The 44,304-nt window shown below is 53.5% G+C and carries 43 protein-coding genes (1 of these 43 running past the window's edge); 18 read left to right on the forward strand and 25 right to left on the reverse strand.

The window, feature by feature from the left end; all coding sequences use genetic code 11:
* From trpA to VIN76_RS14620, 3 genes are all read left to right on the forward strand, one after another.
* Window positions 1-183, forward strand: partial view of a tryptophan synthase subunit alpha gene (gene trpA, locus VIN76_RS14610; RefSeq protein WP_332042597.1) — the 3' portion only. It extends 606 nt beyond the left edge of the window; 183 of the gene's 789 nt are visible here — the last part of the coding sequence; its start codon lies off the left edge, out of view; its stop codon occupies window positions 181-183.
* A gap of 19 nt (window positions 184-202) precedes the next feature.
* Complete coding sequence (accD, locus tag VIN76_RS14615; RefSeq protein ID WP_332042598.1) at window positions 203-1,057, forward strand: acetyl-CoA carboxylase, carboxyltransferase subunit beta; 855 nt, start codon at window positions 203-205, stop codon at window positions 1,055-1,057.
* Window positions 1,058-1,178: 121 nt separating this feature from the next.
* Window positions 1,179-2,507 (forward strand): folylpolyglutamate synthase/dihydrofolate synthase family protein, encoded by a 1,329-nt coding sequence (locus tag VIN76_RS14620; RefSeq protein WP_332042599.1) that lies wholly within the window; start codon window positions 1,179-1,181, stop codon window positions 2,505-2,507.
* Here the strand turns inward: VIN76_RS14620 and VIN76_RS14625 are convergent.
* Window positions 2,485-4,176 carry an AmpG family muropeptide MFS transporter gene (locus VIN76_RS14625; RefSeq protein WP_332042600.1) on the reverse strand — a complete coding sequence of 564 codons (1,692 nt, stop codon included), beginning with the start codon at window positions 4,174-4,176 and terminating at the stop codon, window positions 2,485-2,487. The two genes, VIN76_RS14620 and VIN76_RS14625, sit on opposite strands and share 23 nt — an antisense overlap.
* 168 nt (window positions 4,177-4,344) lie before the next feature.
* On the opposite strand from VIN76_RS14625, the gene VIN76_RS14630 reads away from it, so the two are divergent.
* Window positions 4,345-5,172 (forward strand): pseudouridine synthase, encoded by an 828-nt coding sequence (locus tag VIN76_RS14630; RefSeq protein WP_332042601.1) that lies wholly within the window; start codon window positions 4,345-4,347, stop codon window positions 5,170-5,172.
* Between the two features lie 10 nt (window positions 5,173-5,182).
* Entirely contained in the window at window positions 5,183-5,719 is a 537-nt protein-coding gene (gene rsmD / locus VIN76_RS14635; protein WP_332042602.1) for a 16S rRNA (guanine(966)-N(2))-methyltransferase RsmD, read from the forward strand.
* An 8-nt stretch (window positions 5,720-5,727) separates the two neighbouring features.
* On the opposite strand, the gene VIN76_RS14640 is transcribed toward rsmD, so the two are convergent.
* Window positions 5,728-5,853, reverse strand: coding sequence for a hypothetical protein (locus VIN76_RS14640; RefSeq protein WP_332042603.1), 126 nt, complete (start codon window positions 5,851-5,853; stop codon window positions 5,728-5,730).
* Window positions 5,854-6,055: 202 nt separating this feature from the next.
* Here VIN76_RS14640 and VIN76_RS14645 point away from each other — a divergent pair, with 202 nt between their 5' ends.
* On the forward strand, window positions 6,056-8,353 hold the full coding sequence (locus tag VIN76_RS14645; RefSeq protein WP_332042604.1) for an ATP-dependent helicase: 2,298 nt from the start codon (window positions 6,056-6,058) through the stop codon (window positions 8,351-8,353).
* On the opposite strand, the gene VIN76_RS14650 is transcribed toward VIN76_RS14645, so the two are convergent.
* Window positions 8,337-8,900, reverse strand: a complete 564-nt coding sequence (locus tag VIN76_RS14650; RefSeq protein WP_332042605.1) for a pseudouridine synthase — start codon at window positions 8,898-8,900, stop codon at window positions 8,337-8,339. The two genes, VIN76_RS14645 and VIN76_RS14650, sit on opposite strands and share 17 nt — an antisense overlap.
* Window positions 8,901-8,981: 81 nt before the next feature.
* Here VIN76_RS14650 and VIN76_RS14655 point away from each other — a divergent pair, with 81 nt between their 5' ends.
* Window positions 8,982-10,136 (forward strand): cupin domain-containing protein, encoded by a 1,155-nt coding sequence (locus VIN76_RS14655; RefSeq protein WP_332042606.1) that lies wholly within the window; start codon window positions 8,982-8,984, stop codon window positions 10,134-10,136.
* 3 nt (window positions 10,137-10,139) lie between these two features.
* Here VIN76_RS14655 and VIN76_RS14660 read toward each other — a convergent pair whose 3' ends face one another.
* Window positions 10,140-10,829: a L,D-transpeptidase family protein gene (locus VIN76_RS14660; protein WP_332042607.1), complete on the reverse strand. Its 690-nt coding sequence runs from the start codon at window positions 10,827-10,829 to the stop codon at window positions 10,140-10,142.
* 353 nt (window positions 10,830-11,182) lie between these two features.
* Between VIN76_RS14660 and VIN76_RS14665 the strand changes: the two genes are divergently transcribed.
* From VIN76_RS14665 to VIN76_RS14675, 3 genes are read left to right on the forward strand one after another with little or no spacing between them, the layout of a single operon-like run.
* Window positions 11,183-12,436, forward strand: a complete 1,254-nt coding sequence (locus VIN76_RS14665; protein ID WP_332042640.1) for an MFS transporter — start codon at window positions 11,183-11,185, stop codon at window positions 12,434-12,436.
* Window positions 12,437-12,458: 22 nt separating this feature from the next.
* Window positions 12,459-13,379: a cysteine synthase A gene (cysK, locus tag VIN76_RS14670; protein WP_332042608.1), complete on the forward strand. Its 921-nt coding sequence runs from the start codon at window positions 12,459-12,461 to the stop codon at window positions 13,377-13,379.
* On the forward strand, window positions 13,376-14,089 hold the full coding sequence (locus VIN76_RS14675; RefSeq protein WP_332042609.1) for a dienelactone hydrolase family protein: 714 nt from the start codon (window positions 13,376-13,378) through the stop codon (window positions 14,087-14,089). Before cysK ends, VIN76_RS14675 begins: the two co-directional genes overlap by 4 nt.
* A gap of 20 nt (window positions 14,090-14,109) precedes the next feature.
* Here the strand turns inward: VIN76_RS14675 and VIN76_RS14680 are convergent, their stop codons facing one another.
* The 4 genes from VIN76_RS14680 to hisI form a co-directional block, all read right to left on the reverse strand.
* Window positions 14,110-15,912 carry an acyl-CoA dehydrogenase C-terminal domain-containing protein gene (locus VIN76_RS14680; protein ID WP_332042610.1) on the reverse strand — a complete coding sequence of 601 codons (1,803 nt, stop codon included), beginning with the start codon at window positions 15,910-15,912 and terminating at the stop codon, window positions 14,110-14,112.
* Window positions 15,913-15,981: 69 nt separating this feature from the next.
* Entirely contained in the window at window positions 15,982-16,416 is a 435-nt protein-coding gene (locus VIN76_RS14685) for a MerR family DNA-binding transcriptional regulator (RefSeq protein ID WP_332042611.1), read from the reverse strand.
* Window positions 16,417-16,453: 37 nt separating this feature from the next.
* Entirely contained in the window at window positions 16,454-16,990 is a 537-nt protein-coding gene (locus VIN76_RS14690) for a hypothetical protein (RefSeq protein ID WP_332042612.1), read from the reverse strand.
* Complete coding sequence (hisI, locus tag VIN76_RS14695; RefSeq protein ID WP_332042613.1) at window positions 16,987-17,361, reverse strand: phosphoribosyl-AMP cyclohydrolase; 375 nt, start codon at window positions 17,359-17,361, stop codon at window positions 16,987-16,989. The genes VIN76_RS14690 and hisI overlap by 4 nt, the downstream gene beginning before the upstream one ends.
* 193 nt (window positions 17,362-17,554) lie before the next feature.
* Here hisI and purF point away from each other — a divergent pair, with 193 nt between their 5' ends.
* Complete coding sequence (gene purF, locus VIN76_RS14700; protein WP_332042614.1) at window positions 17,555-19,048, forward strand: amidophosphoribosyltransferase; 1,494 nt, start codon at window positions 17,555-17,557, stop codon at window positions 19,046-19,048.
* 27 nt (window positions 19,049-19,075) lie between these two features.
* Window positions 19,076-19,777: an SDR family NAD(P)-dependent oxidoreductase gene (locus VIN76_RS14705; protein WP_332042615.1), complete on the forward strand. Its 702-nt coding sequence runs from the start codon at window positions 19,076-19,078 to the stop codon at window positions 19,775-19,777.
* On the opposite strand, the gene VIN76_RS14710 is transcribed toward VIN76_RS14705, so the two are convergent.
* The 7 genes from VIN76_RS14710 to VIN76_RS14740 all read right to left on the reverse strand — a co-directional run bounded on the left by VIN76_RS14710 (window position 19,770) and on the right by VIN76_RS14740 (window position 28,572).
* Window positions 19,770-21,008: a serine hydrolase gene (locus VIN76_RS14710; RefSeq protein ID WP_332042616.1), complete on the reverse strand. Its 1,239-nt coding sequence runs from the start codon at window positions 21,006-21,008 to the stop codon at window positions 19,770-19,772. The two genes, VIN76_RS14705 and VIN76_RS14710, sit on opposite strands and share 8 nt — an antisense overlap.
* A gap of 13 nt (window positions 21,009-21,021) precedes the next feature.
* Window positions 21,022-22,281, reverse strand: coding sequence for a cyclopropane-fatty-acyl-phospholipid synthase family protein (locus VIN76_RS14715; protein ID WP_332042617.1), 1,260 nt, complete (start codon window positions 22,279-22,281; stop codon window positions 21,022-21,024).
* A 63-nt stretch (window positions 22,282-22,344) separates the two neighbouring features.
* The gene (locus VIN76_RS14720; RefSeq protein ID WP_332042618.1) at window positions 22,345-23,127 is read right to left on the reverse strand and encodes an SDR family oxidoreductase; all 783 of its coding nucleotides are present in this window, start codon (window positions 23,125-23,127) and stop codon (window positions 22,345-22,347) included.
* Complete coding sequence (locus VIN76_RS14725) at window positions 23,127-24,515, reverse strand: deoxyribodipyrimidine photo-lyase (RefSeq protein ID WP_332042619.1); 1,389 nt, start codon at window positions 24,513-24,515, stop codon at window positions 23,127-23,129. The genes VIN76_RS14720 and VIN76_RS14725 overlap by 1 nt, the downstream gene beginning before the upstream one ends.
* Window positions 24,512-25,546: a metal-dependent hydrolase gene (locus tag VIN76_RS14730; RefSeq protein ID WP_332042620.1), complete on the reverse strand. Its 1,035-nt coding sequence runs from the start codon at window positions 25,544-25,546 to the stop codon at window positions 24,512-24,514. The genes VIN76_RS14725 and VIN76_RS14730 overlap by 4 nt, the downstream gene beginning before the upstream one ends.
* 114 nt (window positions 25,547-25,660) lie before the next feature.
* Window positions 25,661-26,689 carry a 2-oxoacid:ferredoxin oxidoreductase subunit beta gene (locus VIN76_RS14735; RefSeq protein WP_332042621.1) on the reverse strand — a complete coding sequence of 343 codons (1,029 nt, stop codon included), beginning with the start codon at window positions 26,687-26,689 and terminating at the stop codon, window positions 25,661-25,663.
* Window positions 26,686-28,572 (reverse strand): 2-oxoacid:acceptor oxidoreductase subunit alpha, encoded by a 1,887-nt coding sequence (locus tag VIN76_RS14740; protein WP_332042622.1) that lies wholly within the window; start codon window positions 28,570-28,572, stop codon window positions 26,686-26,688. The genes VIN76_RS14735 and VIN76_RS14740 overlap by 4 nt, the downstream gene beginning before the upstream one ends.
* Window positions 28,573-28,786: 214 nt before the next feature.
* On the opposite strand from VIN76_RS14740, the gene VIN76_RS14745 reads away from it, so the two are divergent.
* The 3 genes from VIN76_RS14745 to VIN76_RS14755 are packed head-to-tail and all read left to right on the forward strand — an operon-like array spanning window position 28,787 to window position 31,222.
* Window positions 28,787-29,731 (forward strand): alpha/beta hydrolase, encoded by a 945-nt coding sequence (locus VIN76_RS14745; protein WP_332042623.1) that lies wholly within the window; start codon window positions 28,787-28,789, stop codon window positions 29,729-29,731.
* Window positions 29,728-30,219, forward strand: coding sequence for an RNA pyrophosphohydrolase (locus tag VIN76_RS14750; RefSeq protein ID WP_332042624.1), 492 nt, complete (start codon window positions 29,728-29,730; stop codon window positions 30,217-30,219). The genes VIN76_RS14745 and VIN76_RS14750 overlap by 4 nt, the downstream gene beginning before the upstream one ends.
* Window positions 30,220-30,250: 31 nt before the next feature.
* Window positions 30,251-31,222 carry a DUF481 domain-containing protein gene (locus VIN76_RS14755; protein WP_332042625.1) on the forward strand — a complete coding sequence of 324 codons (972 nt, stop codon included), beginning with the start codon at window positions 30,251-30,253 and terminating at the stop codon, window positions 31,220-31,222.
* 40 nt (window positions 31,223-31,262) lie between these two features.
* On the opposite strand, the gene VIN76_RS14760 is transcribed toward VIN76_RS14755, so the two are convergent.
* The 4 genes from VIN76_RS14760 to VIN76_RS14775 form a co-directional block, all read right to left on the reverse strand.
* Window positions 31,263-31,796, reverse strand: a complete 534-nt coding sequence (locus tag VIN76_RS14760) for a tetratricopeptide repeat protein (RefSeq protein WP_332042626.1) — start codon at window positions 31,794-31,796, stop codon at window positions 31,263-31,265.
* 84 nt (window positions 31,797-31,880) lie between these two features.
* Window positions 31,881-33,062 (reverse strand): RsmB/NOP family class I SAM-dependent RNA methyltransferase, encoded by a 1,182-nt coding sequence (locus VIN76_RS14765; protein WP_332042627.1) that lies wholly within the window; start codon window positions 33,060-33,062, stop codon window positions 31,881-31,883.
* 65 nt (window positions 33,063-33,127) lie between these two features.
* A complete protein-coding gene (gene guaB, locus VIN76_RS14770; protein WP_332042628.1) occupies window positions 33,128-34,594 on the reverse strand; it encodes an IMP dehydrogenase in 1,467 nt (488 codons plus the stop codon).
* A gap of 76 nt (window positions 34,595-34,670) precedes the next feature.
* Window positions 34,671-36,173, reverse strand: coding sequence for a M20/M25/M40 family metallo-hydrolase (locus VIN76_RS14775; protein ID WP_332042629.1), 1,503 nt, complete (start codon window positions 36,171-36,173; stop codon window positions 34,671-34,673).
* A 102-nt stretch (window positions 36,174-36,275) separates the two neighbouring features.
* Here VIN76_RS14775 and VIN76_RS14780 point away from each other — a divergent pair, with 102 nt between their 5' ends.
* Together VIN76_RS14780 and VIN76_RS14785 are read left to right on the forward strand one after the other, a co-directional pair.
* Window positions 36,276-37,244: an SPFH domain-containing protein gene (locus tag VIN76_RS14780; RefSeq protein WP_332042630.1), complete on the forward strand. Its 969-nt coding sequence runs from the start codon at window positions 36,276-36,278 to the stop codon at window positions 37,242-37,244.
* A gap of 18 nt (window positions 37,245-37,262) precedes the next feature.
* Window positions 37,263-37,736 (forward strand): NfeD family protein, encoded by a 474-nt coding sequence (locus tag VIN76_RS14785; protein ID WP_332042631.1) that lies wholly within the window; start codon window positions 37,263-37,265, stop codon window positions 37,734-37,736.
* Here VIN76_RS14785 and VIN76_RS14790 read toward each other — a convergent pair.
* The 6 genes from VIN76_RS14790 to VIN76_RS14815 all read right to left on the reverse strand — a co-directional run bounded on the left by VIN76_RS14790 (window position 37,733) and on the right by VIN76_RS14815 (window position 43,429).
* Entirely contained in the window at window positions 37,733-38,302 is a 570-nt protein-coding gene (locus VIN76_RS14790; RefSeq protein ID WP_332042641.1) for a DUF937 domain-containing protein, read from the reverse strand. The two genes, VIN76_RS14785 and VIN76_RS14790, sit on opposite strands and share 4 nt — an antisense overlap.
* A 282-nt stretch (window positions 38,303-38,584) precedes the next feature.
* Window positions 38,585-39,439 (reverse strand): N-carbamoylputrescine amidase, encoded by an 855-nt coding sequence (gene aguB, locus VIN76_RS14795; RefSeq protein ID WP_332042632.1) that lies wholly within the window; start codon window positions 39,437-39,439, stop codon window positions 38,585-38,587.
* A 7-nt stretch (window positions 39,440-39,446) separates the two neighbouring features.
* Window positions 39,447-39,797, reverse strand: a complete 351-nt coding sequence (locus VIN76_RS14800) for a DUF3147 family protein (RefSeq protein WP_332042633.1) — start codon at window positions 39,795-39,797, stop codon at window positions 39,447-39,449.
* A gap of 15 nt (window positions 39,798-39,812) precedes the next feature.
* Window positions 39,813-40,643, reverse strand: a complete 831-nt coding sequence (locus tag VIN76_RS14805) for a methyltransferase (RefSeq protein WP_332042634.1) — start codon at window positions 40,641-40,643, stop codon at window positions 39,813-39,815.
* Between the two features lie 86 nt (window positions 40,644-40,729).
* Window positions 40,730-41,719 (reverse strand): agmatine deiminase family protein, encoded by a 990-nt coding sequence (locus VIN76_RS14810; RefSeq protein WP_332042635.1) that lies wholly within the window; start codon window positions 41,717-41,719, stop codon window positions 40,730-40,732.
* Between the two features lie 21 nt (window positions 41,720-41,740).
* Window positions 41,741-43,429, reverse strand: a complete 1,689-nt coding sequence (locus tag VIN76_RS14815) for a M28 family metallopeptidase (protein WP_332042636.1) — start codon at window positions 43,427-43,429, stop codon at window positions 41,741-41,743.
* 338 nt (window positions 43,430-43,767) lie between these two features.
* On the opposite strand from VIN76_RS14815, the gene VIN76_RS14820 reads away from it, so the two are divergent.
* Window positions 43,768-44,304, forward strand: a 537-nt coding sequence (locus VIN76_RS14820) for a TetR/AcrR family transcriptional regulator (RefSeq protein ID WP_332042637.1), incomplete at its 3' end; no start/stop codon positions are given.

Raw genomic sequence — 44,304 nt, forward strand, 5'->3', positions numbered from 1 at the left:
CCAGTCGCGGTTGGCTTTGGCATCCGCACACCGGATCAGGCCGCCAATATCGCCCGCGTTGCGGACGGCGTGGTCGTGGGCTCCGCTATAGTCGAGATTATCGCTGAACATGGTGGCGGTTCAGCGCCCTATGTGAAGGACTATGTAAAATCGCTATCTGATGCTATCAGAAGCGCTCGTTAAGAATCTGGGGAATTGAAGCATGTCTTGGCTTAGAAATGTCCGTAACAAGATCGCCTCGATCACCAAAAAAGAAACGCCCGACAACCTCTGGCACAAATGCAAAAAATGCGAGGCCATGGTGTTCCTGAAGGAATATCAGGAAAATATGCATATCTGTCCAAAATGTGACCACCACGGCCGGATTGGTCCAGATGTCCGCTTTGCACAGATTATGGATAAAGATAGCTTGGAACGCTTGCCTTATGCGGCGGTTCAGGAAGATCCTCTCAAGTTCAAAGACCAGAAAAAATATACCGACCGCCTGAAAGATGCACGCGCCAAAACCGCTGAGCAGGATGCGTTAATCAATGTTTTCGGGACAATCGAAAGTATCCCATGCGTAGTCGGGGTCCAGGATTTTGCTTTCATGGGCGGGTCTATGGGACTCGCTGTAGGACAGGCCTTTGTTGATGGTGCAAACCGCGCGTTGCAGGAACAATGCCCCTATATTATTTTCACTGCCGCAGGCGGCGCACGGATGCAGGAAGGCATTTTGTCCCTTATGCAAATGCCCAAGACCACTGTGGCTATCTCAATGCTGCGTGAAGCGGGCTTGCCCTTCATCGTCGTGCTGACGGATCCTACGACGGGCGGCGTTACGGCAAGCTATGCCATGCTTGGCGATGTGCAGATATCGGAACCGGGAGCCCTGATAGGCTTTGCTGGACAGCGCGTAATTGAAAACACCATCCGTGAAAAACTGCCCGAAGGATTTCAGACAGCGGAATATCTTCTGGAACATGGCATGATCGACATGGTTGTACACCGTAAGGAATTGCGCGCACAACTCGCCCATATCATGGGGTATCTCATGGCCTGGAAAACGGCAGCGTGATCCATTCCCCCCTCCCCTTCAGGGGTGGAACCGGCGGTGGGGCAGTACGAGATAACTACAATACTCACGTACCGACCCCTCGGGTATATGTCCCTCCTGTAAAAGAATGCGCCTTCTAATCATGGCGGACGGTGCACGTTCCGATCATCCGGCGGTCCAGAAACATCTCGATCGCTTATCTCTACTTTCCCCCGGACGCGATATTCTGGGTCTGGAGCGGATCAATGCTGTCATGGAACGTCTCGGCAATCCGCATCTAAAGCTGCCGCCCGTATTCCATGTTGCGGGCACCAACGGCAAAGGCTCCACCTGCGCTTTTTTACGCGCGGCGATTGAAGCAGAGGGCCTGAAAACACATGTCTATTCCAGTCCCCATCTGGTCCGTTTCAATGAACGTATCAGATTGTCCGGATCACTGATTGAAGATGAATATCTGGCGCAATTACTGGCGCGTGTTCTGGACGAGAGCGAGGATAATAATCCCAGCTTTTTTGAAGCCACAACGGCAGCGGCCATGCTCGCCTTTGCCGAAACCCCTGCGGATGCATGTATATTGGAAGTGGGCCTGGGCGGGCGGTTGGATGCCACCAATATTGTGCAGCATCCCGCAGCAACGGGTATCGCCGCACTCGGTATAGATCATGAAGCGTTTCTGCTATCACCGGAAGCGGGCGCACCAGTCGAACCACTTACCCGTATCGCGTGGGAGAAAGCCGGCATTGCCAAACACGGCTCCCCCTTGCTGACGCAGAAATATGGGGCTGATATGGCGGCGGCGATTTCCGGTTATGCGGCAGCTATCGGCGCCGAATATTTGCCCCGCGGAGAGGCTTGGGACGCCGCGATCTATGAGGATCAACTTCATTACCGCGATATCCACGGGAAAATGACTCTTCCCCTGCCCGCCTTGCCCGGCGCACATCAGGCGGATAACGCAGCCCTCGCCATCGCCATGCTGCGTCATCAGGATGCGATTCAGGTTTCCGAAGCTGCCTTTCGCGCGGCAATGGGCTGGGCCAAATGGCCGGCGCGATTGCAAAAGCTCACCCCCGGACCGCTACGCGATATACTGCCAGACGATACCGAAACATGGCTTGATGGCGGTCATAATGTGAATGCGGGCGAAGCACTGGCCGTCCATTTCGGCGATTATCCCAGCCGCTCCATCCATCTCGTCATCGGTATGCTGGCCAACAAAGATCCGGCCGCGATCATAAAAGCTCTGGAACCGAAAATTGCAGCCATCACGGTGGTTCCGGTTGAAGGCCATGAAGCCCATGGACCAGCCGGATTTTCCAATATTACCCCCGATACGGTCATCTCAGAGGCACCCGATGTTGCCGAAGCATTCAAAACGATCGCATCACAAAACCCGCAAACAGTGCTTGTTGCCGGTTCGCTCTATCTGGCCGGAACAGTGCTGGCCGCTAATGGGCAGGTGCCGGATTAGTTTGTCTTTGCTTTGCTGATTCACGATTGATGCGCAGCCACTCAAACAAACATAGAATAATCGCAATGACACCCAGACCGGCAGTGAACAAGAATATCTGGTAATAACCATTCCGCTCGATCATTTCACCAAGCGCCCCGCGTCCCAATGTCCCGATCAAAAATGTCAACGACGATAATAATGCATATTGCACAGCGCTATATTGCTTGCTCGTTATAGACGACAGGTAGGCGACAAACGCGGCGCCCGCCAGGCCGCCAGCCAGGTTTTCGCCGGTTATCGCAAGCATCAGCTTCGCCATACGTTCATCTGCCCCGAACAGGCTGACCAGCCATGTAAACCCCGTGACCTTTGAAAAAGTGGCGATTGCCGCGCCTCCAGTGGCCAGATTGGCATATAACAGATTGCTGGCGGCCGCAGTTGCTGCGCCAATGGTGAGCGTTGCCATGCGGCCAAAATAGGCAAAAGATACGCCGCCAAGGGCGATGCCCAACATCGTCATTCCGACACCGAAAAACTTGGACGCGACTGCGACTTCGCTCTTCGTATATTCCAATTCACCGAGATAGAACGGATAAGCAAAGCTGCCCCAGATATTATCGGTAATGCGGTAGGAAAGGATCAGCGCCAATACCAGTATCGCCGCCCATCCTAGACGCCCCATAATATCCGCCAGGGGTAAAACCAAGGCGCGGTAGCCATGATCCAGGATCGCATCAAAACCGGTCTCGCGGCGCGTATCGCTTTGCAAAACATATTTCCCGTTGCGCCGCCAATATTCCAGCACAGCTGCGATAATCGCAGGGATGATGACAGTGGCAATTACGATTAACGGCCCATTAATTTGAATGAACTCCACCGAGTCTGGTCGCATTTCAGGGTCGGAGCCAAGCGATTGCACCATGAACACTCCAACCCGTATGAGCGCCCACCCCCATAGCAGACCAACGATAGTCAGAGCATAAGCGCGGATTCTGGGGTCAAGCTGTCCAGCCTTCCGCAAAGCATTATCACCATCCGCACTGTCCATTGCCTTGGTGTCTGGCGCAAAGAAAGTGGCGAAGGAAATCACGATCATAATCGCGCCCATTAAAGCATAAACGAAAGGCCAGTCATAAGCATCGGCCAAAAACAATGCCAATGCACCGCCAGCCAATGCGGCAATGCGGTAACCCAGCTGATAAACGGTCGACAGCATGTCCAGCGTTGCCACTTCGTCCGCCACATCCACACGCCAGGCATCGATAACAACGTCCTGTGTAGCAGATGCAAAAGCACCCATGCCTGCCAACAGGGAAAACCAGCCAATCGAGGATTGCGGATTAAGAATAGACAGGACCAGAAGAACGATTCCGAGCAGCATTTGCGCTGGAATCAGCCAGCTTTTGCGGCGACCCAATCGGTGAAGGAAGGGTATCTTTAACCGGTCAACTACCGGCGACCAAAGGAATTTAAACGCATAAGCCAGACCGATAAGCGAAAACACGCCCATGGTTTCAAGATCGACCTTGGCATCGGACAACCAAGCATAAAGCGTACCCAGTAAAAGGGAATAAGGCAGACCGGCAGAAAACCCGAAAATAAACATCATCCCGGTCTTTCGCTGACCAAGAGATGTAATCAGTTTTCTATATCCCGGTTTTTCTTCGGCTTGGGCCGCTTCACTCACACTAATCTCCCTGAAACTACACGAAACTCTAGCGGCAAATGGCTCGAATACCAGTCGGATTTTACGGCTGCGCCCAAATATCGAGCGGCCTGCCCCCAACTCTAGTACCTACACCATCCGAAAGGTTACGGATTGCGGAAAAATCCATTTTCGGCCATGCGCAAAAGCATGACCGACAAAGAATCAGGTAAAGTCTATAAAGCCAGACCCACACGCGGAGCAAAGCAGAATAGTGACCGCGCACAATCCCCGAAATCGCCGGATCAATCGTCCGTACGAGAGGGACAGCGTATTGCAAAATTGCTGGCACGCGCGGGCGTAGCCTCTCGGCGCGAGATTGAACGGATGATCCGGGAAGAGCGCATTGCACTGAATGGGGTCACCGTAGACCATCCCTCCATGCTGCTAAAAAACCTGACCGGAATTACTGTTGACGGAAAACCCGTTGCCGAGCCTTCCCCCGCAAAACTGTATCGCTTTCACAAACCTAGTGGCTATCTGACTGCAGAACGCGACCCGGCGGGGCGTAAGACTATTTACGATGTACTGCCCAAGGATATGGAACGGATCATCCCGATTGGACGCCTCGACCTGAATACCGAAGGCTTGCTGTTGATGACCACCGACGGCGAGTTCAAGCGCGAGATGGAACTGCCCAAAACCGGGGTCGAGCGAACCTATCGCGCCCGGACCTTTGGCGATATCACGCAAAACCAGCTTGAAGAGCTTTATCGCGGCATCACCGTTGAGGGCATAAATTACGGCCCGATCGAGGCCAATCTGGAGCGCCGAACCGGCCGCAACCAGTGGATCGAGATGACTCTTACCGAAGGCAAAAATCGCGAAGTACGCCGGGTGCTGGAACATCTGGGCCTGAAAGTATCCCGCCTGATCCGCACCCGTTATGGCCCGTTCTTACTGGATGACCTGCCCAAGGGAGAGATTGAAGCGGTGCGCCGTCATGACCTGGTCAAGTTCCGGAATAGTTTGAAGTGACGGCTGAATCATGCGCATAATTGCGGGGGACTGGCGCGGGCGGAAAATCGTTGCGCCCAAGGGGGAGACTACCCGCCCGACTGCTGATCGCACACGGGAAAGACTTTTTTCCATGCTAACCAGCCGTCTGGGTGATTTTGCTGATTTGCAGGTGCTTGACCTTTTTTCCGGTTCCGGTGCGCTGGGTCTGGAAGCATTATCGCGCGGTGCAGCGCATTGCACATTTGTCGAGCAAGACCGCGAAGCCCTGAAAGCGTTGGAAAAGAATATCGAAACTTTGGGGGCCAATGCGGATATCCGGATTGGCTCGGTCCTCGCCCTTGGTCCGGCGCGGCAACCTTATGATCTTATTTTAATGGACCCGCCCTATGATACCGGCGCTGGCGCAGTAGCCCTCGACAAGCTGGGCCGCCACGGATGGTTTGCGCCATCAAGCTGGATCGCGATTGAAACAGCTCGCAACGAAGAGATTGATGTCAGAGGTTTTAAGCTGGAAAGCCACCGCGACAGCGGCAAGGCAAAGCTGCATATCTTGCGCCCTGCCTGAATAACCCATCAGCTATTGACTATCTCGTAAGCGGATGCTGTTTCATTCGTCTGGTTTTGCGAATGGCTATAGGCCGTAGTTGCGATCATCATTATCGTCGCGACAATCGCGCTAAACATTAAACGTTTACTCATTTTGCATTCCGATCGGGGAGTTAATGTCTGTATCTCCGGACATATGGTGCACTGCAACATAGATTACAACCCATGCAGCTATTCGGGCGGATAAAAAAAATAGACTCCTTGGGATGGGGGATAATCGCCAAATATTGAACTTCAGCGCCTTGGCAAGAAATTGCTCTTGCCGCCGCCGGTGATGTTCCCTAACTGTTCACCCGTGACCGAACCTGCCAACATACCCACAGAAAGTGACCCGCCTTATGTGCGCGGCCTGAATGCCCCGCAACGCGACGCTGTATTGAGCACCGAGGGTCCCGTGCTGGTGCTGGCCGGTGCAGGTACGGGGAAGACCGCGGCCCTCACCCGACGGCTGGCGCATCTCGTTTATTCGCGCAAGGCATGGCCGTCCGAAATTCTGGCTGTAACCTTCACGAACAAAGCCGCGCGAGAGATGAAAGAACGGATTGGCGCGATTGTTGGCGATGCGGTTGAAGGGATGCCATGGCTTGGTACCTTTCACAGTATCGGGGCAAAAATGCTGCGCCGCCATGCGGAAATGGTCGGCTTGAAAAGCAATTTCACCATAATTGATACCGATGATCAGCTGCGCTTGCTGAAACAATTGATTCAGGCCGCGGAGCTGGATGAAAAGCGTTATCCTCCGCGTATGCTCGCCGGCCTGATTGACCAGTGGAAAAATCGCGGCCTGAACCCGACTGATCTTGATGCTGGCGAGAATGAGCGCTTTGCAAATGGCCGTGGTCAGGAATTTTATGCCGCTTATCAGGCCCGGTTAACGGTCCTTAATGCCTGTGATTTTGGCGACCTTTTGCTCCATATTCTTAATCTTCTGAAGACGGACCGCGAGATCCTGAAACTCTATCAGGAGCGTTTCAAATATATTCTGGTCGATGAATATCAGGATACCAATTCCAGCCAGTATCTCTGGCTGCGATTGCTCGCTCAGGAGCGCAAGAATATCTGCTGCGTGGGCGATGATGACCAATCCATCTATAGCTGGCGCGGGGCGGAGGTCGCCAATATTTTGCGCTTCGAGAAAGATTTTCACGATGCCAAAATCATCAAGCTGGAACAAAATTACCGCTCCACACCACACATCCTCGCAGCCGCTTCTGCTCTGATCGCCCATAATCGCGGTCGTCTTGGCAAGACATTATGGACCGAAGAACAAGATGGCGAGAAAGTGCAAGTTATCGGGGTCTGGGATGGACCGGAGGAAGCACGGCGCGCGGGGGAGGAGATGGAAAGCCTGCAAAGCAAAGGCGTGTCTCTTGATGCAATGGCGATCCTAGTCCGCGCTCAATTTCAAACGCGCGAGTTTGAGGACCGGTTTATTTCCATCGGAATGCCGTACAAGATTATCGGAGGCTTTCGCTTTTACGAGCGTGCGGAAATCCGCGATGCCCTTGCTTATTTACGAGTGATTGCACAGCCAGCTGATGACCTTGCCTTTGAACGGATTGTCAATGTGCCCAAACGCGGGCTTGGGGATAAAACTGTGGAAAAGGTGCGTCGCCTGGCCCGGATGCAGTCTATTCCCCTGGCCGCAGCGGCGCTGAGCATTTGCGATACGGACGAATTGCCGACACGGGCAAGAACAACGCTTCAGGGCTTGATGCGCGATTTTGCGCGCTGGCGAACCAATGCCGAAGATTTGTCCCACGCGGAACTGGCGCGGGTAGTCCTGGACGAATGCGGCTATACCACCATGTTGCAGGCGGACCGGACACCGGAGGCTGCAGGGCGGCTTGAAAACCTTACCGAGCTGACCCGCGCGATGGAGGAATATGAAACACTGGGCGAGTTTCTGGAACATGTGTCGCTCGTCATGGACAATGACGCTGTAAGTGACGAGGCAAAGGTCACGATCATGACTATGCACGGCGCCAAAGGTCTGGAATATGATTATATATTCTGCGCGGGATGGGAGGAAGGCGTATTCCCCTCCCAGCGCAGCCTTGACGAAGGCGGGATTGCTTCGTTGGAAGAAGAACGCCGCCTTGCCTATGTCGCCATCACGCGCGCGCGCAAAAAATGCACGATATTCCACGCAGCGAACCGGCGGATTTATGGTCAGTGGACCAGTTCCATTCCCTCCAGATTCATCGGCGAATTACCCGCAGAGCATATCGAGGAAGAATCCAGTATTACGAGCGGCGGAAGCCTGTGGCGCTCCGGTTGGTCAGAACAATCTGATTCTTTTGGCTCCGCCACCTATGCCGATACTGCTCGCGCATCAAACCGCGGTCCGGGCTGGAGACGTGCGCTTAAAGCTGGAAGTTTTGACAGCACGTCGAATAAGATGAAACAAGCCAGCCGCAGCTCAGTTTCCCTCGGCAATAAAGGCCGTGATGATGTCAGCGTTGGCATGCGCGTATTCCACACCAAATTTGGCTATGGCGAAGTGATGGAAAAAGACGGCAACAAGCTGGAAATCGAGTTTGAAAAAGCCGGGCAGAAGCGCGTCCTCGACAGTTTTATTGAACTGGCCTGACAGGGTCCACTTCCCGCCATTCTCCGGGTAACAAACCGTCCAGCGTCCAATCCCCAACACTCCACCGCACCAGCCGCAGCGTGGGGTGACCAATCGCCGCTGTCATTCGCCGCACCTGCCGGTTTCGCCCTTCACGGATGGTCAGCTTTATCCAGCTATCCGGCACCGTTTTGCGGAAACGGACTGGCGGGTCGCGCGGCCACAGATCGGGCGGCGCAATGCGCTCAGCATCCGCTGGCCGGGTCAGGCCGTCTTTCAAACGCACGCCTTGCCGTAATTGATTAAGGCTCCCCTCCTGCACGTCGCCTTCAACCTGCGCCAGATAAGTTTTCGGCAGCTTATATTTGGGGTCGGCAATCCGCGCCTGCAATTTACCGTCATCGGTCAGTAGCAATAACCCTTCGCTATCACGGTCCAACCGTCCGGCGGGATATACGGCCGGTATATCAATATAATTCGACAAAGTGGGCCGTGCCGTCTGCGTTCCGTTATCGGTAAATTGCGACAGCACGCCATAGGGTTTGTTGAACAGGATCAGTTGCGCCATTTGCCCCCTTTGGCATTGGCTGCCGGTATCGGCAAATTTTATTCTTGATGATTATCCTGCCCGATTCCTTATAGGGCAGATATGCAATTGACCAATTTTGATACCGCCGCATTCCTGAGGGATTATTGGCAGAAAAAACCGCTGCTGATTAAAAACCCATGGACGGAATGGAGCGATCCTCTGGAGCCTGATGATCTAGCCGGACTGGCCTGTGAAGAAGGTGTAGAATCGCGGCTTATAACGCAAGCGACCGCAAGCGGTGGCTGGACCGTCGAGCACGGCGCGCTCGCGGAGGAGCGTTTCGGTCAACTCGGTGACAAGCACTGGACTTTGTTGGTTCAGGCAGTCGATCATTATTTGCCGGGCGTTGCCGCACTCATCGAACCGTTTCGTTTCATTCCGAATTGGCGCATTGACGATGTAATGGTCAGCTATGCGACCCAGGGCGGCGGAGTAGGCCCGCATTTTGATCAATATGATGTCTTCCTGATCCAGGGTATTGGCCAGCGAAGGTGGCAAATTGGACCGGTTTGCGATTCCGCTACAGCCACATTGCCCCATGACGATCTGCGTCTGCTTACCGAGTTTAAGGCTTGCGAGGAATGGATTTGCGAACCCGGTGACATATTATATGTGCCGCCCGGCGTCTCGCATAACGGAGTGGCTGTCAGCGATCATTGCATGACCTATTCCGTCGGCTTTCGTGCACCGTCGCGTAGCGAGCTTATTGGCGACTGGGCAGATGACCTGATCGCGGAGATGGAAGATGATGATCGCTACACGGACCCATTATTAAAGGAACAGGACAATCCCGGCGAGATCCGGCCGGACGCGATTGATGCGCTGCACAAAATGGTTACCGAAAAAATGGCCGACCGCGATGCATTTGCCCGCTGGTTCGGGCAATATAGCAGCACGCCCAAATATCCTGATGCAGACTGGGGAGCAGAAGAACCCGCCAGCGTCGATCACCTTCGCGAACATCTCGCCAGCGGTCAGCCCCTACTCCGCAATCCGGCCAGCCGTTTCTCTTTCATCCGCCAACCCGGTGATTTGCTTATGCTATTTGTCGATGGTGCATCCTTTCCGTGCACGGATCAAAAATGCATCGCCTTTGCAGAAGCCCTGTGCGCGCAGGACCGCATTTATCTTGCTCACGAGCTAATTCAATCCGATGAGGTCATGGCACTCGTCACCACATTTTATAATCAGGGCAGCTTGGTATTCGATTTGTAAAACCTATCCCGCGATGATCGTATCGCCCATACCAATCATCTTGCCATTGGTGACGATCACACGGTCACCCAGCTTCACCTGCTCGAACAAGATGCGTGCAAACTCGGTCGGCACGCCGATACAGCCCCGCGTTCCATAACCATATTTCACCTCAGCGCCGTGGATAGCAATGCCATCATTGGTCAGCCGCATCATATAGGGCATCGGCGCGTCATAAATGTTTGATACATGGTCCGCATTTTTCTGCGTAATCGGAAAAACGCCAGTCGGCGTTGGTTTCAGCGCATCACCGAATTTGATGACAGTCGCACCGATTTCATAGCCGCCCCGGAATACAGACAATGATTCCGCCTTAAGATCTACGGTGATGATAATTTCCCCGTCCGGCACCCCTTCATCATCCCATTTATAATAGCCATGCACAAATGGCTCATCAATCTGGAGAACGCGCTTTATAGCAAAGGGAGAATCGGGCTCCATCTGCACCGCATTATCCGGCTCCAGATTCTGCGATTCGGTAGCAGGGTTTGGAGCCGGTAAAGTGGCCGATTGGGCGGCTATAGATGGAACAGTCGGCGTTGCCGCTACTGCGCGAACTACCCCCATAATCACAAGGAACAACACAGCCAGCCCCGCTACGACGAGTATCGTCTTGCTGACACGCATCCCGATCTGGGCAATCCGGCTGTTCATTCTTCCTAGGCTCCGACTGTCTGGTTTCGCTTATCTTAAGGATTTATTTACCAATAAGAATCGCGCCCCGCCATCGCGCAATCGGGCCTGTACCGCTTAGGGACGCAGCGGATCGAAAGGTTAAGAGATATGGTGTTGAAGAGTCGGAGCCAACTTTCATTTCGACATTCCCGGCCCGATAGGAAAAAGCCCCATCACAAGTCCTGCAATAGGCCGTCCAATAAAAAATTGCTGTTCTGGGAAGACAGACCGGCCTAAACCAGCCAAATCACTGAACCCTAAAGAAAAACGCCCAAAACGGCCCCCAAAAGAAGACTAGAGCCATCATACAGACCGCACCCCATCCCTTTAGTATTCCCAATTACCGCTATTTGTGGTTTTCGCGTCTGGCCGCCATGTTCGCGCTATATGCGATGATGCTCATCCTTGGCTGGCAGGCATATAATCTGGCCCGCGAAGATATGGGTGTCAGCGCTTCAGCCGGCATATTGGGGCTCCTGGGCTTGCTGCAGTTTGTGCCTTTATTCATTCTGACACCTGTGGTCGGATGGGTCGCCGATCATATGGACCGGCGCTGGATTGCGCGGATAGTTTTGGCGGTTCAAGGGATGATCGCCTTGTCTTTGGGACTGCTGACAATCAGCGGACAACTAACCCTTTGGGCCATTTACATCATTTCCGTGCTTCTTGGAATCTGCCGGGCTTTCCTCGGTCCGGCCATAAGCTCCCTTGCACCGAATTTGGTGCCCAAAGCATCTCTGCCGCGTGCCATCGCGCTGTCCACTATCGCCTGGCAAGTTGGCGTCATCGCTGGCCCAGGTATGGCAGGGCCACTTTACAAAGTTGCTCCCGCACTTCCGTATTTCGTCTGCGCCGCGCTTTATCTGCTTGCGGTAATCGCGATGCTCATGATCGGACCGGTTCAGCGCAGCGCGATAGACCGTAGCAAAGGCCCCCTGCGTCAGGTGATGGATGGCATGTCCTATGTCTGGACCAACAAGCTGGTACTCGGCGCGATCACGCTGGATTTGCTGGTTATGTTCCTTGCCGGTGCCACCGCAATGATCCCTGTATTCGCAAGGGATATACTGGACGCGGGAGAGATTGGACTGTCATTGCTGGCGGCCTCCCCTGCCGTTGGCGCTGTGTTGGTCGCAGCGATATTTTCATTTGCGCCGCTGTCGCGCAATGTGGGCAACAAGATGCTAATCGCCATGGCCGTTTTCGGGCTGGCCACGATCGGCTTTGGTTTAAGCAAGTCCCTACCCCTGTCGATGGCTTGCCTGGCGATATGCGGTGCGGCAGATATGTTCGGAATTTATGTGCGCGGTTCCTTGATCCAGCTTCATACACCCGATGACCGCCGCGGACGGGTTGGCGCAGTCAGCCAAATGACGGTAAGTGCGTCCAACGAACTGGGTGATGCGCTGTCGGGCGGCTTGGCCGTTTTATTCGGCCCCATCGCGGCCATTGTAGCAGGAGGAGCAGGTGCTATAGTCATTACTGGAATCTGGTCACGTCTATTTCCGCAATTGGGCGCGGCCAAAACTTTTGATCCTCCAGAGGATTTGGAAAAAGACGAAGAGCAAAAGACTAGTGTCGCTTGAACCTAGATAGGAGAACAGACCAATGATCGCTAATAACATACTGGAAACTATCGGAAATACTCCGCATATCAAAATGCAGCGCCTGTTTAAAAACGCCAATGTCTGGATCAAGTCAGAACGCTCCAATCCTGCTGGGTCGATTAAGGACCGTATCGCATTGGCGATGATTGAAGATGCCGAAAAATCCGGTGCCTTGAAACCAGGTGGCACGATTATTGAACCGACATCCGGCAATACCGGTGTTGGCCTGTCCATGGTCGCTGCAGTGAAAGGATATAAACTAATTCTGGTCATGCCGGAATCCATGTCACTGGAACGCCGCCGCCTGATGCTGGCATATGGTGCCAAATTTGACCTTACGCCCAAAGAAAAAGGCATGAAAGGAGCGATCGAGCGCGCGCAGGAACTTGTCGATTCCACGCCCGGCGCATGGATGCCACAACAGTTCGAAAATTCTGCCAATTTTGAAGTCCATAAGCGGACTACGGCGCAAGAAATACTGGCGGATTTTAAAGATAATCCGTTGGACGCAATTATCACCGGAGTCGGCACTGGCGGCCATATTTCCGGCGTTGCCGAAGTGCTTAAAAAGGAATGGGGCGGGCTGAAAGTCTATGCAGTGGAACCCACCGGATCGCCCGTCATCAGCGGCGGCCAGCCTGGCCCTCACCCGATTCAGGGAATTGGCGCAGGCTTCATTCCCGGCAATCTGCATACCCAGAATATTGACGGCGCAATTCTGGTCGATCCAGCCGATGCAAAAGCAATGGCGCTGCGGTCTGCAAAGGAAGAAGGCATGTTGATCGGGATCAGTTCCGGTGCAACTCTGGCAGCGATTGCACAGAAAATTCCAGAGCTGGGGGATGGAGCAAAGATACTTGGCTTTAACTACGACTCGGGTGAACGCTATTTATCCGTGCCGGATTTTCTGCCCGAAGAATGAGCTCCATCGAAGTCACTACGTTCACCTATCAGCACGGTGATCTGGACCTTCAGGGTTATATGGCACAGCCGAGTCGCTATCCTCGGGCCGGTATACTGCTCGTGCCAACCATTGCCGGTCCAAACAAGCTCATGATGGATCGCGCACGATGGCTCGCTTCGCTGGGCTATGCAACGATGGTATGTGACCTTTATGGACAGGGTGAAATTACCGATATGCGAAAAAGCCGGGCGCTGGCAGATGCGCTTCGGGCGGACCCAGAATATTACCGGGCGCGTTTCCGCTGTGCTCTGGACGAGCTGCGCGATCGGTCCGGGCTTGCCAACAACCGGATAGCAGCAATCGGATATTGCATGGGCGGGGAAATCGTTCTGGAAATGGCCCGCAGCGGCGAAGATCTGGCTCTGGTTGTCAGCTTTCATGGCCTGTTGGGAACGCCGCTTCCGGCCAAAAAGGGCGCGATTAAAGCAAGGCTACTAGTGTGTCACGGCCGGGCAGACCCGCTGGTCCCGCCCAAGCAGGTCCGCGCGTTTCTGGAAGAAATGGACCTTGCAGGGGCAGATTGTCACATGCACATCTATAGCGGGGTCGTGCATGGCTTCACTGACCCGGAAAGCGACAACAGACCACTGGACGCCGTGGCGTATAACGAGTCTGCAGACCGTCAAAGCAAGGCCGCAATGCTAAGCATGTTTGAAGAGCTTTTTTAATGGCCTAGGCCATAAGCGGCTTACGCAACGCCAAACATCTCCGGTGGAAGTGCCATCATCGCTTCGCTTCCCCCTTCGATTTTACGGCGCAGCGATCCGGCATCCGGAAAGAAACGTTCCGAATAATAGCGCGCTGTTACCAGCTTGGCTTCATAAAATGCCGCATTGTCCTCACCGGCGGCCAGCGCTTTCGAGGCAGCACTCGCCATCCTCAGCCACATCAGGCCCAGTGCGACAATGCCCATTATATGCATATAATGATGCGCACCTGCCCCCGCATTATTGGGATTGGCCATAGCGTTTTGCATGAACCACATCGTGGATTTTTGCAGCTCGCCATTGGCTTTTTCCAGAGCTTCGGCAAAATCTTTCAATTTGTCGTCATTTTTCGCGTCCGCCACTTCCTTGGCAATCACCGCGAACAGCGCCTGAACAGCGCGGCCACCATTTTGAGCCAGCTTTCGACCCACCAGATCCATAGCCTGAATACCGTTTGTGCCCTCATATATCATCGAGATACGGGCATCACGGACATATTGTTCCATGCCCCATTCGGCAATATAACCATGCCCGCCATAAACCTGCTGCGCATTCGTAGCGACTTCATAGCCTTTGTCTGTGCCATAACCTTTAATCACCGGTGTCAACAGCGAGAGCAGATCATCGGACGCCTGACGTTCTTCCTCAGTCTCTGCTTTGTGAACCAAATCCGCCTGCAAAGCGCCCCAAAGGCACAAAGCGCGCATACCCTCGGTAAAGGCTTTTGCGTCCAGTAACATCCGCCGGACATCCGGATGCACGAACAACGTATCAGCTTTCTCTTCCGGATCTTGAGGCCCCGTCAATGCCCTACCCTGCCGACGGTCATTGGCATAATGAACGGCATTTTGATAAGCGACCTCGGCAATGCCAAGTCCCTGTTGGCCGACCCCGAGTCTCGCAACATTCATCATAATGAACATCGCTGCCAGCCCTTTATTTTCTTCTCCTACCAAATAACCGGTAGCCCCATCATAGTTCATCACACATGTGCTGTTGCCGTGGATTCCCATTTTATGCTCGATCGAGCCGCAGGAGACCGCATTTTTGTCACCCGGTGAGCCATCTTCATTGACGTTAAATTTGGGCACGATGAACAGGGATATGCCCTTCACACTATCCGGTGCATCCGGGGTTTTGGCGAGCACGAGATGGATGATATTTTCGGACATGTCATGCTCACCGGACGAGATAAAAATCTTCGTCCCCGTGATCGCATAAGAACCGTCGTCATTGGGAACCGCTTTGGTCCTGATAAGCCCCAGATCTGTGCCGCAATGCGGTTCTGTCAGGTTCATCGTGCCGGTCCATTCACCCGACACCATTTTGGGAAGATACTTCGCCTTCTGCTCATCACTACCCTTCGCAAGAATAGCCGAAATGGCGCCGTGGGTCAGGCCGGGATACATGGCAAAGGCCATATTGCCGCTCGACATATATTCCTCAAACGCCATCGACACGATATGCGGCATAGCCTGGCCGCCAAACTCCTCTGGCCCGGCCAAAGTGCTCCAACCCGCTTCGCAAAATTGCTTATAGGCCTCCTTGAAACCGGTCGGCGTCGTTACGCTGCCATCTTCATGGCGAACACAGCCTTCTTGATCCCCAACCTGATTGAGAGGAAACAGTACATTCTCGATAAACTTGCTGCCCTCGGCAAGAATAGCATCGATCATTTCCGGTGACGCATTTTCAAAGCCCGGCAATTTGGAATAGCGTTCGATATCAAGCACATTGTTGAGAATGAACTGCGTATCGCGGATGGGAGCTTGATAACTGGGCATTATCTGAAACTTTCTATATATTGGAGTTGGCCAGTATCCACTGGCAGACTGTTTCTATATTATTATGATTTATTGTTGCGCTTTTGCGTTTTTCACAGCGTTCTGCACAATTTTGATGAATCCCGTGATTTCCTTGATCGAACTGTCAATGTCACTTCGTTGCTTCTTCAGAATGTCCACCTTCTCTTGGCACTTTTCAAGCGTGACTTCCATTTGCGTGATACGCCCGTCACCAAGGTCATAGAGGTCGATCATTTCGCGGATTTCATTCAGGCTGAAACCAACGTTTTTTGCCCGCATGATCCATGCAAGGCGCGCGCGATCCCGTTTCGTATAGATACGTGACAAGCCTTTTCTATGGGGCGCGATAAGCCCTTCATCTTCGTAAAAGCGAAGCGCACGGGCAGTAACGCCAAATTCCTCGGACAAATCCGAAATCGTATAGGTTTCGCGATTTTTCAGGTCTGGCGTATCAAGCTCTGCATGATTGAGCGATCTGGACATACAACCCTTATAGCTTACGCTAACGTAAACGTCAATACTACTCGCCCGGACACAGAATCTCGATTTCGCGGCCACGGGTCGAACGTGCTACTGCATCGCCCTCACCAACCAAATAAAAACTCACCCCATCCAAAGCAGCTCGCGGAGTACAATAGCTTTTACACGACTGCGGCAAATCACCCGGAAACTGAAGCTCAACCCCGTCAAAACTCGCAACAATCCTACATTTTTCCTTACCATCCAAAGAGATACGGACACTTTCTCCGACACGCTCGGCGGCGCCAATAGCTTCGCATTTGCTGTCCGGACCAAATATAGCGAGCAACCCGATCTGATAACCATGCTTGTCATTACCGACAGCACAAAACCGGTCTTCGCCCAGATCGCTGCGCCTCTCAAATGCTCCGGAAAGATTCATATTGCGAACATCGGGGATGACGCCGGCATCTATCGCCGCTTGTTCTAACGATGACAATTGTGTCCCCACTTCCGGAATATCCTTGTTTGGCTCTTCGCCGAACGGGTCGCAAGCGGCAAGAAAGAACACCGCTAACGAGCCCCACCCCCATCTCATCCGGCATCTCGCAACTGACCATTTTCAATTCTTCGGTAAAAGCAGCTCTTGGCCCCCGTGTGGCAAGTGGGTCCTGCAGGCTTCGCTTTGATCCACAATGCATCCTGATCACAATCGATCCGCATTTCGGCAACATTCAGAATATTACCCGACGATTCGCCCTTTTTCCAAAGCTTCTGACGGCTCCGAGAGTAAAAATGGGCAATTCCGGTTTCCAGAGTCAAATCGAGCGCTTCAGCGTTCATAAAGGCGACCATCAATATATCACCCGATGAAACATCCGTCACGACAGCGGTAATCAACCCGTTCGAATCATATTTAGGATTAAGCTCTGAACCAATTTCACGGTCAGATTTCTGATTTTCATTCATACTTTTCAATTAGAAGCCCGAAACCTTCTGCGCAACGCAAAACCAATCTTTCCCAACATTGAAGCAAGCGATCACAGTTTATGACAATTTATTTGCAAGCTAGGGGAAGACAAACCGGCAAATGGTACCTATATCGCAGCCATACGCGAACTCTGGCCACTATGGCGTTAATATTTTGGCATTAAGGAGCGACATGCTTACAACTCACCCGTTTGATGATGACAAGCTTCGTGAAGAATGCGGCATTTTTGGAGTCGCCGGTGCCGAAGACGCAGCTGCGATGGTCGCGCTGGGGCTTCATGCCCTGCAGCATCGCGGCCAGGAAGCAGCCGGAATCACATGCCGTGATGGACGGGAGTTTTACAGCCACCGTGCTCTAGGCCCAGTTGCCGGTAATTTTGACAGCCGCGAAGTCATGGACAGATTAAGCGGCGATTATGCCTGCGGTCATGTCCGCTATTCAACCACTGGCGCGGGAACGCTGCGCAATATTCAACCCCTTGAAGCGGAACTTGCCTCCGGTGGTTTTGCCATCGCTCACAACGGCAATATATCAAACGCACAGAAACTTCGGAATGAGCTGGTTCAAAATGGCTCGATATTTCAGTCCACAAGCGATACCGAAGTCATAATTCATTTGCTGGCTACATCGAAATACCGCACGTTTCTTGATAAATATATAGATGCTCTGCGAAGGGTCGAAGGCGCCTACTCACTCATCTGTTTGACACCAGACGGTATGATCGCATGCCGTGATCCACTTGGTATACGGCCTTTGGTCATTGGTAAAGTCGGCGACGCTTATATATTCGCTTCGGAGACGGTCGCTCTCGATCTTGTTGGCGCTCAATATGTACGTAGCGTAGAAGCCGGAGAATTGATCGTCGTTTCTGATGGCGAAATGCGCTCACATCGGCCATTTGGTGAAACCAGCGCTCGCCCCTGTATTTTTGAGCATGTTTATTTCTCGCGTCCAGATTCCATCGTGGATGGATCGTCAGTCTATAGTGTGCGCAAGGCAATCGGCGCACAGCTTGCGATCGAGAACCCGGTAGAAGCGGATTATGTCATCCCTGTTCCTGATAGCGGCACACCGGCTGCGATTGGTTATGCTGAACAATCAGGCATTCCGTTTGAGCTAGGGATTATCCGTTCCCACTATGTTGGAAGAACATTTATCCAGCCAGGCGACGGTGTTCGACATCTTGGCGTGAAGCTTAAGCACAATGCCAACAGACCCCTTGTGAATGGCAAGAAAATTGTCCTGATTGATGACAGTATCGTACGCGGTACAACCAGCCTGAAAATCGTGCAAATGATGCGGGAGGCAGGCGCAGCCGAAGTCCATATGCGTATCGCCAGCCCGCCAACCATGCATAGTTGTTTCTATGGCGTGAACACACCAAAGCGTGAGAAACTGCTCGCGGCCCTGAAATCGGTTGACCAGATGTGCGAATATATTCAGGCCGACAGCCTGTCCTTTATCTCTATCGGCGGCCTTTACCGTGCAGTCGGAGAAAGCGCGAGGAACGATGCCAAGCCGCAATATTGCGATGCTTGCTTCACAGGTGACTATCCAACGCACCTGACCGACCAGGAAGATCAACAGGCATCAGATCAACTATCCCTGTTAAATGAGAAGGCTCCCATCAAAGAAACACCGATACTGGCCGAACAAGCCGGATAATCGAACGTTCACAGGTGAAATCTATCAATGAGTTTTGAAAATCAACTGGCTCTGGTAACAGGCGCAAGCCGGGGTATTGGTGCCGCGACTGCAATTGCTCTGGCTGCAAAAGGCGCGCATGTCATATTGACTGCCCGCACGGTCAAGGACCTGGAAGAGGTTGAAGATAAAATTCATAGTGCAGGTGGCAATGCCACCATTGCGCCTCTTGACCTGACTGACGGTGACAGCATTGGTCGGCTGGCGCATGCAATTTCGGATCGCTGGGATGCGCTTGATATTTTGGTATTAAATGCTGCCATGCTAGGGACGTTGACGCCTGTTCCGGCAATAGATGGCAAAGAATTTAATAAGGTTCTGACACTGAACCTGATCGCGCAGCAGACCCTGATTGCCGCTTTCGATCCGATGATGCGGAAAAGCGAAGATGCGCGTTTGGTGGCCATGACCAGCAGCGTGGGTCGGTCCCCACGTCCATTCTGGGGGGCTTATGGCGCATCGAAAGCGGCCCTTGAAACACTGGTCATCAGCTATGGCGAGGAAATGCGTAATCTGGCAAAATTGCGTACCGCCATCGTCAACCCCGGCCGCACCCGAACCAATATGCGGGCGCGCGCCTATCCCGGCGAAGATCCACAGTCGGTGAAAGCGCCAGAGGTTGTAGCCAATCGCATTGTTGAAATTCTCGCCAGCGACTTTGAAACTGGCGAGCGATTCGATATCAATTAGTGGCGTCGCCGGAGCCAGCGGCTGCTTCTCCTTCTTCTGAATCAAGATATGTCTGCACCGCGTGATAAAATGCGATGCGCTGATTTTTATGGGTATCCGGCGATGCACTCGGCCAATTGCCATTGCTGGCGATTACCAGTTTGCGAACCGGGTCGATGAATATTCCTTGCCCGAAAATACCCTGCGCAGCGAAACTGCCATCATCAAAGGTCCACCACTGATATCCATAACCGCGGCCGGGAATTCCGATATCTTCCTGTTTAGTGCCAGCCTTGGCAAACCATCCGTCAGGCACAATCGCCTTGTCACCGATCTTTCCGCCATTCATCGCAAATTGACCAAAGAGCGCGTAATCTCTTACGGTAGCGGAAATACAACAGCCGCCAATTTCCTTGCCGCCTTCATTTAAAAGCCATTCCGCATCCTGCGACATACCATAGGGCGCCCAGATTTTTTCCGAGAGATATTCAGAGAGTGTCTTGCCCGTAGCCTTTGCCACCAGCACACCAATCAGGTTGGTTTCGCCGGTATTATATTGCCAGCGCGAACCCGGCTCCACCTCGTTTTTCAGCGTCCTCATGTAAACAATGATCGGATCTATGCCATCAACCGGCTTGGTATTATTGAACAATGCAACATCGGATTTGGGATCGTCATAATCCTCGTTCCATTTCACCCCGGAAGTCATGGTCAATAGCTGCTCAACTGTAACGCCGTCATAGCCGCTGCCTTTCAATTCCGGGATATAATCTGTCAGCGGGTCATCTATAGACTTTATGAAGCCGTCCTTTATCGCAGCCCCGACCATTGTCGAAACCAATGATTTGGCAACAGAGAAAGATGTCCATCGGTCATCCTTCCCAAAATCCATACGATATTCTTCCAGCCGGATTTTCCCGTCGTGCAATATCACCATGCCGGCAGCGCGCTGGTCGTCCATATACTGGTCAACAGATAGCGTCTTGCCATCTACCGTAAACTCGGCGGGGAGCGATTTGCCTTGGGCTAATATTCTGGGTTCCACTCCAGCCTCTATCGTACGGGACGGAGTCAGTATATCCATCATCCGAAACGCCTTGCTGCGCTGCTCATCGGTCCAGAACAGAATATTTTTATCCGACGGTAATCCTGCCGCATCGGCCGCGACTTCCTTCACCCGCTCACAAGCCGGTAGCGCAAAACACAAACTGGCGCCTGCCATCGCAAGCATCAACTTTCTACTGAATCCCATAATCCCCCCTAAGTTATTTTTCTTTTATTAAAGTGATTTGCGAGACATTGATGCCGCCGCCTCTGAAACCACCTTCGCAATAAGCCAGATAGTAACGCCACAACCGGACAAAGCGTTCATCAAAACCTGCCGGTAGTTTCCCATCTTCCACAACTGCGTCGAAACGTTCGCGCCAGAGCCGCAGTGTTTCGGCATAGTCGGCACCAAAATCATGCTGATCGGCCCAGCTTAACCCGCGTTCTTCGGCCAATGCGCGGAAGCGGCTTTCCGAAAGCAGCATCCCTCCCGGGAATATATATGTCTGGATAAAATCTGCACTGGCCGCATATTGTTCAAAAATATCATCGGCAATGCTGATATACTGGATCGCCGCCCGTCCTCCGGGTTTCAAGTTGCGCGCAATACAGTCCAGAAAATCCGGCCAATATTTCTGGCCTACTGCCTCGACCATTTCCACGCTGGCAACTGCATCATATTGATCAGCAACATCGCGATAATCCTGAATAAGGAAACTTGCGTCCGGATGATGCTCTCTCGCCCATTGGGTTTGTTCATCCGACAAAGATATGCCGGTCACATCCAGTCCATATTCCCGCGCTAGAGTACCTGACAAATATCCCCAGCCGCAGCCTATTTCCAAAACTTTCTGACCGGGTTTGCTGTCCAGACGTAGCGCCATTGCCGTAACCTTTTTGGTCTGCGCTTCTTCCAGAGTCTCTGCTTTTCCGGCACTATCTTCAAAAATGGCGCTTGAATAGCTCATGTTCTTATCGAGCCAGAGCGCATAGAAATCATTGCCAAGATCATAGTGATATTGAATATTCTGACGCGCACGAACCTTGTCATTATGGCGGCGTGAATGGCGTAACTTGGCGATCCAACGGAATATTCCCGATGCCCGCCCCGTATCTTTTAAGCCCGCCCGATTGCGGGTAAAAAGATCAAATAACGGGACAAGGTCCGGGCTCTCCCACTCGCCCAATTCCCATGCACGATACCACCCAACAGAACCGCTATTGACCAAACGAAGCAAAGCGTTCCAGCTATGAATTGTGATTTCCGCTACCGGCCCTTCACCCCTGCCCCCTATTATCCGGATGCTACCGTCAGGCAGTTTGCCTTCAAACATGCCATGATCCACCCCCGCATCAATCCGGTCCAATATCCGGTGGAACCCCGGCGCAAGTATACGGGCAAGTAATCCGCCCCCGGTTCCGAACCGCTTGTGCGCGCCGAGAAAGTGACTGCCGCGTTGTGGTGCTTCAGCATTCATGGGGTAAATATGGACGACTGGTAACTGCTTGGCAATGCAGAACTATCCTATCCCCGCTATAGTTCATGACCCCGGAGCTGCTGCGGAGCCAGCCAGTATCCCGCCGTCAATCGTCATTTCTGTCCCCGTGATAAACTTGGCTTCATCCGCCGCCAGAAGCACCGCAACTGCTGCGACTTCCGCCGCCTCGCCAAAACGTCTGAGCGGCGTGTCCCGCACCAGGGCCTCCATCGCAGCCTGCCTTTGCTCCCCCTCACCTAGCATCGGTTCCCACATCGGTGTCATAATCGCAGCCGGATGGATGGAGTTACACCGGATATTCCATCCCGATTGTGCGCAATAAAGGGCCACCGATTTGCTGTGATTTCGAATCGCAGCCTTGGAAGAAGCATATGCAGCCGCACCGGGAATACCGACCATGCCGGATCGCGATGAAATATTGATGATTGAGCCTTCGCCCTTTTCCTTCATCGCGCGGATGGCATAGCGGCATCCCATAAACGTGCCGTCAAGATTGACGCGGTGCACCGCCCGCCAGTCCTCCAGAGAAACATTTTCCGGATCGTGGGGGACCGGACCGCCCTCAAACCCGGTTATACCGGCGTTGTTGACGACGACATCAGCGGCGGGATACATTTCGGCAAGACGGTCCCAGTCCGCTTCTTTTTCCACATCAAGCACGAACACTGGACATTCCAATTCCTGACCGGCCTGCGTCAATGTTTCGTTATCTTTATCAGTAAGCAGGACCGCAGCCCCCTCCTTGATAAAAGCCTCGGCAATCGCCTTGCCTATCCCGCGCGCAGCACCAGTTATGACGCAAAACTTTCCTGATAGTCTTTCCATTACTTCACCTCACTATAAGCTGACAGGGCACGTTCACGGGCATGCTTGTGACCTATTATCTTTGACGGATAACCGACTGCCTTTGCTCCGCTTTTTTCAGGATCATGGATAAGAGGATCATTGATATCAGCTAATTCCGGCACCCATTTGCGGATATAATCACCAGCGTTAAATTTTTCAGACTGTGTCAATGGCGCCATGATCCTGCTGAACATGTTACTGTCTACTCCCGTTCCGGCAATCCATTGCCAGTTGACACTGTTCGAAGCAAAATCGGCATCAACTAAGGTATCCCATAACCACTGCTCACCTTCGCGCCAGTCGATCAGCAAATGTTTGACCAGGAAACTGGCGGCAATCATCCGCACGCGGCTATGCATCCATCCCGTAGCCCAAAGTTCGCGCATACCGGCATCAACAATCGGGTAGCCAGTCCTGCCATGGCACCACGCTTTAAATTCTTTGTAGACATTAGGCTTCCGCATATCGCGCCAAGGAAAAGCGCGAAATTTCTCGCGGTAACTATCGCTGCCATATTGCGGGAATTGATAGATCACATTTTGGGCATAATCGCGCCAACCCAGTTCCTTAAGATAAGTTTCTGCATTGAAATCCTGCGACGTAATACGGTGCCAGACATAGGAAGGGCTGATCTCGCCGAAATGCAGATGCGGCGATAACCGGGATACCGATTGCTTCGACGGAAGGTTGCGACCCGTGTCATAATCAGCCGCTTTATCAATAAACTTATCCAGATTGGCGCGAGCCCCATTCTCGCCGGGATTCCATTCATGCTCAAAACCGGTAGCCCAATTAGGGCTTGGTAGTAGTTTCCAATCCTCCAGATCATCCCCAATCGGCCAAAGCAGCGGCGTATCCAATTTTTGCGGCTCAGGTACTGGGTCAGACGGCGGCATAAATGTGCGCAGTGACTTCCAGAAGGGTGTAAAGATTTTATATGGATCACCGCTTCCCGTTGTCACAGCGCCTGGCGGCAAAAGGTAGTTGCCGTCATGTAAAATTAGGTCCTTCTCGCTACCCAAGGCTGCCCGCAAATTCTTTTCAGCATTCAACCACCATGGCTCATAATGGTGCAAGGCGTGTATTTCCTCTACGCCAGCTTTGTTAGCGATGTCGGCTAGGACTTTGACAGCATTGCCGCGTCTTAAAATCAGCCGAGAACCTATTTCCCGCAAATGCCGGTCTAGAGATTTCAGACTATGATGCAGCCACCAGCGCGATGCAGCGCCCATTTTGCGGTGACGGGGCGTTTCGTCATCCAGAACGTATACCGGTATGACGGGACCGCGCGCAGCGGCAGCGGTCACAGCGGCTTGATCTGACAGGCGCAAATCGCGGCGAAACCATATGATGACGGGGGCGCTCACTTATTTTCCGTGTCTGCTCCAATTTCGGGCGGCGTATCACTTCTCGGTATCTTGGTCTGAACCGAAAACCGGCTCTGCACCACTGGATCGCGAAAGCGCATGTCCGAAATATTCAGCATCAACTCCGGATTGTCACCGGTTTTCTTCTCCTTCAGCAAAACCGGCAATCGCGCCCAGAATAGAAAAGCCCTTGCATCAGCATCCACCTGCTTGGCTTCTTCGACCATTTCCGGCGACGCGTTATTTCTCACAAGCGGCCCTTGCCATTTAAAATCTTCTGCACTCAGAAGATCAAACTGTGATTCACCATAGATTTTGCCGTTTTGACCAAAAAGCTGCCAGATGACATCCCGGCGCCAGAAGGTTACGGGCATGGGATTGGCGACCACCTGTTCCGGTATTTCACCCGTGCTGCGTTCCACAGCCAAGGCCATTTCCGATTCTGCCTTGTCGGTAATCAGACCGTTCGCAACTATATAGGCGCATATTGCGGTAAAGCTGATCCACGCCGGGCGCTGCCAGTCTGCCCGCCCCTTTTTCTCGCGCCGCCGTGATATCCATAGGCCAGCGATCAGCGCAATCCAGATCCAGATGTCGATAATGAAAATGCTGTCGCCGTAAAACCAGCGCGATGAAAATGGCTCAAGCAGGCGGATGCCATAGCTGTTGAGCCAATCCAGAGCCGGGTGGCTGAGCGTGCCGATATAGGCAAGCGCCAACAGCCAGCCTTTATGAACCGGTAATCGCGACGCAGGCCTGCCCCAGCTTTTTCCGACTCGCCGTGACTGCCAACCGTCGAACCATATCATGACACCAGTCAGGATGATCGGCAGGATCAGCATCGCAATCGGGCCGTGGGTAATGCCCCTGCGGATGGCGAGGTGCTGGGTGCCGCCCAGCAAAACCGAGACCGCATCAATGTCCGGGATATTGGCGGCAATGATTAGAGTAGCCATGCCTAGACCGGTTTTCTTTTTCAGACCGAGCTGGCCAAGAACAGCGCCCGCAAGGCTGTGAGTCAGATTATCCATGCAGCGGGCATAACCTTAATAGAAACGGCGCGATAGTCTGCATCGCGCCGTTTATTTATGGTCTAAAGTTCACAAAGTTCACACCAAGGAATCCCGCAATTCCGGGATTCTTGGTTAAAGCTGTGGTCCATCCTCAGTGACAGTCCAGGTCTGCCCTTTGTTGAGCAGTGCCTGCAAATCCGCTTTCTTGCCTTTTGCCGCCTGCTCGTTCTGTGCCGTCACAGCTTCGTCGAAAGTCGGGCGTGGATCGTCGTAAAGCACACCGATTGCCATCGGAAATTCGCCAAATGGCATTTCGATCAGCATATGCGCGACCGAGCGGTTGGTCACATCATGGACAATAACGTCCGCCGCCTGCCAGTCACCATCGATGACATCGACGACTTTTAGCGACAATGTTTCGCGGTCCAGCGTGATGCCCTTTGCGCCTTTTTCAAACAGCATCGGTTCACCATCGGCCAGCAAGAGCTGGGTCGATGCTGCGGTTTTCTTGGCTGCAAATTCCTCGAAAACGTCTTTATTGTAGACGATACAGTTTTGAAATATCTCGATAAAAGCTGCGCCTTTATGATTATGGGCAGACTTCAGAACATTGGTCAGGTCTTTATGCACGTCAATGGCGCGGGCGATAAACCGAGCACCCGCACCAAGTGCAAAGGCACATGGGCTGGCAGGCCGGTCCACCGAGCCATAAGGCGTCGAAGGACTGTTCGTTCCCACCCGTGATGTCGGGGAATATTGTCCCTTGGTCAGGCCGTATATTTCGTTGTTGAACAGCATGATCTGGCAATTCAGGTTACGCCGCAACAAGTGCATCGTATGGTTGCCGCCAATGGAAAGCGCATCACCGTCACCGGTGATGATCCATACATCCAGATCCGGATTGGCCAGCTTTGCGCCGGTCGCTACCGCTGGCGCACGGCCATGGATCGTATGGAACCCGTATGTTTCCATATAATATGGGAAACGGGAGGAACAGCCGATGCCGCTGATGAACAACGTATCTTCGGGGCGCACACCCAGTTCCGGCATGGTCCGCTGAACCGCTTTCAGAATAGCATAGTCGCCGCAACCGGGGCACCAGCGTACTTCCTGGTCGGTTTCCCAGTCTTTGATGGTCGTGATTTTTGTCATCTCGTTCATGACAGATTCTCCTCGATCGCCGCCTCAATTTCGGCAATGGTAAAGGGCTGCCCCGATACTTTGTTCACCGGTTTGGCATCGACCAGATACTGGTCGCGCAATACAGTTTTCAACTGTCCGGTATTCATTTCCGGAACAATTATACGGTCATAGCTATTCAGCAACTCGCCAAGATTTTTCGGCATGGGCCAGATGTGGCGAAGATGGATATGGGCGACATCCTTCCCAGCTTCCACGGCCCTGCGAACCGCCTGATGAATGGGTCCAAAGGTCGACCCCCAGCCCACAACCGCCAGCTTTCCGCCAGCCTTACCCAATGCGACATCCTGATCGGGGATGCTGTTGGCAACGCCCAGAACCTTGTCGCGGCGGATTTCGGTCATCTTCTGGTGATTGGCGGCGCCATAATCGAGATGTCCGGTATCAACGCCTTTTTCGATACCGCCAATTCGGTGCATCAGTTCTGGCGTACCCGGCTTAATCCATGGCCGCGCCAGTTTTTCGTCTCGCGCATATGGCAACAATCCGCCTTCAGGCATCTTGTCCAGAAATGTCACCGGGAAGGGTTCCAGACTGTCAACATCGGGTATTTTCCATGGCTCTGCCGCATTGGCGATATAACCATCGGTAAGCAATATGACCGGCGTCATATATTGCACCGCAATGCGGATGGCCTCGATCGCGCATTCAAATGCGTCTCCGGGGGAGCGCGCAGCGATGACTGGCATCGGCGCGTCGCCATTACGGCCATAAACCGCCTGGTAAAGGTCCGATTGCTCGGTCTTGGTGGGCAGCCCTGTCGAAGGCCCGCCGCGTTGTGAGTTCACGATCACCAAGGGAAGCTCGGTCATGACAGCCAGCCCCATGGCCTCACCCTTCAGCGCGATTCCGGGGCCGGATGATGACGTAATGCCGAGTTTCCCGGCATAGCTTGCACCGATTGCCGCTGCGATTGCCGCAATTTCGTCCTCGGCCTGAAATGTCGTCACGCCAAATTCTTTAAGACGCGACAGGTGGTGAAGAATCGAAGATGCCGGCGTGATGGGATAACCGCCAAAGAACATCGGCAATCCCGCAAGCTGAGCACCTGCGACCAGACCAAGAGACAAGGACTCCGCGCCCGTTACGGTGCGATATGTACCGGGTGCCGATGGTGCAGCGCCAATTTTGCGTGCGGTCAGATGCCCGCTGCCAAGCCCGTCGCCGGAAATCTCCGCCGTTTCGCCATAAGCATGACCGGCATTCAGCGCCGCGATATTCGCCTCGGCAATATCGGGAAGCTTCGCAAACTTGCTTTTCAGCCAGTCAATAATCGGTTGGCGGTCGCGTTCAAACATCCAGAGCGCAAGGCCCAATGTCCACATATTCTTACAGCGCAGCGCCTCTTTATTGCCAAGGCCAAAAGGCTTCACCGCTTCCAGTGTCAGCGCGGAAATATCCAGCTTGAGCAACTTCCACTTGGCCAAAGAGCCATCTTCCAGCGGGTTCGTGTCATATTTTGCTTTATCGAGATTACGTTTCCCGAACTCGCCTTCGTCAGCGATGATCAGGCCGCCTTCGCGCAAGACATCGACATTGGTTTTCAAAGCCGCCGGGTTCATGGCGATCAGGACATCCGGCTGGTCACCGGCGGTTTCGATCGCGCGGCTGCCAAAGTTGATCTGGAACGCCGACACGCCAAACAAGGTTCCTTGCGGTGCGCGGATTTCAGCCGGAAAGTCGGGGAAGGTCGCAAGGTCACTACCCGCCAGTGCGGTGGACAGGGTAAACTGCCCGCCGGTAAGCTGCATCCCGTCACCACTATCGCCCGCAAAGCGGACAACTACATTCTCCGCTTTCTCCGGTTGAGTATCATTCTTGTCTTGCGTCAGCGCCGTTGCCATAAATATTTTCCGTAACCAATCCTTAGTGGGAGTCGCGATAAAGCACTTCTACCCTCTGCTTCAAACGATAAAAACTAATAGTGCTAAAGTTTTTATTTGATGCAGTTATTTTCCCTCCAGATCAGGGTGAATATAACTTGCCTAGTGAACCCAAGCTGATCTAGTCGATAAATAAGCATCGTAAATCAATATACAACGGTACGGAGAGATAAGAATGACAACGGCTTTTGTACGGCCCGATACGCAGGCAATGTTAGCCATGCTGGAGGCCGCAGGCGCGCCCCCCTTGGATCAGGGGGAACCAGCGGTCGCTCGGGAAGCCTATACTGCCATGAGATTTCTGGTCGATGCGGAGCCAACCGATCTGGCTGTTATAAAAGACCTGACCTGCCCCGGACCGGCTGGTGAAATCAAACTGCGCTATTATGACAAGCGTGAAAACCGGGAAAAAGGACCGGCCATTTTATTTTATCATGGCGGCGGCTTTGTTATTGGTGATCTGGAAAGCCATCACCCCTTTTGCACCGAAATGGCCGCGCAAATGGATTTGCCCCTGATCGCGGTGGATTACCGGCTTGCGCCCGAAGCACCCTTCCCCGCGGCTCCCGATGATTGCGAGGCGGCGACGCGGTGGATTGCAGAAAATGCGGCCGATGCGCTTGGCTTCGAGATTGATGGTATAATCACATGCGGAGACAGCGCTGGCGGTAATCTGGCCATTGTGGTGGGTCAGGATCTGGCGAAGAACCCTGCTGCGGTACCCGTCATCGCGCAGGTTCCGATTTACCCGGTCACCGACAGTACGGCAACTGGCGGGTCAATGGACGAATTTGCAGAGGGATTCCTTCTCACAAAAGCGTCGATGGATTATTTCCACCATCATTATGCCGGAAAAGCAGGCGATGTGCGCTGCGACCCCATTCACGGCGACCTTGCGAGCAGCCCGCCAACCGTGCTAATTACCGCTGGCCTTGACCCGCTGCGTGATCAGGGACGGGCTTATGGAGCAAAACTGGTAGAGGCGGGTGTGCCGTTGATATATCAGGAAGCAAAGGGCAATATTCATGGCCTGATCTGCTTGCGTAAAGGTATACCTTCATCACAGCAGGACGTGGACGGCATTTGCAACGCATTGAAGGCAATCTTAACAAAAATATGAACAACGATTTCACCGCACTTCCTTACCGCCCTTGTGTCGGCATCATGCTGGTTAATACTGTCGGGCAAGCCTTTGTCGGACAGCGGATGGATGCCGCGCAGAATAATTATCCCGATGCGTGGCAAATGCCGCAGGGCGGTATTGATGATGGTGAAGACAGTGAAAGTGCTGCGTTTCGCGAGCTTGAGGAGGAAACCGGCATTACCCCGGACCATGTGCAGGTGATCGCGCGAAGCAAGGACCAGTATCTTTACGACTTGCCCGATGAACTGCTTGGAAAAATCTGGAAAGGCAAATATCGCGGCCAGCGCCAGTCGTGGTTCCTCATGCGGTTTACAGGCGAAGACAAGCATGTCAATATCGCCACAGAACATCCGGAATTTTCGGATTGGAAGTGGGCTAACCCTGCAAATCTGCCAGAAATGATTGTTCCTTTCAAAAGGGATCTATACAGTGCAATTTTGAAAGAATTTAGACCGCTAATCTAGTGTGACTTCTAAATAGTTACGGGATTACAGTATGTTGCGAAAAACATTTCTGCCATTTTCACTTATGGCCATTGGTGCTGTTTCACCAGCCCACGCAGCTTTGCCGGAACCCGTCAAGGCCATGGTCACGGCGGCAATTGAATCCGGGAATGACGCCGAAATCAAATCGGTGGTCAAGTTTGCCAAACTGACCCATCCCGATGATAGCGCCGAAATCGATACCATGCTCGCTCCCTATAAAGCGGAGCAAGCACAGTTGGCCAAAGCAAAAAAGGAACGGGTAGAAGCGGAAAAACTGGCCAAAATGGAAGCGCCTTTCTTTGATAACTGGTCGGGGGAAGGTGAGCTTGGCGGCTTTCGCAATACGGGAAATTCCGATAATGTCGGTATTAGCGCTGGCCTAAGACTGCTCAAGGATGCCGTTAAGTGGCGCCTGAAATTTCGCGCACGAGCCGATTATCAACGCAATAATGGCCTGACCAGTAAAGAACAGTTTTCCGCTGCTTTGGAGCCGGAATATAAAATGAGTGACCGGCTGTTTTTCTTTGGCCTGACACAATATGAACGTGACCGGCTACAGGGCTTTTCTTCCCGCTACACCTTGTCTGCCGGGGTCGGTTATACCGTCATCAAGGAAAAGGACATTCAGCTCGATGTGAAAGCGGGCCCGGCATGGCGGCTAACCGAATATACTGACGGCGGGACGGATAGCGGGCTTGCCGGACTGGTCGGCATGGATCTGGCGTGGCAAATTGCAAAAAAAATCAAACTGACCCAGGGAGCCGGAGCAACGCTCGCCTCGGACGCGAGAAGCTTATCCAGCGCTACGGCCATTTTTTCTTCCGGCACCAATACATTGACCGCGAGGACGGCCGTTGATGCAAAGATCAGCGGAAAATTATCGGCCCGTTTATCCTATGTGGTCGAACATGAAACCAATCCGCCGGAAGGACACGACAAAACCGATACGCTTAGCCGAGCGACGCTCGTTTACGATTTTTAAGGGGCTTACGGCTCTTCGTCATCCCCGGTTTTAGCCGCGATTATTCGGGCTGCGGCTCTTCGTTTTTCTCGTCACCGACTTTTGGCTCGGACGTGACGGCCTGAGCAGACAGAATCGGGGCTTTTTCGAATGCCGTAATCGCCGCAGACAATTGCGCTGTCTGCGGGCAGCGGGTCCGGCAAAGCGTTTTTATCCGCGAAAGGTTGAGTTTCGCTTTCTCAACCGCTCCGCGCTGGACCAATGCCTCTCCCTCTCCGGCAAGGGCGTCGATATTATTGGGATCAAGGATCAGCGCTTCCCGATAGAGCTGAATGGCTTTACCCGGCAAATCCTGCACCCGCGCGATCTGGGCCAAAGCGATAAAGGCCGAACCGTTACGCGGGTCAACCGCCAGAGCGGTCTCGTAAAGATCGGACGCCAGCTCAAATTTGCCTTCCTTTTGCGCCACTTCTCCCTTTTGCATATAGGCAAGCGAGCGGGGATTGATTTCCACATCGGCCATTTGGCCAAAGCTGACGCTGGAAACCGTGGCGAATACCAAGGAAAGTGCGATGGCTGCGGGCGAAAAACGCATAATTAGCTCCAAAAAAGACTCGTGCTCTTCAGCCGGTTCATCTGCACACTCCGTCAGATTATTGCGGCCTGTCATGATCTGTTATCACAATTTTTCGAGGCAGGTGAAATAAAAGCCATCCGTTCCGTCGTGATACGGGGTGAGAAGAGTTCCCTTACGATATGGACGTCCTATCGGCAAATCAACCTCTATATCGCGCCATTCGGGGCGGCTTTGCAGGAACGCGTCAGCTTGATCTCCGCCTTCCGCGTCCAAGAGCGAACAAACCGCATAGACCAAGCGTCCGCCCGGTGCGACCATTTGACTGGCCAGATCAAGCAACCGCGCCTGTAGCTGCACTGTTTGGTCCAGTCGTTTGGGTGTCATGCGCCAGCGCAGCTCCGGATTGCGCCGCCATGTGCCGGTGCCACTGCAAGGCGCATCGACGAGCACCAGATCGCACTGCCCGGCCAAGGGTCCAAGCGACTCTATCTCTTTATTAGGGGACAATAATATCGTCTCGACATTCCGCACGCCTGATCGCTGCAAACGCGGCTCAATACGGCTCAACCGCCCGCGGTCCGTATCGGCTGCCATGATGCGCGTCTCGTCCGCCAGATGCGCGGCAAGACCCAGCGTTTTACCGCCAGCCCCCGCACACATATCCAGCACCCGTTTCGGCTGCGTCCCTGAAAGGCAAGCTGCGATAATCGCCTGACTGCCCATATCTTGGATTTCAATCTGGCCTTTGTTATAGGGCGAGCTATTTTCGACATCGGTTCCGGTGGAAAGCCGGTAAGCACCGGATAATGGCAGCGCTTCCGCATCTGGCCAAGTGTCCGTTATTGCGCTTTCATCTGCTTTTTTGGGATTGAGCCTGATATCCAAAGGGGCGCGGTCAAACAGTGCGGCTTGTTCATTCTCATCCACCAAAGCGGCGAATTTTCCTTGCAGCCAGTTCGGTATAGCGCCTCCGTTGGCCCGCGCATCGCCATCCGTTAATAGTGCTGGTCCATAAGGTGAACCATCAAACAAAGCCTGCAATTCCGGCTGTTCCGCCGCCAATCCCGCCATAGCCGCGCGGCCATTTTCCGGCCGCTCGCCAAAGCGGCGGATTGCTGCATAGGCATGTTCACGCACAGCGCGGCGGTCCTTCGATCCGGCATAGCGGCGGGCCTTGAAAAATTTCTTTGCGATATTGTCCGCCGACGCGCCATTATCCCGCGCCGCGACAATGATTTCGTCGAGCAGTTCAATGGCCGCTTGCAGGCGTGCGGAGGGAGTCAATTCCCGTCCAGTAGAGAGTTAAGAGCTTCCATCATGGCTTTCATATCACACGCGCCCCACCGCGACTAACGTGTTGGATAGTTGGGCGCTTCACGGGTGATGGAAACATCATGCACATGGCTTTCCTGCAAACCGGCATTGGTGATCCGCACAAATTCAGCCCGTTCGCGCAGGTCTTTCAGGGTTTGCGAGCCAGTATAACCCATGGCCGCTTTCACACCGCCAACCAGTTGGTGAACAACATCGCTGACCGGCCCTTTGAACGGGACCTGCCCTTCAATACCTTCCGGAACCAGTTTAAGCTGATCCGAAATATCCTGCTGAAAATAACGGTCCGCCGAACCGCGTGCCATTGCGCCGACCGATCCCATGCCGCGATAGCTTTTATAGGCGCGCCCCTGATACAGGAAAGTGCCGCCCGGCGCTTCTTCGGTTCCCGCCAGCAATGAACCAACCATCACCGCCGAGGCCCCTGCAGCCAATGCCTTGGCCACGTCGCCAGAGGTCCGCAATCCGCCATCAGCAACCACTGGAATGTTGGATTTAGCAGCTTCTTCGGCGCAATCCATGATTGCTGTCAACTGCGGCACCCCGACACCGGCGACAACGCGGGTCGTGCAAATCGAACCTGGCCCGATACCGATTTTAATACCATCCGCTCCAGCATCAATCAACGCACGGGTCGCTGCAGCAGTGGCCACGTTACCGGCAATAATCTGTGTCTGGGGAGAGCGCTTCTTGATCTCTTCCACCGCGCGGGACACCATGCTGCTATGGCCATGTGCTGTGTCGATGACGATCAAATCGCACTCTGCTTCAATCAATGCCTCTGTGCGCTCCAGCCCGCTTTCCCCTACCGTGGAAGCGGCTGCCACGCGCAGCCGGCCTGCGCTGTCTTTGGTCGCATTCGGATAGGTTACGGCTTTTTCAATATCCTTGACAGTGATAAGGCCGACGCAGCGGTAACTTTCATCAACGACCAGCAATTTTTCAATCCGGCGCTGGTGCAACATGCGCCGGGCTTCTTCCTGACTGACGCCCACAGGAACAGTGACCAGATTATCCTTGGTCATCAATTCATTGACGGGTTGCTGCGGGTTCTCGGCAAATCGCACATCACGGTTTGTCAATATGCCGACCAGCTTTCCACTGGCTTCAACTACCGGAATGCCGGAAATCTTGTTCTCTTCCATTATCGCTTCGGCATCGGCCAATACGGCATCCGGTGTGATGGTGATCGGATTGACGACCATGCCGGATTCAAACCGCTTTACTTGCCGCACCGCCGCAACCTGCTGCTTCACGGTCAGATTGCGATGGAGCACACCGATGCCGCCGAGTTGCGCCATGACAATCGCCATATCGGATTCCGTAACGGTGTCCATTGCCGATGACAGGACAGGAATATTCAGCGATATTTCCCTGGTCAGCCAGGTTTGCGTATCCGCCTGACTGGGGATAATATCCGAAGGCCCCGGCTGCAACAGAACGTCGTCAAAAGTTAGTCCGGTTCGGATTTCTCTGCTGCTCATGGGAAGGCCACTTTCTAATGGGATTGTGTGATTCTGTGGCGGCCCATGTAACCATTTCTATCGTTATTCGCCAGCACTAATCCGTTTCATTGTTAGGGACTGTTTTTGAAGGATAAGTTTCAATACTGCTGAAATAGCGGCCCAGCGCGACGTGGAAATTGGCATCATCCGCCGCCCCGCCAAGCAATAACGCTTCGTCTGCTTCGTCCCCGACATCATGGTATCGCTCGTTCAGAAAGCTATCAAGGCGCTCCTTATCCGAAAAAGCGCTGGTTATCATAAAGGCCGGTATCTTTTTTTCCAAAAACACATGGCCGTCCTGACGCTTCAAATATGCGTTAGGTCCATCCGATAGGTCAATCTCCCGGCCTTGGGAGATGGCAATTTTCTCGATATCTTCATCCAGATCCGTCTGCCCGCGCCCGACAACCGCGATGCGCTTTCCTGTCGGGGTCAAGGCTACCGTATCGGCATTGAACACGGCGACCAAGCGTTTCAGCGGGAAACCGGGATCAGCGGCGAAAGCCCTGGCGCCCAGCAACCCGCTTTCCTCCGCCGTAGTGGCCAGAAAATAGATGTCGCGCTCCGGCTCACCATCCGCCAACCTCTCCGCCACTTCGATAAGCAAGGCGATGCCGCTGGCATTATCAACCGCACCGTTGCAGATGCGATCCACTTCCGGCTCGCTCCGACATTCGCCCAGATGATCCCAGTGACCAAGGAACAGGACAGCGCCGCTTTCCGGCTTGCTACCTGCGATTTTGCCAACCACATTATGCGACTGATAGGCGCGGACACGCGTTTCGGCCGTCAAATCGGCATGGATCCCTGTATCTATCGGGCGAAAGCCATCCAGCGCAGCAACTTTAAAAAGCTGCCTGGAATCTAGCCCCGCCTTATCGAACAGACGTTCCGCCGCCTCCGCGCTGATCTGCCCCTCAACCCCTGCATGATAGCCGTCCATAGCGAGGGCTGTGCTGGAACGGCGAAAGCGCCGGGCAGAACGGTCAAAGCCGGATGAGCGGTTGACCACGGCGATCACACCGGATGCTCCTGCCGCAATGACATTGGCCTTGCGCGTTCGATAATCGGGAAAATCCTCCGCACCCGGCGGAGAGGATAGCAGAATGAAAGCCAGTTTTCCGGCGATGGTCGGGCTCAATTCCTCTGCGGGCAAATCCCCATAGCCCGCAAAGACCACAGGCGCTTCGGACAGGCTGGTCAACGGCTCCGCACCGCGCAGGACAATCTGGTACTCATCAATCCGGATGGTCTTTTCACGCCTTTCATCAATGAGCGCGAATTTGAAGCTCTGTTTCAGCGGAGTCCGGTCCACCAATGCAACCGGCGCATACCATGACTCGGAGCTTGTTGCTGGCCTTAGTCCCGCTTTCTTCCATTGTGTAGCGATATAGCTGACCGACTTGTTCTCCCCCACCGTTCCCGGCTTACGGCCACCAAAATCATCGCTGGCCAATATTTCTATATGCTCTCGCAAATCCTGTTCTGAAATAACCTGAGCATGCGCGTATATGGGTGTCCAAAATAACAAGGCAGTTAGGCAGGTGGTAATACGCATTAAATAGAGATACCTTGTTCCTGAAGGGAATATTTTCTTTTTTCTTGGCATTATGGCCGGAATCATTGATTATAAACATAATAAAATGGAGGCGGGCCGGTCATGGAAATTTCACTCTTGTTACTCGTTCTGATCGTCGTGATCATCTATCTTTTTGCAAGCATCAAGATTGTGCGACAAGGATATGAATATACTGTAGAATATTTCGGCCGCTTCACCAGTATTGCGCGGCCCGGCTTCAATTTCTACCCCGCTTTCCTCTACCGCGTCGGCCGCAAGGTCAACATGATGGAACAGGTGCTGGACATTCCGGGTCAGGAAATCATCACCAAGGACAATGCCATGATCTCCACCGATGGCGTGGTGTTTTTTCAGGTGCTGGACGCTGCGAAAGCCGCTTACGAGGTCAGCGACCTCTACAACGCGATCCTGAACCTTGTGACCACCAATTTGCGGACCGTCATGGGTTCCATGGACCTGGATGAAACCCTGTCCAAGCGGGACGAGATCAACGCACGATTGCTGGTCGTCATTGATGATGCAACTACGCCCTGGGGGGTTAAAATTACCCGGATCGAGATCAAGGACATTCGCCCGCCACAGGATATTGTCAATGCGATGGCGCGGCAGATGAAGGCGGAGCGTGAAAAACGCGCCAATATTCTTGATGCAGAAGGCGCGCGGGCTTCCGAAATCTTGCGATCAGAGGGCGAGAAACAGGGCCAGATCCTGCAAGCCGAAGGACGCCGCGAAGCCGCTTTCCGCGACGCAGAAGCCCGTGAACGCGAAGCAGAGGCAGAGGCAAAAGCAACAAAGCTGGTGTCCGAGGCCATTGCCAGCGGCAATGCACAGGCGATCAACTACTTCATCGCTCAGGATTATGTCAAAGCCGTCGAAAAATTTGCAACATCGCCCAACGCCAAAACGATTCTTTTCCCTGTCGAGGCAACGCAGCTAATCGGCACATTGGGCGGCATTGGCGCTCTGGCCAAGGAAGCGCTGGGCGATAGCGAGACATTCTCTCCGCCCTCACCCCCTGTTACACCCAAAAGAAAAGGCCCGTTTGAATAAGCGGGAGGGACACGGACAATGGACGACCTGATGAGCAGCGACCCGGAATATGTCTGGCTGACCTTGGCCGCGCTGTTGACATTGGCCGAGATTTTCGTGCCTGGTGTATTCCTGATCTGGGTTGCCGCCGCTGCCGCTGTGACCGGATTGGTCAGCGCCTTCATCGACCTGACACTGGCCGGTCAATTAACCCTGTTCGGCATTTCAACCATCGCCAGCGTGCTTATCGGGCGCCAATGGTATCTGTCCAATGTCGTGAAGAGCGAAGATCCGCTGCTCAATGACCGCGCTGCCCGGCTCATCGGAACGACTGTGACTGTCGTGCAGCCGGTAAATGATACATCCGGCCGGGTTAAAGTGGGTGATAGTGAATGGCCTGCACGCGGCCCTGCCCTGCCCGTCGGCGCGCCCGCACGGATCGTTGATGTCGCAAACGGCGTTTTGATGATCGAAGCCATCCCCGACAAGGATGCCTCAGCAAGCGGCTCTTAACGCGCCAGCTTCCCGGCCATTCCGATAATATCGTCCAGCGGGTTGCCGTCTCCATTCAGATCAAGCAGCGATCCCAAGCCACCAGAGCCGCCAGAAGAGCCTTTCGACCCTCCGCCAAGCAAACCACCGATAAGTCCGCCCAGACCGCCGGCATTGCCACCTGCGCTATCGCCGCTCTGTTTCGCCATGTAACCCGCAGCCATCATCGCTACCATGGGCAGCATTTTCTTTAGCAAATCACTACTGATGCCGGTTTGTTGTTCCGCTCCGGCGGCAACCGTGCGGCTGACTTCTTTGGAACCGAATATCTGACCCAGCACCTCGTTGCCTTGCCCTACCGGTGTCGGCTGCGAGCTGGTTACGCTATCTAGCAATCCGCCGCCGCCAAGCTGGCCCAGCAAACCGCCCAGTCCTTCAAGGCCACCGGGCTGAGCCTGCGCCGTTTTCTTGAACCCCCCTAATACAGACGGGATCAGAGCGGCAGTACCAGCTTGCGCGACACTTTTATCGACACCCAGTTCGCGCGCCATCATTTCGATGCCGCCTGATGTCTGTAATGTCTTCATAATATCCACTAGCTGTCTCCTATACTCCGCAATACACGCGCTGATTCTGTATTTCAGGGGAGTAACATAACAGGATTTTCCCGCTCAAAACTGCGAATTGCTACATTTTACTACTATTTACATACATAACGCCCCCCATAATATGAACGCCGAGCCAAAGCCGAAAGGCATAGAGCGAGGAATCACGACCAATGGTAGCGTTAATCGGCGGAAGCGAAAGGCTATCTATCCATCCGCTGCGCTGTTGGGATAGGCTGAAAGTCGCTCAAACAGCATTCGCTCCTAGCGATCCTCAACCAGCCGTCCGTAAAGGTCCGGCCTGCGGTCGCGGAAGAATCCCATTCCTGCCCGGTGCTTGCGGGCCTGATCCAGATCGAAACTGGCAACCAGCGTGCCGCTTTCCTCTGCGCCATATTCCGCCGCCAAGTCGCCCCATTCGTTGGTGATGAAGCTGTGGCCATAAAATGTCTGGCCTTCTTCGGTCCCGATGCGGTTGCTGGCGACGACAGGCATGCAATTGCTGACGGCATGGCCTTGCATAGCGCGCCGCCACATGCGGCTGGTGTCGAGATCCGCGTCATAGGGCTCAGAGCCAATAGCGGTCGGATAAAACAGGATTTCCGCACCCAGCAGCGCCATCGCCCGCGCCGTTTCGGGATACCATTGGTCCCAGCATATCCCGACGCCGATGGTGGTACCGAACAGATTCCACACTTTGAAACCGCTATTGCCGGGGCGGAAATAGAATTTTTCCTCGTAACCCGGACCATCAGGAATATGGCTCTTGCGATAGACGCCCATGATCTCGCCATCGGGATCAATAATCGCGATGCTGTTATAATAATGCTGTCCATCGCGCTCAAAAAAGCTCGCTGGAATGGCGACCTTCAACTGCCTGGCCAGCTTTTGCATGGCCAGAACCGGCGCGCTTTCGTTCACTGGCCTGGCCATAGCAAAAAGCGCTTCATCCTCGGTCTTGCAGAAATAAGGTCCGGCAAACAGTTCGGGCGGCAATATGATCTGTGCGCCCTGATCCGCTGCCTTGGCGACCTGTTCGCTAACAACCTCGATATTTTCGGCTTCGGAGCCATTGTTCAATGCCAATTGCAGCGCGGCGACGGTAATTTCGTTTGTCATGCCGCCATCATAGCTTGATGCCGAAACGTGCTGCAATCGGAATTGTCGCAATATACAGGATTATCGTGAGCAACATGCCAGCCGATAATGAAGCCCAGAAATTAATCCCCTGCCGCAGCAACACCGGAATCAAAAGGAACATTGGCAGGCTGGGGATGACATAAAAGAACGTCGCCTGCACATGTCCGGCCAGCAATTCCGTATCACCCGTATCACGCCACAACCATATCATCGCCAATATCGAAATAAGCGGCAACGAAGCAACAAGCGCTCCCATGGCCGGATAGCGCCGGGCGATGATCGCGACGATAGCAACAATCACCCCCGAAACTATTGCCCGGACTATAAATTCGCCCATATCAGGACAACATCCTTAAGGCCGTTTTTTGAACAGCAATGTCATCCGGTCCGACTCGCCAATGGCTTCATATTTGGCTCTCTCCACTTCCTTGTTCGTCAGAGTCGGCGGAAGGGCCCAGACGCCTTTTTCATAATCCTTGGTATCTTTGGGATTGGCATTTATTTCCGAAGAGTCGACCAGTTCAAACCCGTTAAGTTCAAACAGCTTGATTACATTATCCTGCCGCAAATAACCCTTCGAGCCATTGGACATGGCATAAGGTGCATCTGCATTTGCGCGGTGCTGGACAACGCCAACCATCCCGTCATCGGCAAGAATATCACGCAAGGCCCGCAATTCGGAGTCTGCACGATTGGCGTTGAGCAATCCGTGCAGGGAACGGAATATCAAAATCCGGTCCACTTTTCCTTTGAGTTCCTCTGCGACGTCGTCGCTTTCATAAGCGGCGATTTTTCCGGCGGGAACAGCCGTCCACTCCGATGCCTTTGCAGGGAAACCCTCTGCCCAGCTATTGCCGGGTTTATCACTCGCGCTGTTGATCGCAACATAGGTGCCATTATCGCTGAGATAAGGCAGCAAAACCCGTGTATACCATCCCCCGCCTGGCGCATATTCGGCAACGGTCTGATCGGGCGTAACCTGAAAAAAAGCCAAGGTTTCTGAGGGGTGGCGATACATATCGCGCGCCTTGTCGCCGCTACGCCGTTCATGGTTGATAGCAGCCGTCAAAGCGGTATCACTTTGCGCGGCCACATTTGCTTCGTTATTTTGTGCCAGCGCAGGAAACGCAGTCGTCGCCAATAATGCGCTCGCCAAGCCGGTGAATAATATTTTATTGTTCATTAGATAGGGCCCTCCAATAAAAACTCTTTCCGCTCACCAGCATAAATGACCTGCATGGCCATGCATAGCGGTTTATCTGTTCAATTTCAGGCTGATGGAATCTGCTGCGAGATACAGTGGAAACTGCCGCCTCCACGCAGCAATGCAACGCTTGATAGAGCGGCAATTTTATGGTCCGGAAACAGGGCCGCGATTTCGCTGATCGCGCGCTCATCATTCACCGCGCCATATTGCGGGACGGCAATGACCGTGTTGCCAATATAAAAGTTCATATAGCTTGCAGGAGCGATAGCGCCGTCAACCTCATACCTGCCCACCGACGCTATCTGGACAACGTCCAACCCAGCGGCCACGGCACGTTTCGCTGCATCTTCAAAAATGGCCGCGTTCGGATCATCCGCATCAATGGCTTTGGGGATGACTACTTTGCCCGGTGCAACAAAGCGCGCCAGATTATCGACATGGCCATCGGTATGATCCGCCAATAATCCGTCGCCGAGCCAGCACAGCTTTTCGATCTGCAAAGCCTCGCGCATATAGTCTTCAAATTGCGGCTCGGTCATGTTGTGGTTGCGATTGCCGTTCAAAACGCATTGCCGGGTGGTCACAAGCGCGCCCCGGCCATCGCCATCAATCGCACCGCCCTCAACCACCAGATCATGATGGCGCGTCGGAATATTCAGAGATTTTGCCAGCCGCAGGCCTATGTCCTGATCGCCGTCCATCTCGAACTTCCCACCCCAGCCATTAAAGCCGAAACGCTGCGCCTGCCGCTCACCGCCATCCCCACCGACAATGATGACAGGACCGGTATCGCGCAGCCAGATGTCACCAAACGGTTCGCAAATGACCTGAACCTGATCATCGGCCAACCGCTTTGCTATATTTGCATCGTTCCGGTCACGGCAAACGAGCATGACCTTCTCGCCTGCACCATCATCGCAAATGGCATTGGCAAAGGCCGCAACTTCACGCTGTGCCTCTGCCAGAGCTTCCGGCCATTCGGCGGGGTTTCCGGGAAAGCCGATCCACACCGCGTCATGCGGCTCCCATTCAGCAGGCCATCTCATCGCCATCAGCGCCTTTTGAGTCGCCGACTAATTGCCAGAGTTGCCGGTGCGGCTCTTGTCACGAATGGCGCGGAATTCGTCGCCTTCGTTCCAGTTCGGCCAAGCATCGGTCATCGCCAGCATGCGTGCGACCGTATAATAGATTTTCAGGTCAGCCATAACACCGTCCCAGTTCCAGTTCGGATCAAATTCATCCTTCGGACCGTGGTAGCGGTTTTCCGTATATTCCTTGCTAATCGCTTCTCCAGCCGCTTTGCCGCCGTCGATCAGGTCTTCGCCGCCTTCAAAATAGATCATCGGAACGCCCTGCTTGGCAAAGCTGAAATGGTCCGAGCGGTAATAATATCCCTTTTCCGGTGTCGGCTCAGCTTCGGTAACGCGTCCGTCCAGCTCCACCGCAGCGTCCAGATAACGGTCAAGCTCGGACTTCCCTTTGCCGACCACAACGATGTTTTTCGCCGGTCCCGCCATGCCAAAAGCATCCATATTGACCCCGCCAACTGTCTGGCTGAGTGGATAAACCGGATTTTCCGCATAATATTTGGAGCCGAGCAACCCGGACTCTTCTGCTGTTACCGCAAGAAAGATTATGCTGCGATCCGGCGCGCCCGCTTTGACATGCGCCTCGGCAAGAGCCACCAATGCAGCGGTTCCCGTGGCATTATCAACGGCGCCATTGCAAATATCATCACCATCGGGCGCCGGTGTGCAGCGGCCCAGATGATCCCAGTGGGCCGTGTAGAGCACATATTCATCCGGACGGGTCTTGCCTTCCAATATGCCAATGACGTTCTTGCTGGCCGTTTTGCTGATTTCATTCTCAAAGGATACAGAGGCCGTCAATCCAAGCGGAACAGCCTTGAAACCCTTGTTCTTCGCAGCCGTCATCAATTCTGGCAGATCCTGACCGGCACTGGCGAAAATCTTTTCCGCGTTTTCTTTCTGGATCCAGCCGTTGGCTTTCGTTTCATCCGCACCGCCATCGGCCGACTGTGCGTAGAATTGTGTTCCTGTCCAACTCGATTCAACGACGTTCCAGCCATAAGCCGCCGGAGCGGTGTCATGTATTATCAGCGCAGCCGCCGCGCCTTGCCGGGCGGCTTCTTCATATTTGTAGGTCCAGCGGCCATAATAGGTCATCGCCCGGCCACCAAATTCACCTTCCAGGCTTTCCGTGCCGAAATCCGGATCATTTATCAAAATGACAACGGTTTTGCCTTTGACATCCACACCTTCATAATCGTTCCAGCCCCGCTCTGGCGCGTTAATGCCATAGCCGACAAAGACCATTTCGCTGTCGGTAATGTCGATTTTCGGCTGCTCCTGATTGGATGAAACGACCATTTCAGAACCGTATTTCAGGCTTATATCGCCGGCGCTTCCGCCCTTAATCACCAAATCGGAAACATTTTTCGCGGTGCTTTCTACCAGCGGAACATCCTGAAACCAGCTATCACCATTGCCGGGTTTCAATCCCGCTTCCGTAAATTCCTTGGTCAGGAGCGCAAGCGTCTTTTCTTCACCCACCGAGCCGGGAGCACGGCCTTCAAAAGCATCGGAAGACAGCTCTTGCGTAATGTCCCGCATTGTATCGAGCGACAATTCCGGTGCGGCAACTTCAGGAAGAGGTGCAGAAGGATCTGCATCATCAACATTATTACAAGCAGACACCGACAAAGCCGCAGCAATGATTACGGCAAAAGAAACATATTTCATAATGTAGCAAACCCTATCCTGATTTCCGCCGCGATTGTGGCAGACAGATCGGATCAATGCAATATCAGCTTATCCGTTGCAGGCTATTGAGGTTAATCGGTACATTTGGATTGGGTCGGCAGGTGGCCCGATCATACCGGCCTTTCGCGCACACCCGGCTGTTCGTCAGGAACCCGAAACTCAATCATCCCTATATCAATATAATCCCTCCCGCCCTTTATATATGACGGGATTTAATTTATCTGGAAAGGCTCCTACTGGTTAACAGCTATCTCTATGATACACGGACAAGTTCGAGAATGTTTGGCACAAGCTGAACAGCTAATAAGGCGGTAATTATGTCAGATGCCTCGACCAAAATGGTCCCATCATCTAGTATTTTGGATATAAGTGAGAAAGATAGCACCAAAAAACGCAGTGGTCGAAACCGCCGCGGTAGCTCCAAAATACAAGCCGCCAAAAGTGAAGCTATGCGTCAGCAACTGCTACAAACCTCTGTAGCCTGCTTCGCAAATATGCCCTATTCGGAAGTTTCAGCAGTTCTGATTGCCGAAAGAGCAGGCGTGTCGCGCGGCGGTATGCAATATCACTTTCCTACCCGTCTTGATATGTTGCAGGCGACTGTTCGATATCTCCACGCCCGGAGGCTCGAGATTTTTCGCAACGACTTGAATTCAGTTCCGGATGGGGTTCATCCGGTCGATCATATGGTCGATTCCCATTGGCGGAATCTAAACGAAGCCGAGTTCCGCGCCTATCAGGAGCTTGTTCTCGCCGGGCGCTCGGAGCCCGAGCTTCACAAGCTCCTCACCTCAAGCTACCGCGCCTTTATCAACGAATGGCACGAAATCGCGCACTCAAAATTTGGCTGGAAA

Origin of the sequence: Parasphingorhabdus sp., from assembly GCF_036568145.1 — a bacterium.
In the GTDB taxonomy this organism is placed as follows: domain Bacteria; phylum Pseudomonadota; class Alphaproteobacteria; order Sphingomonadales; family Sphingomonadaceae; genus Parasphingorhabdus.

Bases quoted from the DNA above. Each gene is read 5' to 3' on its own strand.
- VIN76_RS14755 (WP_332042625.1), top strand. From the start codon at position 30,251: ATGTTGCGAAAAACATTTCTGCCATTTTCACTTATGGCCATTGGTGCT.
- VIN76_RS14705 (WP_332042615.1), top strand. From the start codon at position 19,076: ATGAGTTTTGAAAATCAACTGGCTCTGGTAACAGGCGCAAGCCGGGGT.
- VIN76_RS14790 (WP_332042641.1), bottom strand. From the start codon at position 38,302: ATGAAGACATTACAGACATCAGGCGGCATCGAAATGATGGCGCGCGAA.
- guaB (WP_332042628.1), bottom strand. From the start codon at position 34,594: ATGAGCAGCAGAGAAATCCGAACCGGACTAACTTTTGACGACGTTCTG.
- VIN76_RS14745 (WP_332042623.1), top strand. From the start codon at position 28,787: ATGACAACGGCTTTTGTACGGCCCGATACGCAGGCAATGTTAGCCATG.
- VIN76_RS14750 (WP_332042624.1), top strand. From the start codon at position 29,728: ATGAACAACGATTTCACCGCACTTCCTTACCGCCCTTGTGTCGGCATC.
- VIN76_RS14675 (WP_332042609.1), top strand. From the start codon at position 13,376: ATGAGCTCCATCGAAGTCACTACGTTCACCTATCAGCACGGTGATCTG.
- VIN76_RS14640 (WP_332042603.1), bottom strand. From the start codon at position 5,853: ATGAGTAAACGTTTAATGTTTAGCGCGATTGTCGCGACGATAATGATG.
- VIN76_RS14780 (WP_332042630.1), top strand. From the start codon at position 36,276: ATGGAAATTTCACTCTTGTTACTCGTTCTGATCGTCGTGATCATCTAT.
- accD (WP_332042598.1), top strand. From the start codon at position 203: ATGTCTTGGCTTAGAAATGTCCGTAACAAGATCGCCTCGATCACCAAA.
- VIN76_RS14785 (WP_332042631.1), top strand. From the start codon at position 37,263: ATGGACGACCTGATGAGCAGCGACCCGGAATATGTCTGGCTGACCTTG.
- VIN76_RS14775 (WP_332042629.1), bottom strand. From the start codon at position 36,173: ATGCGTATTACCACCTGCCTAACTGCCTTGTTATTTTGGACACCCATA.
- hisI (WP_332042613.1), bottom strand. From the start codon at position 17,361: ATGAATGAAAATCAGAAATCTGACCGTGAAATTGGTTCAGAGCTTAAT.
- purF (WP_332042614.1), top strand. From the start codon at position 17,555: ATGCTTACAACTCACCCGTTTGATGATGACAAGCTTCGTGAAGAATGC.
- VIN76_RS14800 (WP_332042633.1), bottom strand. From the start codon at position 39,797: ATGGGCGAATTTATAGTCCGGGCAATAGTTTCGGGGGTGATTGTTGCT.
- VIN76_RS14810 (WP_332042635.1), bottom strand. From the start codon at position 41,719: ATGGCGATGAGATGGCCTGCTGAATGGGAGCCGCATGACGCGGTGTGG.
- VIN76_RS14710 (WP_332042616.1), bottom strand. From the start codon at position 21,008: ATGGGATTCAGTAGAAAGTTGATGCTTGCGATGGCAGGCGCCAGTTTG.
- VIN76_RS14630 (WP_332042601.1), top strand. From the start codon at position 4,345: ATGACCGACAAAGAATCAGGTAAAGTCTATAAAGCCAGACCCACACGC.
- VIN76_RS14815 (WP_332042636.1), bottom strand. From the start codon at position 43,429: ATGAAATATGTTTCTTTTGCCGTAATCATTGCTGCGGCTTTGTCGGTG.
- VIN76_RS14690 (WP_332042612.1), bottom strand. From the start codon at position 16,990: ATGAGATGGGGGTGGGGCTCGTTAGCGGTGTTCTTTCTTGCCGCTTGC.
- rsmD (WP_332042602.1), top strand. From the start codon at position 5,183: ATGCGCATAATTGCGGGGGACTGGCGCGGGCGGAAAATCGTTGCGCCC.
- VIN76_RS14655 (WP_332042606.1), top strand. From the start codon at position 8,982: ATGCAATTGACCAATTTTGATACCGCCGCATTCCTGAGGGATTATTGG.
- VIN76_RS14720 (WP_332042618.1), bottom strand. From the start codon at position 23,127: ATGGAAAGACTATCAGGAAAGTTTTGCGTCATAACTGGTGCTGCGCGC.
- VIN76_RS14650 (WP_332042605.1), bottom strand. From the start codon at position 8,900: ATGGCGCAACTGATCCTGTTCAACAAACCCTATGGCGTGCTGTCGCAA.
- cysK (WP_332042608.1), top strand. From the start codon at position 12,459: ATGATCGCTAATAACATACTGGAAACTATCGGAAATACTCCGCATATC.
- VIN76_RS14805 (WP_332042634.1), bottom strand. From the start codon at position 40,643: ATGAACAATAAAATATTATTCACCGGCTTGGCGAGCGCATTATTGGCG.
- VIN76_RS14660 (WP_332042607.1), bottom strand. From the start codon at position 10,829: ATGAACAGCCGGATTGCCCAGATCGGGATGCGTGTCAGCAAGACGATA.
- VIN76_RS14740 (WP_332042622.1), bottom strand. From the start codon at position 28,572: ATGGCAACGGCGCTGACGCAAGACAAGAATGATACTCAACCGGAGAAA.
- VIN76_RS14760 (WP_332042626.1), bottom strand. From the start codon at position 31,796: ATGCGTTTTTCGCCCGCAGCCATCGCACTTTCCTTGGTATTCGCCACG.
- VIN76_RS14685 (WP_332042611.1), bottom strand. From the start codon at position 16,416: ATGTCCAGATCGCTCAATCATGCAGAGCTTGATACGCCAGACCTGAAA.
- VIN76_RS14730 (WP_332042620.1), bottom strand. From the start codon at position 25,546: ATGGATAATCTGACTCACAGCCTTGCGGGCGCTGTTCTTGGCCAGCTC.
- VIN76_RS14680 (WP_332042610.1), bottom strand. From the start codon at position 15,912: ATGCCCAGTTATCAAGCTCCCATCCGCGATACGCAGTTCATTCTCAAC.
- VIN76_RS14620 (WP_332042599.1), top strand. From the start codon at position 1,179: ATGGCGGACGGTGCACGTTCCGATCATCCGGCGGTCCAGAAACATCTC.
- VIN76_RS14735 (WP_332042621.1), bottom strand. From the start codon at position 26,689: ATGAACGAGATGACAAAAATCACGACCATCAAAGACTGGGAAACCGAC.
- VIN76_RS14715 (WP_332042617.1), bottom strand. From the start codon at position 22,281: ATGAATGCTGAAGCACCACAACGCGGCAGTCACTTTCTCGGCGCGCAC.
- aguB (WP_332042632.1), bottom strand. From the start codon at position 39,439: ATGACAAACGAAATTACCGTCGCCGCGCTGCAATTGGCATTGAACAAT.